Consider the following 57671-nt stretch of genomic DNA (forward strand, 5'->3'; position numbering starts at 1 on the left):
TGTCACTAAAATGACGAAGACGTCTTTGTGACACACTTTGAAGATACAACTTTTTGTTGGCCATAATTAATAGATTTTAAGTTTAAAATTTTACTTTTAAACGGTCAACCTATTTCAGGCATTGACATCCATTCTACATCCTTCATTCTCCACTCTACATTAATTCTGCTATTCGACATGTTCTACAAGGCATATCGAATTGTTGATAAAAAGAATCTTCGATTCGCTTTTACCAGAGTATAGGCTTTTTTAAGTTACCATTGGTGGGGAATGTAGATCCTCTGGATTTGTAGTTCGACATAACATATGTAGAACAGCGTTTCAAAAAACGATACATCACATTTTCTACATTCTACATTGAACGGTTAATCCTAACGAAAGATTGGAACGAAGCTTGAGCGAAGCGGCAGGCGGATATTTGACCCTGCGCATAGGCCATGTGCGATGGCGTCAAAGATTAAAGCCGTAAGCGAAGAGATAATCGGTTCTGCGAAGCAGAATTCGTCTTAGGATTAACCGTAATCATCTGTTTTTTTTTGTTTCTTTTTTTTCAAAAAAAAGAAATGCCTAAGTAATGGCATTAAAGTAGGGTGCCATATAAAAGAACATGTATTGATTCAATAATTACATATCGGAAAATCCAAAATATTAATGTTCGACAACTACCAACTGAGTTGTCCTAAAAACTGTCAACCTATATCAGGACAAGACAGAATCTCAATCATTAGACGCCCAAATAGGTTTTTCCTGATTTCAAATATCAGAAAATGCTTAAGGAAATGGAAAGACAGAAATTAATCAGTAATTTTCGGTTACAGCATTATGCAAACCTAAATTACTTCCTATGGCGATATTCATTGCACCAACAGCCTCAGTAATGGGCCGAGTTTTTATTTCACCTGATGTCTCCATCTGGTACGGTGCAGTCATTCGGGCTGATGTGGAGGAAATTCATTTGGGTGAAGGATGTAATGTCCAAGATAATGCTGTATTACATGCAGATGAAGGGGATAAAACCATCATTGGAAAATTCGTGACTGTTGGGCATTCTGCTATTGTGCATGGTGCAGAAGTAGGAGAGGGGAGTTTGATCGGCATGCATGCCACGGTGTTAAATCGAGCTAAAATAGGCAAATATTGTCTGATTGGGGCACATGCCTTGGTGACGGAAGGGATGGAAATACCGGATTATTCTTTGGTACTAGGTACACCAGCCAAGGTAGTTAAAACGCTAAATGAATCGCAGATAGAGCGATTAAAATACGGTCCGCCTCATTATATTAAAATGGGGGAAAAACATGCCAAAGGGGAATATCCACTCATCACTCAAGCTGATTTTGAATCATGATTGATCTCATTTTAATCCGTCATGCCCATTCAGGGCCCTATGATCAGCCTGACAAAGAGCGTCAACTATCCTTGCAAGGGATGGAAGAAATGATTCTTTTGGCCCAAAAGCTCAAATCGGTTCATTTGCCTTCGGGTTTATGGTTATGTTCGGACGCTAAAAGAACGGTAGAAACAGCTACGGCTTTACGAAGTGAGTTAGGGATTTTGGGTCCCATTAATTTAGATCCTTGCTGGTATCAAGCTTCTGGGCCTGATTATGTGAATTTGATTGAAAAACAAACGAGGCCTGTGATTTATTTGGTGGCGCATAATCCTTCGATATCTTACGTGGCATCCTATTATTCAGGTACATTGATTCAGATGGAAACGGGGGGCTGTTGTTATTTGCGTTTTCAGTATGCCGACTCGCCCTCGGAATTAAGTAAGGGGGCAGGAGATTTAGTTTTTAATTTTAATCCACAGGTAGTCTAATGAATAAAAATCAGAAAATTTTCCGCTGGGTACTCATTTTGTTCACCTTATTGATGGTAGCCTTGGCGATCGACATGGCTAAAAATACGACCGCACCTTGGAATAAGAAGAAAGTGGAGAAGGGAAGGTGATTAGATATTTGTGTTTAGGGATTGGTGATGCTTTGCTTTGTCAAATTAAACTTTGTCAAATTTTCAAAATTTGACAAAGTTCCAATTAGATAACATTACTCCTACCTAAATAAATCAAGAATTTTTCCATTTCACTGACCTTAATACCACTCATCATTTATTGCCACGATTCGTTAGGGAAAATCCCTAGTTTAAGCTGTTTTTGTAATTTATAATCCCCTAAAAACCATGACTACTTTACTCGTTTTCGGAATCATTGGCATCTTACTGATATTCTTTAGTTTGGTGACTGTCCAACAAGGTAATATTGCCGTTGTATCCATGTTTGGTAAATACCAGCGCATTCTGCATCCAGGTTTGAATTTTAAAATACCTCTGATTGAAAGCGTCTTTAAAGTTATTTCCATCCAAAATCGTTCCATTGAATTGGAATTTCAGGCTATCACTATTGATCAGGCTAATGTGTATTTTAAATCCATGCTGCTGTATTCCGTTATCAACCAAGAAGAAGAAACCATTAAGAATGTGGCCTACAAATTCATCGATGCCCAAAGTCTCATGCAAACTTTGGTTAGAACCGTAGAAGGCTCCATTCGTTCTTTTGTGGCTACCAAGCGTCAAAGTGAAATCTTAAGCCTGCGCAAGGAAATCGTTTCTTATGTGAAAGACCAAATCGATCAAGTGATGGAGGAATGGGGCTATCACCTTCAAGATTTGCAATTGAATGACATTACTTTTGACGAGGTCATTCTAAAATCCATGAGTCAAGTAGTGGCTTCCAATAACTTAAAAGCGGCTGCTGAAAATGAAGGTCAGGCCTTATTAATTACCAAAACCAAAGCTGCCGAAGCGGAAGGGAATGCCATCAAAATCTCTGCCAATGCGGAGCGTGAAGCGGCTCAATTACGTGGACAAGGCGTTGCCCTTTTTCGTCAAGAAGTAGCCAAAGGGATGTCGGATGCTGCTCGAGAGATGCAACAGGCCAATTTAGATACTTCAGTGATTTTGTTTTCGATGTGGACAGAAGCCATCAAACAATTTGGAGAACAGTCGAACGGAAATGTAATCTTCCTAGATGGTTCAGCTGATAACATGCAAAGAACCATGCAACAAATGATGAGCGTCAATCAATTACAGACAATCAAACAAAACAAAAAGAAAGAGAGTTAATCCTCTCTTTCTTCTCTCTATTTAACGGATAAGACATGCGCCAAATGATGGTCGCAGTGCCAAGCATATATTCCTAATGCTTTGTCCAAAGGATAAGTAATGCCTCTTTCAGGATTAATATAGGCCTTTTCCCAATCAGATTCTTGGAGCTTGTTTAAAAGATAGACCCAACGCAAATGCACATACTTAATTCCTTCCAAAGACCACTCGATAGGAGCTTCGTTGCCATCGGGTAAATTGGCCCAATCTCCCTCTGAATAGGGTTTGATGATGGGATTTTCTTCCGTCAAGGCTAGTTTGAAACGAATAAAAGAATTCATGTGGCTATCATTGACGTGATGAATTACCTGGCGCGCAGTCCAGCCTCCAGGTCGATAGTGTTTAGCTAAGGTTTCATCTGACATGTCAGCTACAGCTTGTTTCAATTTTTCAGGAAACTCTGCTAATGTCTTGATCCAAGCAGTTCTAATATCTGGAGTGATGTTTTCAGGGGCTGAAAACTTGCCAACTGGATATTGTAATGGGTTGATATCCATAAGATTAAGCCGTTTTAATGTTGGTATAAAATTCAGTGATTTCTTGTGCTAATTGATGAGTTTGGGCAATTAAAGGATGTACTCCTTTAGAAATAGACTCTAACATTTCTGTAGCAGAATCTTTATTCCATTGAGCTGTATTCACAGTAATTAATATCTCACCTTCTTCTAAAAGCATGGGAGTTTGAACAATAAAAGCTTGCTTACCGGTGGCCGATAAGGCATGCGCTTGTTTTTTTACTGCTTCAAAACTCTCTTCTAATTCGTTCGTATTATAGCCCCTTATCTCTAAAAGAACTTTCTCTTGTTGGCTTTGAGCCAAAAGTTCTTCTTTGATAGCTGCGTCTAATGCTTCTAATTGCTTGCGGATGGCGTGATAATTTTTACCTGTACGCATTCTCTCTCTTAACGATTGGCGAATGAAATAGGTGATAGAGTCGGTAATAGTTAAGCCGATTTCTGCCATTTGCTTGAATATCAAGGAGCTGGGCGACATGCCTGGTATGGTGTTAGGGTCATGTAAAACCACAACGCCTCCTTCTGATAAGAAACCGTCAATTCGAGTACAAACACCAAATCCTAAATCATCGAATGCCTGACAAACCATCTTTTGGATTTTTTGTAAGTCCGCTAAGCTAGCATCCATAGGAATGCGCTTGCGCGTAGCTTTTGATTTATATTTGGCATTGAAATCAAACACTTCTACCGATTCATCAATGACAATTTCGGTAGGAGGAAGGGCAACTGTATCACCTTTGGGACTTTGAATCACCCCACAACTAAATTCATTTCCATTGACAAAAGATTCTAACAAAATGGCATCTTCTGAATGGATGGAATGAATGCTGGCTTTAGTGACACTTAGTTTAAAATACTCTTGTAAAGTGGCAAGTAAGTCGGCTGGGTGTTGGTAGTTTTGGTGATTAAATCGGACTGGAAAACCGATTCCTTCGTCCAAATTCACCATTTTTTGTAATAAAACTAATTTATCGTCTTCCGTGAAATTCAACCAATCTTCTCGGTAAATCTCCTGGATAAATAAACACTTTTTGATGGCCTTGTCGAAGTCCTCTAAGGAATCTTTTTTCACAAAAGCCAAACCAATGGAAGAGCCTTGGTGCGGTGCTTTTGCAACAAAAGGAATACCAATTTCCTTTTTTACTTGCTCAAATAGCGTTTCTCTACCGTATTTTTCGTAGTCTTCTCGCTGAAGAACAAAGTATTTTTTATCTAAACCAACACTCTTTTTTAACCAATCATTTTGCTTGGCTTTGTCGATACCGATGGAAGAACCTAGTAAACCAGGTCCAGAATAAGGTATGCCAAACCATTCCAATAAACCTTGGATGCTTCCATCTTCGGCAGCAGGGCCATGCATGGCTAGGAATACAAAATCAAAGTATTGAGGGAATTCATGGGGTTGTATTATTTGCCCTATTTCCGAAATGATTTGTTGGTATTCTTGCTCAGTTAAATCTTTTAATGATTCTATGTACACCGAGAAAATATCGTCTTGAAATCTTTTAGGAGGAAAAAAATCACGAATAGAACTTGCATGAATTAGTTCTTCGTTGATTAAAATAAAATTACCTAAACTATCTACAAAAACGGGGACAGGCTTAAAAAGGGCTTTGTTGATGTGAGCCATAGCTGTTTTCCCACCAGCAAAACTGATTTCACGTTCACGAGCAGGTCCTCCAAAAAATATACCAATGCGCATCATGCAACTTAAGATTGTACGGTTTGACTTAACTCTTCTACTGAAATGATTTCGGGAACTTCTCGGCGAATGGCTTCCTCCACTCCGGCTTTAAAAGTCATGGCAGACATGTTGCACGACTTACAAGCACCTAATAAATTAAGTTTTAGGCGATTGTCTTCCGTAATCTCAACGATTTCCACATTGCCACCGTCGGCAATCAGATAGGGCCGTATGGAATCAAGGGCTGCTTGTACTTTAGAGTATAGAGGGTGGTTTTCCATGGATTATTGACGTGGCGTAGACGCGTTTCTAATAGCAATTTGTTGGGCTAAATTAGCAGCAATGGTCGCAAATGCCGTGGCACTTGGTCCTTCCGTTGAGGCTATAGGCTTACCTTCATCCCCCGCTTCACGGATGGCTTGAATTAAAGGAACTTCACCTAAGAAAGGCACTTTGTATTTTTCTGCCAATTTTTTACCTCCATCTTTACCGAATAAGTAATACTTGTTATCGGGTAATTCCGCAGGTGTAAAATAGGCCATATTTTCAACTAAACCTAAAATGGGCACATTGATGCCTGCTTGATTGAAGAACTGCAAACCTTTGGTGGCATCTGATAAAGCTACTTTTTGTGGAGTAGTTACAATAACCGCACCTGTCAGTTTAATCAATTGAACTAAAGTTAAGTGAATATCAGAAGTCCCTGGAGGTAGGTCAATCAATAAATAATCTAATTCATCCCAATTGGTATCTCCAAAAAACTGACGTAAGGCTTGCGTCATCATGGGACCTCTCCAAGGCACAGGACTATCACTAGGAGCTAAAAAGCCCATGGAAATCATTTTTATGCCATATTGCATGATGGGTTGAATGCGGTTTTTACCATTGACTTCTTGAACCAAAGGTTGTAATTCCTCCGCACCAAACATCACAGGAATGGAAGGGCCTGAAATATCTGCATCTAAAATTCCGACCTTAGCACCACTTTGTTTTAAAGCCATGGCTAGGTTGGCCGTAACTGTTGATTTACCTACTCCTCCTTTGCCAGAAGCTACGGCAATCACATTTTTTACTCCAGGAATCAATGGGTCAGAAGAAGCTAAACTCGTCACTTCTGCCGTCATATTGATGCTTATTTTCAGGTCAGGGTGTACCAAACGATGGATGGCTTCCTCGCAATCTTGTCTGATTTTTTCTTTTAATGGACAGGCTGGAGTCGTTAATACAACAGTGAAACGAACTTCACCAATACCTAATTCCACATCTTTAATCATGCCCAAAGTGACCAAATCCTTTTTAAGGTCGGGCTCTTGAACGGTACTTAAGGCACCTAAAATGATTTCTTTACTTACGCTTAATTCTCCCATGAATGCTTTATCTCTATCAAACCTCAAATATAAGGTATTTTCACCTTTGTTGGCCTTTCAAAATTAACTAATTGATAAAATTCGAGCTTGAATGGCTTGGACTATTTTGCTGGAATCATAGCTGAGGGAAGGACTTGAAAATTCGGCTTTACATTGTGCTAAACTTTGCAAATAAAGTGCTTTTTTGGCTGGATGGAATTGATGGTTTAGGGTTTGGAAAACAGATTTCCATTTTTTTTCAATGTTCAATAAGTCCTTACTGAAATAGCATTCTGTGAATTTTTGCCAAATATATTCTTCTGCCGTGTTATTGGGATGAATCATGTCGGATGCATAAAAACGATAATCTCGCAGTTCATCCATCATGATTTCATATGCTGGGAAATACTCCACTTGAGCATGATTGTTTTTCAAGGTTTCGGCTGCCAAACGAAGTATTGCTTTGGAAACTGCGTTTTCTGGTATCCCATCTTTCGTGTGTCTAACGGGAGAAACGCTTAGAATGATACGCAATTCAGGATTTTTCTTGCCTATTTTTTGTATAAAATCTTGAAAGCTGTTTACTATTTCATCGACGGTCGACAAGCGTTTTTCGAAAGAATTAGCAGTTTGTTTATGGCAATTGGCGATAGGTCTTTTTAATTTTTTATCCCAATAATAATAAGCCGTCCCCCAAGTGATCAATAAAAACTGAGATTGTCCGAGGCATCTTTTGACTACTTGTTGACGCTGCTGAATCAATTCCATCAAATCAGTTGGGTCCGTAGCACAAAGACTAGAATGATAATCTGGATGTAACCAAATGCCCTGTTGATTCACTAATTCTATCGGAGAAAGTTTATCCGTTTGAAGGGCTTTTAGGATCGCATTGGGATGAAATAATGTTCCAAATGGCTGGTTAATGATGTTTATGGGTAAATTTTCCATTCTTTTGCCCATGTTTTCGGCAAAGCAAGAACCTAGGCTGAGAACTTGAGATGTAGACTCTATTTTTTGGGAAGATTCAGGGATGGAAAAAGAAGTAGTAAACTGCATAAATGATTGACAATTGTGCTTAATGGGCCTGCTAATATTAACGAGAAAGGTCCATTTTTAATATGATTGAAATGCTTGAATTTTGATTTTCAAGGTACAAAAGAGGCCGTTTGATAAGCAATATATTGAATTTTGAAGGAATTAAAGGTAGGATATGAACCTGATTGTGCATTAATTTCTTTGGACAATAGTATTTTTTGACGGTAGTTTTGAATTCGTCTTGGATTCTATTTCGAATCTGCTTGAAATCAATAACTTTGCGATTTGCATTTATTCATACAAATTAAAAGATATGTCGGAACTAGGAGCGGAGCGTGCACGATTAAAAACTCGGAATGACAATAAAGGTTGGAAGAAGTGGGGGCCATATTTAACAGAAAGACAATGGGGTACAGTACGTGAGGATTATTCGGCTCATGGAAATGCTTGGGACTCCATTACTCACGATATGGCGCGTTCCAAGGCTTATCGCTGGGGAGAGGAAGGCATTGGTGGAATTTCAGATAATAAGCAACATGTTTGCTTCGCTTTCTCTTTTTGGAATCATAAAGATCATATTTTAAAGGAGCGTTTTTTTGGTTTGACAGGTGGGGAATCTAACCACGGGGAAGATGTCAAGGAATTGTATTATTACGAGGATTCTACCCCTACGCATTCCTACATGCGCATGAGCTATAAATACCCTCATCAAGCTTTTCCTTATCAAAAACTGATTGACGAAAGTAAAAAAAGGACTCGTTTGGAGCCTGAATATGAGTTGTTGGATACGGGTATTTTTGATCGAAATGAATATTTTGATATCAAAATGGAGTATGCCAAAGCAGATGAGCAAGATATATTAATCAAAGTTACTGTTGAAAATAGGGCTAAAGTAGCGGCTCCCATTACGGTTTTGCCAACCATTTGGTATCGAAATACTTGGTGTTGGGGGTATGAAAATTATAAATACAAGCCTTTATTAACTGGAGTGGGTCATTCATTTATTGAGGTTGATCATCGAGTGGTGGGTCGTTTTAAGCTATATGCAGAGAATGCTGACGAGTTTTTGTTTTGTGATAACGAAACTAATTTCCGTCGCTTGCACGACTCCCCCAATTTGAGTCATTTTGTGAAAGACGGCATCAATGATTACATAGTTAATAAGGCTAAGAATTCGATTAATCCTAATAATATAGGAAGCAAGGCAGCTGTTCGTTTTTCGGCAAAAATTCCTGCAGGTGGTAAAAAAGTATTCCGCCTTCGATTAACTAACCAATCCATGCAGCATCCTTTTGAGGACTTTGATGCTGTTTATTCCACTAGGGTTGATGAAGCTAATGCATTTTATGATGACATGCATGGCAATGTAAAGGAGGAAAAATTACGTGATATTCAACGTCAATCCTATGCAGGAATGCTATGGACGAAGCAATGGTATTACTATAATGTATTTGAATGGATTAAAGGGGATCCGTCTATGCCACCACCACATCCGAGTAGGAAAGTGGGTAGAAATAGTACTTGGCGGCATATGTATGCAGCCAATATATTATCCATGCCAGATAAATGGGAGTATCCCTGGTTTGCGGCCTGGGATTTGGCGTTTCATACCTTGCCTTTAGCTAGGTTAGATCCAGATTTTGCAAAACGTCAGTTGGCGGTAATTCTACGTGAATATTACATGCATCCCAACGGGCAAATTCCAGCTTATGAATGGTCATTTTCGGATGTGAATCCTCCGGTACATGCTTGGGCGACTTGGAAAGTGTATGAGATAGATAAGCAGATGAATGGAGGGGTGGGTGATTTGACATTCTTAGAAAGAATTTTCCATAAACTTTTATTGAACTTCACTTGGTGGGTAAACCTGAAGGATGAGGGAGGGAATAATATTTTCGGAGGAGGCTTTTTGGGGATGGATAATATTGGTGTTTTTGACCGATCTGCCACTTTGCCTACGGGAGGACATCTAGAGCAAGCTGACGGAACGGGTTGGATGGCCATGTACAGCTTGAATATGTTGCGCATTGCTTGTGAAATTTCCATTGAAAAGCCTGTGTATCAAGATATGGCTTCCAAGTTTTTTGAGCACTTTTTACATATTGCTGGAGCAATGCAGGCCATTGGTGGAGATAAATTGAATCTTTGGGATGAGGACGACCAATTCTATTATGATATGTTGCATAAAGAAGATGGTAGTTTGATGTTGTTGAAGCTGCGCTCCATGGTGGGTTTAATTCCATTGTTTGCAGTGGAAGTATTAACTTCAGAAATGTTGGAAAAACTGCCGCAGTTTAAAAGACGGGTAGAGTGGGTACTGAATAACCGACCGGATTTAGCCAATTTGATTTCTCGCTGGTATGAACCAGGTAAGGGAGAAAGTCGCTTGTTATCTATTTTGCGTGGTCATCGTATGAAAATGATCATGAAACGCATGTTTGATGAAACTGAGTTTTTATCCGATTTTGGCATAAGAACTTTGTCTAAATACCATCAACAAAACCCTTACAAGTTTATTTACGATGGAGGAACCATTCAAGTGAATTATGATCCTGCGGAATCAACGGGTGACATGTTTGGAGGTAATTCCAATTGGCGAGGACCTATTTGGTTTCCGATGAACTTCCTGATTATTGACTCTTTAAGGAAATTCTCGGATTATTATGGAACGGACTATGAAGTAGAGTTTCCTACGAACTCAGGCGTGATGGTTAATATCAAAGATGCAGCAGAGGGAGTCTCTAAGCGTTTATTGGATTTATTTATTCCGAATAAAGAAGGCAGGATCCCGATGTATGGGAGCTATGAAAAGATGCAAGAGGATGAGAATTTTAGGGATTCCATGTTGTTTTTTGAGTATTTCGATGGAGATACAGGAAAAGGTTTAGGGGCCAGTCATCAAACGGGCTGGACAGGTTTAATTTCAGAAATAATACATCAATTATATGGATAAGCGTACACCAGAAGAAAATTTTGCTGCCTTGAATTTGGCATTACCACCAGCACCGAGTCCTTTAGGCGTTTATAAGCCAGGGCTTCAAATGGGAGAATTATATTATGTTTCAGGTCATGGACCTGTGCAAACGAATGGTCAATTAATCATTGGTCGGATTGGAGATACCTTTACGATGGAGGAAGGGAAACAAGCTGCTCAACAGGTCGGCTTGACTATTTTGGCTACTTTAAAGGCTCAATTAGGTAGTTTGGACCGAGTGAAAAGGGTCGTAAAGGTGTTGGGTATGGTTAATTGTACTTCCGATTTTGAACGCCATCCCTATATTATTAATGGTTGTAGTGAGTTGTTTGCTCAAGTTTGGGGCGAGGAAATGGGTATTGGGGTTCGTAGCGCAGTAGGAATGGGAACTTTACCAGATAATATTCCTGTTGAGATTGAGGCTTTGTTTGAATTACATCAATAAACTGATATTAATTATCAGTTTTGTCCGGGATGATATGGTTCAAAAAAGTTAGCTTTGAGCGCGCTGAGCTGTTGGATTTAACATTCACACACTTATACATATCTATACCCACCCATATTCACATCCACGTCCTTCCTCGTTCACACAGATTTGTCAACTTTTCAAAAGTTGACAAATCTCATCGACAAATCTCATCGACAAATCTCGTCGGTAATTCTAAAAGTGAAGAACTAAGCGACATGCACCAAGCACATTGTTTCATTTACTACTTGGAAATTTCCAACATTGCTTTTAGTGCTTTATAGGCAGGAATTCGAATTTCTTCGCTCAAATGAATTTCAGGGAGTTCATAGTACAATGCATTGTACAGTTTTTCCAAGGTATTCATTTTCATATAAGGACATTCACTGCAAGCGCAGGAGTTTTGTTCATTGGCAGGGGCAGGAATCAAATGCTTATTTGGAACTGCCATTTTCATTTTATGTAAAATTCCAGCTTCAGTAGCCACAATGAAGGTTTGTCGATCTGACTTTTCTACATAATTCAATAGGGCCGTTGTACTACCTACATAATCAGCCTCACGCAAAATCATCTCCTTGCATTCTGGATGGGCAATCAACATGGCATCAGGGAATTCAACGCGTAATTGTTTCAATTTGTCCAACGAAATATCAATATGCACCATGCAAGCGCCTTCCCACAAAATGAGCTCTCTGCCCGTTTTATGAGCTACATACCTACCTAAATTAGCATCAGGGGCAAATATGATTTCCTGTTCTTTTGGGATAGATTCCACCACTTGAACCGCATTGGAAGAGGTGCAAATGATGTCAGTCATGGCCTTGATCTCGGCTGAACAGTTGATGTAACTAACCACCACTGCATTAGGATGCTTGGCTTTTAACGCAGCAAATTCCTCAACAGGTACAGAATCAGCTAAAGAGCATCCCGCATTAAAATCGGGAACAACTACTTTTTTACTTGGGTTTAATATTTTGGCCGTTTCTCCCATGAAGTGTACGCCACAAAAAACGATTAAGTCGGCTGTTGTTTTTTCAGCAGCTTGTGACAATCCTAAACTGTCGCCCACAAAATCAGCTAGTTCTTGGATTTCTCCATCTACATAATAATGTGCTAAAATCACTGCATTTTTTTCAGCCTTTAATTTTTTAATGGCTTCAATTAATTCAGTGCCCTTAGGTGCGGATCTACTGATATAACCTACTTCGGCTGCTTCTTCCGTTAAATTCATGCTTTTTTTGCTTTTAAGCTAAGATCTAAACTCTTGATTTGATGGGTTAATGCCCCCATGGATATATAATCGACACCTGTTTCACCATAAGCTCGTAAGGTGCTTTCTGTAATTCCTCCAGAAGCTTCTGTAATGAATCTTCCGTTAATTTTTCGAATGGCATCTCGAAGACGATCTGGACTGAAATTGTCTAACATAATACGTTGAACACCCCCAATTTTCAAGACCTCATCTAATTCCGATTCATTTCTTACCTCTATTTCAATCGCTAATCCCAATTGATGGGATTGGTTATAGTTTAATGCTTTTTCTAATGCTGATTTAATTCCACCGGCATAATCAACATGGTTATCTTTTATCAAGATCATGTCATATAGCGCAAAGCGGTGATTTACAGCACCACCTATTTTGCATGCCCATTTTTCAGCTATTCTAAAATTAGGCGTGGTTTTACGTGTATCCAATAATTGAGAACGAGTGCCTTCTAATATATTCACCATACGTTTGGTGTAGGTCGCTATTCCCGACATTCTTTGCATGCAGTTTAATACCAAACGTTCTGCTTTTAAAATGGATTGGGCATTCCCATGAACCTCTAATACGATTTGTCCATGTTGGATACTTGCTCCATCCGTCATGAAAGTTTGCACTTGCAAAGTTGGATCCACTTCTTCAAATATGTGCAAAGCCATCTCTACTCCGGCTAAAACACCTTCATCTTTGACAAGTAATTGCGCTTTTCCTTGGGCATCTTGATTCACTGTGGCCAGAGTTGTATAATCTCCAGGGCCAACATCCTCTTTCAAGGCAGCTTGAATAAAGGAATGAATGTGAATAGGATCCAGGTATGCCAACATGCTCACGGGTTTTGTTTGGCAAATTTACAAATTTTAATCTTATCCTACGGGAAATGGAATTGTAAAAAAAATATCCTATTTTTGCTCCTCATCATGCAAAAGAAGGTCAACTTTTTTCAATTGTTTTTATTCCTACCTGTCCTATTCTGGTTGGTAGCAAACCCTATTTCTCTGTTTTCAGCAGAAAAAAAGGTGGTGAAAACAGAGAAAAAAATTCCATCTAGCAAAAAGAATACTAGCCAAGAGACGATTGTAAAGGCGGAACAGCCTGTATATCAGGTGAGTAGTAATCTGCAATTGGATTTCCCCACTGATTGGAGCTTTCAGCAAATTACGATTCCTAGTTTTCAGGAAACCTTACATGCTTTTAAATTACCCATTGCATTACCTCGTGCTCAAATTCTGAGCATTCTATTTACCCAATTTATTGCCACTCTGGCCCCTTGAGAATTGTCTGATATTTTAGACAATTTTATTCTTATTTCATTTCATTTTTAATTTACAATTATGCGTTACAAAAGTGCCATTATATGGCTGTCTACAATTATTTCAGCCCTATGTATCTTTTTCCTTTCCTTCACTTGGAAAGCGAATCAATTGCGTGATCAAGCCATATCATATGCGACTACCAAAGATGGTAAGTATGATCCTGCTAAGCGTTTACATTTTATTGACTCTCTTTGGAAGCAACCTGTGTATTTAGGTTATACTTTCCAAGAGGTAACTCAATATGCTTTACAAAAAGGTCTTGACTTAGAAGGTGGTTTACATGCCGTATTAGAAGTTTCACCCGATGAAATTTTGCGTGCATTATCAGGAAAGAGTAATGACCCAACTTTTGAGAAGGCTATTGCTGAGGCTACTAAGCAACAAGTGAATTCAACATTGCCTTTCAATGAGTTGTTCTATGCTGCTTTTGCTAAAATTGCTCCTAACCAAAAGTTAGCTTCGGTATTTGCTAATTCAGTGAACCGTGGGAAAATCAGCTCAACTTCATCTGATTCACAGGTTAAGAAGGTAATCAACGCTGAAATTGATGGAGCTGTAGATCGTGTTTATAAAATTATCCAAGCACGTATCGACAAATTTGGTGTAGCTAACCCTAACATTCAACGTTTACCAGGTTCAAACCGTATTCAGGTAGAGCTTCCAGGTGTTGATAATCCAGAACGTGCTCGTAAATTATTGTCAGGAGCCGCTAAATTAGAGTTTATTGAGTGCTATGAATTGAACGAATACGGTGCCGGCTTAAATGCCTTGGGTTCTTTATTGGAGCAAGAAACAAAAGCACCTGTAGCAAGTACTGCAGCACCTGCAGCAGCTACTAAGGATACTTCAGCTAACGCTTTAGCATCTCAATTAACTTCTGCTCCTAAAGCAGATTCAGGAAAAGCCAAAGCTGATACAGCCGCTGGTAATGCTTTGACTAAACTATTTGTTCAAATGGGTAATGGTGTTGGCGTGTATCGTAAGGATACAGCTCGTGTAAATGCCTTATTCCGTCGTCCTGAAGTAAAAGGATTCTTCCCTGCTAATTTAACATTTGCTTGGTCAGCTAAAGGTACACCTGCTACCAACGGAGATGAAATTTTGAGTTTAGAAGCCTTGAAAAAAGGAGAAGGTCAATCTGCTCCATTAGAAGGAGATGTAATTACTGATGCAGCTCAAGATTTTGATCAAACAGGTCGTGCAGAAGTAACAATGTCTATGAATGGAACAGGTGCACGTATATGGAAAAACTTAACAGGTGCTAATGTGGGCCGTCGTATTGCCATTGTGTTAGATGGTTATGTATATTCAGCTCCAGTAATTAATGGAGAAATTCCAGGCGGTCGTTCTTCTATTTCAGGAAACTTTACTGTAGAGGAGGCAAAAGACTTAGCCAATGTGTTGAAAGCAGGTAAATTGCCAGCTCCAACACGTATCGTAGAAGATGCATTTATTGGACCATCATTGGGAAATGAAGCGATTGACCAAGGGTATTTATCCATGGCGCTAGGCTTGTTATTAGTGATTATCTTCATGGTAGGTTATTACGGTACTCCAGGTTGGATGGCCAACTTATCTTTATTCTTCAACTTATTCTTTATTGCTGGAGTTTTAGTTCAAATTCAAGCTTCTTTGACTTTACCAGGTATTGCTGGGGTTGTATTAACCTTAGGTATGGCAGTCGATGCAAACGTATTGATCAACGAACGTATTCGTGAAGAATTGCATAAAGGCAAAGGGTTGTTAGAGGCCATTAACTTAGGATATGAAAAGGCATTAAGTGCGATTTTGGATGGTAACATTACCACTGTTTTAGTGGGTGTGATTTTGATTATTTTCGGTTCAGGTTCTGTTAAAGGATTTGGAGTAACACTTTGTATTGGTTTGGTGACTTCTGTATTTACGGCTGTTTACTTATCACACATCTTCATCGATTGGATGGCTAAACGTGCGATTAAGGCAGGTAAAGAAAAAGAAATGACTTTTGAGACCTTTATTTCTAGAGATCTTTTCAAAGGCATGAATTTTGATTTCATCGGAAAACGTAAATATTCTTACTGGTTTTCTTGGGGCTTAATTACTGTTGGAGCTGTAGTCTTGTTTATGCAAGGTGGATTCAACCTAGGTGTCGACTTTAAAGGAGGTCGTTCTTATGTAGTGGAGTTCTCTAAGCCAGTAGAAGCAGGATTAGTGAAAGAAGCTCTAAAAGATGATTTCAATGGCGTAGGATCAGAAGTGAAGACTTATAATGGTCAAACTAAATTGAAAGTAACGACTTCTTATTTGGTAGAAGATGAGTCTATCCAAGCGAATCATACTGTGAGAACTGCTTTGGAAAAAGGTTTGAAAGATTTTGCAGGTAGCAATCCTAAGATTTTGTCAGAATCTAAAGTAGGTGCTACAGTGGCGGATGATATCTTAACCCAATCCTTTGTGTCAATATTCTACGCTTTGATTGCTATTTTTATTTACATCTTGATTCGTTTCCGCAAATGGCAATATTCATTGGGAGGTATTATTGCCTTATTACACGATACTTTAGTGGTATTAGGTATGGTGGGTATCGTTCGTTTGTTTGGATTTGAATTAGAAGTAGACCAAGTATTCATTGCAGCGATCTTGACGGTAATTGGTTATTCGATCAATGATACCGTGGTAGTATTCGACCGTATTCGTGAGGAAATTGGTGTGAATCCAGATATGAACAATAAGCCATTGATGATTAAAACCATTAACGAGTCGATTAACCATACGATGTCTCGTACGGTTATGACAGCCACAACCGTATTCTTAGTAGTAACAGTCTTGTTATTCTTTGGTGGTGATGTATTAAGAGGTTTCTCTTTCGCTATGTTTATAGGCGTTGTATTTGGTGCATATTCTTCTATATTTGTAGCTGCACCTATTGTAATCGACTTGGGTTCGTCGAAAAAAGAAAAGAAATAAATTCATTAGGCCGGTGCAAAAATTGCACCGGCTTTTTAATGATTTCCATTTAAAAATTTGATGCTATGAGCAACAGTATTTGGAGAAAAAAACCGTTGGAAGCCTATGCTGCCGATGTCAAAAACAATCAATTAAAACGTGTTCTTGGAAAATGGGCTTTGACCTCTTTAGGTATTGGAGCCGTTATTGGTGGAGGTATATTTACCTTGACAGGAATTGCTGCCCATGATTGGGCAGGTCCAGCTTTAGCTTTGTCATTTGTGATGGCTGGAGTAGCTTGTACGTTTGCAGCATTATGTTATGCTGAATTTGCTTCGATTTTGCCTGTAGAAGGCTCCGCTTATGCCTATTCATATGGTACAGTGGGTGAATTTTTTGCTTGGTTCATTGGATGGAACCTTATATTGGAATACATGATGGGTGCTACTACGGTGGCTGTGGCCTGGTCTGGGTACTTTGAAAAACTATTACATCTCTTCAACATTAACTTACCGATTTATTTGACCAATGACCCTGTTACTGCTGCAGAAAAAGCAGAGAAGCTGCGTGCAGCTGGGGAAGTTGTACCTGATTTTGCCTTTGCTTTCAACTTACCCGCTTTCTTAATTGTTTGGGGTGTAACTTGGGTCTTAGTAAAAGGAATAAAAGAGGCAGCTAGTACTAATAACTTAATCGTTATTATGAAAGTAGCGGCCGTTATTTTTGTTATTGTTGTAGGGGCATTTTATGTGGATACAGCTAATTGGCATCCATTTATTCCAGATGCAGTCATTGATGATTCAGGAGCTCAGCACTATGGTTTTAATGGTGTTGTCACAGCCGCTAGTATTATTTTCTTTGCCTATATAGGTTTTGATGCAGTGTCTACACAGGCTGGAGAGGCGATTAACCCGACCAAAGATATTCCTTTTGCCATTATTGCTTCATTATTGATTTGTACACTTTTGTATATTTTGGTATCCTTAGTTTTAACAGGGATGGTAAAATATGACACCTTGGATTTGAAAGCACCGGTTGCTTCAGCCTTTGAAGGTGCAGGTTTGCCTATCGCCATGTACATTGTGACCATCGCAGCTACCGCAGGTTTAACTTCGGTGATGCTTGTTATGATGTTATCTCAAACACGTATCTTCTTAGGTATGGCCAAAGACGGTTTATTGCCAAAAGGGTTGTTTGGAGCCATTCACCCGAAATTCAAAACACCTTGGAAAAGCACGATTTTTGTTGGAGGGATTGTTTCTGTAGTTTCCGCACTTACTCCTATTGATAAAGTGTCAGAAATGTGCAGTTCAGGTACTTTGTTAGCCTTCGCCATGATTTGTGGAGCAGTGTGGTTATTGCGTGTTAGAGAACCCAATATTGAGCGTCCTTTCCGAGCACCTTGGTTGCCATTTGTAGCTACGGCAGGTATCTTATGTAATCTATATTTAATGTGGGGATTACGTACTGAAACCAAGTTGTCATTCTTAATTTGGGGCTCTTTAGGTATCATCGTTTACTTTGCATACAGTAAAAAACATAGTAACCTGAATCAGAAGAACTAAGTTATTCAACGAGTAATATTTGGCACCCAAATTGGGTGCCATTTTTTTTTGCTGTACTTTTGCAACCTGAATTAAAATAGTCATTAAATGAGTAAGCTCGCAGCCGAAATTGCCAAAAGAAGAACCTTTGGAATTATCTCCCACCCCGATGCCGGAAAGACAACCTTAACGGAAAAATTGCTTCTTTTTGGGGGAGCAATCCAAACAGCTGGTGCGGTTAAATCCAATAAAATCAAGAAGGGGGCAACTTCCGACTTCATGGAAATTGAACGCCAAAGGGGTATCTCGGTGGCAACTTCTGTGATGACTTTTGATTACCAAGGTGTGAAAATCAACATTTTGGATACACCCGGTCACAAGGACTTTGCCGAGGATACCTATCGAACTTTAACAGCAGTAGACTCCGTTATTTTGGTCATTGATTGCGTGAAAGGGGTAGAGGAACAAACGGAACGTTTGATGGAGGTTTGTCGAATGCGTAAAACTCCCGTGATTATTTTTATCAATAAAATGGACCGTGAAGGTCAAAACCCATTTGATTTATTGGATGAGTTGGAACAAAAGTTGTCCATTCGAGTGCGTCCATTGACATGGCCTATTAATATGGGTTCAAATTTCAAAGGTGTATACCATTTGTTGGATCGTTCCTTGAATTTGTTTTCAGCCAATAAAACCAAAATTGAAAAAAATGTAGTGGCAGTAGATATTCACACGCCAGAATTGGACGCAAGAGTAGGGGATAAAGACGCGGCACAATTGCGCGAAGATGTGGAGTTGATTGAAGGTGTCTATGAGCCATTCGATCGAGCTGAATATTTATCTGGTGAAATTGCACCTGTATTTTTTGGTTCAGCAGTGAACAATTTTGGTATACAAGAACTATTAGATACGTTTACCAAGATTGCCCCGCCAACGCAGGCACGTGGAACCGATGTACGTGTAGTGGAGCCAGCTGAGAAGAAATTTACGGGCTTTGTATTTAAAATACATGCCAACTTAGACCCAAAACATCGGGATAGAATCGCCTTTTTACGTATTTGTTCAGGTGTATTTCAACGAAATACTTTTTATCAGCACATTCGTTTGAAAAAGAATGTCCGCTTTGCCAATCCTTATAATTTCATGGCTCAGGAGAAGGAGGTGATTGAAGAAGGATTCCCAGGTGATGTCATTGGTCTATATGATACAGGTAACTTTAAGATTGGAGATACCTTGACGGAAGGAGAAGTGTTAAACTACCAAGGTATTCCTAATTTTTCACCCGAGATATTCAAGGAATTGATCAATTTAGACCCCATGAAAGCCAAGCAATTGGAAAAGGGAATTGACCAATTGACCGATGAGGGGGTAGCCCAATTATTCCTTCAACCTCAATTAGGTAACCGAAAAATTGTAGGAACCGTTGGAGATTTGCAATACGAAGTTATTCAATATCGTTTGGAGCATGAGTATGGAGCAAAATGTCGTTTTGACGGCATGCAGGTTAGCAAAGCTTGCTGGATAACTTCTGAAGATCCAAAGAAACTACAGGAGTTTGTGCGTTTGAAAGGACAAAATATCGCTCAAGATAAGGACGGTAATTATGTGTTTTTAGCTGAATCCGACTGGATTTTACGGATGAACCAAACGAATAATCCAGAGATTGAATTCCATTTTACTTCGGAGTTTAAATTGGCCTAATATCAATTTATTGGACAATATAATTTGTTTGAAAAACGTTACAACGCTCAACGCTGTCAAGGTTTGGAACCTTGACAGCGTTAGAAAAAAAAGCGTTGAATCCCTTTATAACACCAAAAAACCCAGACAATTTGCCTGGGTTTTTTGTTAACATATTGTCGTATCATTTTTCAATGACAAGCAATCTTTATTTAAGTCCTAAATCCTCCTGAATGGTTTTAACTTTAGCTTGTAATGCAGTAAACGTCGCATCAAAATCAGCAGCTGAAGCTAAAGGGGCATTGACCGAAACATAGAACTTGATTTTAGGCTCCGTTCCCGATGGTCTTGCCGAAACCTTTGAACCATCAGCTAAAATCAATTGAATAACATTAGAAGCCTCAATACCTCTACCTTCTATAATTGGACTAACTTGTCCTGTTGTCAAATCAGTAGCTTGTAAGCCCTCGTAATCCAATACCTTCACTGGTTTACTTCCCGCCACACTAGCAGGCACGTTGGAACGAAGATTAATCATCATCTGCTTGATTTCTTCAGCTCCTGCCTTACCTTTTTTAGTTAAGGATATTAAGCCTTCGTAATAGAAGTTATTCTCAATGTACATTTCTGCTAGAAAATCGAAAAGCGATTTGCCTTGATCTTTCGCATAAGCGGTTAATTCTGCAATCATGGCACATGATGCCACCGCATCTTTATCACGCACAGCATCACCAATTAAATAGCCATAGGACTCCTCTCCACCACCAATGAACTTCTCTTTGCCTTCTAATTCACGAATTACCTGGGCAATGTATTTGAATCCCGTTAGCGTATTATAGCAAGGTACCCCTTGTTGAGCACACATTTTATCGATCAAATCGGTAGTCACGATGGTTTTAGCCACAAATTCCTTGCCTGTCAATCGACCTAGGTTTTTGTCGACCTTTAGTAAATAATATAAAATCAAACTAGCCATTTGATTTCCATTCAATAACTGCCATTCACCACTTGGGCTCTTTACCGCTGCCCCAACTCGGTCTGCATCTGGGTCAGTGGCTATTACTAAATCGGCATCTAATGCTTTTGCCTGATTTAAGGCTAATGTCATTGCCTCTTTTTCCTCAGGATTCGGATAAATGACCGTTGGGAAATTTCCATTGGGTTCAGCTTGCTCCTTAACCACATGAACGGATGTAAAACCTAATAATGCCAGTGCTTTAGGAACTAATGTAATCCCTGTTCCATGAATGGGAGAAAATACAATTTTCAAATCTTTTTGACGCTGAATTACCTCGGGCTGACGGCAATTGGCTTGAATGGTTTTTAAGTATTCCTGATCGATTTGATCATCCAAGAGATGCAATAAAGCATCATTCCCTTGAAACTTGATGTCATCTACGGAAAGAATAGCGTTTACTTCAGCCACAATGTTTTTATCGTGCGGAGCTACAACCTGAGAACCGTCTGACCAATAGGCTTTATAGCCGTTATATTCTTTCGGATTATGGGAAGCTGTAATCACGATTCCTGCATGACATCCTAAATGTCGCACGGCAAAGGAAAGCTGTGGCGTTGGACGAAGCGCTGGAAACAAATACACTTCAATGCCATTGGCTGTAAAAATATCGGCTGCAATCCGGCAAAATTCTGGGGAGTTGTTTCTTGAATCGTGGGCAATAGCCACTTTGATTTTTTGATTACCTAAAACCGTTAATAAATAATTTGCGAAGCCTTGCGTGGCTGCACCCACCGTATAGCGATTCATACGATTGCATCCAACGCCCATTTCGCCTCTCATTCCACCCGTTCCAAATTCCAAAGATTTATAAAAGGAATCGGTTAAAGTAACTTGATCTTCTTGATCAATTAAGTGTTGGATTTGAGATTTTGTTTCTGCATCATAGGCTCCAGAAAGCCATTGATTTACATTTTGTTGAGTAGTATTGTCAAGGTGTAATGCCATAGGGTTAATTTTCAAAGAGGGCTGTCAAATTATTTGCTTACTTTTGTGGTTATACGAACACATTGCCTCTAAATTAGAAAATTTTCGCAAGAATTATAATTGGATTGATGAACTTGTTTAGCCAGCGGCATTTTTATTTTTTTCTTTCTCTGGCTCCTGCCATTTTCTTTTATTTCTTTCTTCAGAAATTTGGAATCAACGCCCCCTTTGCTGATGATTGGAGTGCCATCAATGGCTTCATTATTCGCTTTTTTCATGGAGATGATAGCTTTGTAGATAAAATAGCTTTATTGGCTTCTCAGTGCAACGAACACCGAGAGGGATATTTGTCGATCATCAGTTTAATTCAATATTCTATTTCGGGTCAAATCAATTACATGACCTTGAATTTGGTTGGTGCTGGGGCCACTTTAGGAGTTCATTTTTTATTGAATGGGTATTTACATCGCTATCAATTACCTCATTGGTGGATTATTCCCTTGGCTTTTATTTGGTATAATGCAGCCTATTTTCACAATATTTTTTGGCCAGTTTGTGCCTTGCAGCATAATAGTATTGTGTTTTTCATCCTATTCGTTTTTTATGTGTTGGATGGAAAAGGAAAACAATCCGTGCAATTTACATGGGCCATTTTCTTAGCTTTTATAGCTGTATTCACCAGTGGAAATGGCTTTTTGCTATTTGTTGCTGCATTTCCTATCCTAAAAAATTACCGTTGGACGTATTGGGTGCTTTGGACAATTGCTGGAATAGCCTTTTTCAGTTTGTACATGTGGGGATATCAACATCCTTTTCAAAGGGGACATTTGACAGACAATTTACATATGGTAGCTTCTATCATTCAAATATTTTTTGTCTACCTGGGTTCATTTGTGGGGGTATTTTTCTCTACTACATCTGAGTTTAGGGTCGAGCTAAGCTTGGGCATGGGGGGCGCTGTTTTTATGACTTGGATGATATTCGTATTTCGACATATCTATCAAATCGTCCGTCAAAAATCTTCTTTGGACTTTATCCTTTCGATTCAATTGTTTATTCTGGCTACGGCACTTATTTATTCCATCGGTCGAGCTAATTTACCTATCGAATTTGTTTTTGAAAGTCGATATGCCATCAATAGTACCTTATTTTTGATGAGTTTATGTTTGATGCTTTGGCATATGTTTCCTGGCATTAAATCTTGGAGAGCGTGGACTTTTGTAGCATTTTCTATGCTGTATTTTGGGATATCGTATTGGAATAATTTATTAGCTGTTGTCAATTTCACCAGCTCCCAATCTGCGGCGATAATTAAACATAGCATTCAGCATCGAGAGCATTATTATTTTAAAGATTCCTTAGGAAGAAAGGCTGATTTAGGGGCTCCTAATCTAAAAGAACTTTCACAATTGGGAGGTCCTATTGTTGATTTTACAGCTGAATTACCTGCCTCGGTGAAATATGCCAACGATGCTGTTTCTCTGACATTCAAAAATGGATTTTTTGCATTGGATAAGCATGAAGCTAAATTAGAGAAGGATTTTCAAGCCAATCCAACTTCCTTAGCTAAGGCTCCTCAGGGTAAGGATTTGTTGCGTTTTAGCCTTGAAAAAAATGGGTTAAGGTATTCGGGAGAAAAGACAAGGGCAAAAATGTCCTATGGTTCAGATGGAATGTATGTGGTCTTTGAAAATGCCAAAAAAGAAAATTGGGTGTTCAATTTGTATTTCATGGAGTTGGATCGTGCCCGACAAATCAAGTTTCACGATGCCATTTATGTACGAAAAGTAGAAGGTATGATACCATTCATTTATCTTCCAGATGGAGATTACCGAGTTAAGCTATTCCGTGTAGAAGACAATCAAACGAGTTTAGTGAGTATTTTGCCACATATTCCCGTTAAAGGGATGTGATTTCCCCTTCAAAGACCCGAACAGCTGGCCCAATTAAATAGACGTCGTAAAAGCCTGTTTGTGCATTTCCTTTAAATTCAATGGAAAGCTTTCCTCCGATGGTTTGAATAGCAACTGGACTTGTTAAGCCATGGATGGTATTCGCTACCAAAGCAGCAGCGGTTACACCTGTTCCGCAGGAATAAGTCTCATCCTCAACCCCTCGTTCGTATGTACGAACAAATAGACCTTGGTTTACTAATTCTACGAAATTGACATTGGTTCCACCCCGACTTTTAAACGTATCGGAATATCGAATTTGGGCGCCAATGTTTTTGACATCTTCGGCTTGTACGGCAGAACTAAATCGAACTAGATGAGGTGATCCAGTTTGAGCAAAATAGTCAGAAGAAACAGCTTCAATCTCCGATACGTTTTGCATATGTAAGGAGATTTTGTCTGGGTCAATGTGCGCTTGATGTTCACCATCAATGGCAATGAATGTGGTGAAATTTTGTACAATTCCTAAGTCGGAGGCAAAGCGCACTAAGCAGCGTCCACCATTTCCGCACATGCTTCCTTCGGTTCCATCCGAGTTGTAATAGACCATTCTGAAATCATAACCTTCGGCATTTTGCAGTAGCATGAGTCCATCTGCTCCAATACCAAATCGGCGGTGGCACAAATGGGCAATCTCCTTCTGACCGAGCTGGAAATTACCCTCTCTGTCATCGATGATCACAAAATCATTTCCGGTACCTTGGTATTTGTAGAATTTCATGGGGGCAAAGATAAGGAATATAGTATTTAGATATTAGTTATTAGGGTTCAGTTATTAGTTATTAGATTTTTTTGTCTTGTCCTGATATAGGTTGACAGTTGGGTTCATTAATAACTCATTGTAAATATAGTTTAAGCTGCATATAAATCAACTGGCTTTTTCATTTTTAAAGCTAAATGCGGTCTTGATTCATTGTAGGTTTTAATGGCTTGAGAAACCGCTTTTTGGGCGGTTTTCAAGTTTTTATAAGTAGCATCTAAATTGAATTCATTTTTCAAAATTCCATTCACTCTTTCCGCCAATGCATTATCATAACAATTTCCCGCTTCTCCCATACTCACTTTTATTCCATGTTTTTCCGCTAATTGTACGTACTGATTACTGCAATACTGAATACCTCGATCTGAATGGTGAATCGTATTCATTCTAATTCTATGTTTAGCAGCCATTTTTAAGGCATTGAGGCATCCTGTTAAGTCTAGGGAATCGCTGAGATCATATCCGATGATTTTTCGGCTATAGGCGTCAGTGATTAGAGCTAGATAACAAAAGCCCTTTTGCTTTCTAATGTAGGTTATATCACTTACCCATATTTGGTCAGCTTCAGTAGGTATTAGATCTTTTATTAAGTTGCCATGTTTGTAAAAGCGATGAAAACTATTGGTTGTTTTGGTATAGCTCTTCTTGGGCTTTACTAATAAATCCTGTTGCTTTAACCATGCAAAGAATCGATCTCTACCCACATATAAATTGCTTTGCTTTAGGCTTGGAGCAATTAAATAATGTAATTTCCTTCCACCTAGTCGAGGCATTTTCTTTCGTTGTTCTAAAACAAGATCAATTAGAATAGGTTCTTTAAAATGCTTAGAAATAAAAGTCTGCCTTCGCTGTTTATAAAAGCTAGCTCTCACTTTATCTAGTTTATGCACAACAAGGGCTACTTTCTGCCCTTTTTGGACGGCTTTGATGATAATATCGAACCAGCTTTTTTTTTAACCTCTTCGATATCTAATCCTTGTTGTTCACAAATAACCTCCAAGGTGCTTTCCGCAATAACTCGGTCGGTGACAATGTCTGCAATAGACATCTTTAAGCGCTTTATTTCTAGCTTTAAAGCAGCAATTTCATCTTTTTCTTGGGGAGTTTCCACACGAATAGTTTTTGGTATGAGATTAAAATTACCACTTTTTCTTGCCCAATAAGCAATCGTGGTAGAACCTTTGATTCCATAGCGCCGCTGTAATTCATGGGCACTATAAATTCCTTGGGAAAGTTCTTCTAAAACTTGTTGTTTGAAACTTTCACTGTAACGATAAATCCTCTTAATTTTAAGCATAAGTATTCAGTTTGTAACTGTCTACTTTTTTCAGGACGGGACATTTTGTTATATCAAGACATGGTATTTCCGTTGAATTAATGATTAAAATTAAGCTTAGATTTAACGATCAAAAAAAAATTGAAACTGTTTTAATAACTATTAACTAAACCCTAATCACTATAAAGTATACCGCTCCTTCATAATTCCCAAATGATGCTTTTCATGGCCAGCGATCATCCAAGAAATGGCACGGACAGATACAGAATTGCCGTTGGCTGTACCCATGGTATTCCATTGTTCGGGAGAAAAGGATTTCAATAGGGCGGTGGTAGCTTGACGGGTCAAAATATATTGTTGTAGGATTAGATCCGTGTTTTGATTTTCATAATGGGCATTTTCTAAATAAGTATTTTCATCAAAACCGGGTAGGGATTGTTGTTCACCCCGACTGATGCATAAGGTTCGATAGGATAAGATGCGTTCTGTGTCAACTAGGTGACCTAGAAGCTGCTGCAAAGTCCATTTTCCTGGAGCATAAGCAAAAGCCCATTGCTCTGTACTTAGGTTTTGGTAGAGCGATTGAATTATTTTTGATTGATTATCGAGTACGTCAAATAGATTTTCTGTCGACTCAAAATTCAGATATTCAGCGAAGTAGCGTGTTTTCGGGTATTCGTAGGAGGCGGGAGGGAACATATTTTTTTGGTTTTTTTTGCTTGTGCATTTGTTTGAAAGGATAAATTAGCTAATTTTGTGCCACATTACAAGACGGTCCGGTAGTTCAGTTGGTTAGAATACATGCCTGTCACGCATGGGGTCGCGGGTTCGAGTCCCGTCCGGACCGCCAACTAAAAAAAAGCTTCAGAGAAATCTGAAGCTTTTTTGTTTTAATTAGTAATCCTTAATCGCCATCCTCAAGGTTAAGAATTTCATTGACGGACTTGTTGAAAATCTGACTAATCTTTAATGCTAGCAGGGTAGAAGGGACAAATTTGTTTCGTTCAATCGCATTAATTGTTTGTCGACTAACATCTACTTTTTGAGTTTATTTTAATGGTAAAATTTGGCATAAAATGATAATTATAATATACTTAATTGCCAATTTTAGTATAAAATGTTAATTATAATATACAATTTAATTTTAATATGATATATTATTTGATTATTTTAATATACATTTGTGTCATAAATCTCTAATTTTGTATATTTTAATTGTCAAAAATGGATAATATTTTATTTGATGTTGTTAAAGTAAGTGATGTTAAAGAGCAATTGGGTCAATGGTGTAAATCATTGCGAAAACGTCAGGGATTATCACAAGATGAATTGGGAAAATCTTTGAATTTGTCCCGATTAACCATACAGCATTTAGAATCTGGCAAAAACTCCACCTTAGATACCCTATTAAAGGTCTTAAATCACTTTCAGGAAATGGATGAGTTGTATCAATACATTCAAGTAAAATCTGTTAACCAAGCTCCTAAATCCTTGTATTAATCATGGGAACGGAATTATTGATCGAAATATGGTGCTGGGGAGAAGAGATAGGTAAGCTAGGATACGATGAAGAACATCGTCATTCGTATTTTCAATACCATCCAAAATTTCTTCAATCGGCTCGTTTTGCTCATTTATTTCCACTTTTATTCAAAAAGACCGAAGTAGTTCAAGTGTTCAAGCAATTTGAAGGCAATACCTTTCGAGGTTTGCCACCGATGATAGCTGACTCCTTGCCTGATATGTTTGGCAACTTGCTTTTCAATAAGTGGATGGAATCTAAGAGCCAAGGAATATCCAAAATTGGCCCATTGGAACAACTGACTTATTTGGCCAATCGGGGTATGGGCGCTTTGGAATTTAAGCCAGCCCAAAATTTGCCTTCTCGAGTAACATTCCAATTGGATGAAGTAGTGGAAGTCTTGAAAAAAGTGCTAGAAAATAAGGAAAGTACGTCGAGTGAGCATTTGGACCATCAGGCTTTATTGACCATTTTTAAAATAGGTACTTCAGCAGGAGGGATAAGACCCAAGATTCTCATTTCTGAACATAAAAAATCCAAAAAAATCATACCAGGGGATCTAGAAATATCGGATGCATATCATCATTATTTGGTCAAATTGACACTAGAAGATCCATTGGATTTGGATTATTACCGTGCTAAAATTGAATATGCCTATTATTTGACGGCTCGTCACTGCGGCATCCACATGATGGACTCTAAGCTGATTGACGATAAACATTTTGCGACCTTGCGCTTTGACCGGGTAGCTGGTAGAAAAATTCATGTGCTATCAGCCTCTGGCCTAACCGGTTGGGATTTTCTGGATAGCTCGGTGTCGACCTACGAAAACTTGTTTGACTTGGCCCTGTATTTGAAAATTCCACAAGCTGAAATCGATGAGTTATTTCAACGCATGGTGTTTAATCTCGTCTTTTTTAATATCGATGATCATTTAAAAAATCATTCTTTTTGTTACGATTCGGACAATGACCACTGGCATTTAGCACCAGCCTATGATTTAACCTATTCTGCCTCCTTGAAACTTAACCGACTCAAGACCAATCGGGCCTTGTCGGTCAATCATAAACGAAATCAGATAACGAAACAAGACATTTTGATTTTGGCGGATCAATATGCCATCAAATTTCCCGAAAAGTCCATTCAGCACATTCAAAAAGCCATTCCTTTTCTACTTCAGCAAATGAGAGAATTATCCATCCCCAAAACTATTTGTGCTAAAATTCAGCAGGATTTGGGTGGGATTTGATGGGTGTAGTTGAATTAACGTATACTTATTGGGATGTTGATTAAGAGTTTTAACGAATCTGATATCTTATGACCAAATAATAAGTATTCTTATAATTCATAGTTTATTGAGAAGATTTATACTAGTTTGGAAAAGGTAAATAGCTAATTATGAAAACTTTACTTAAAATTTCCTTGGTCTTATTTTTAATTTCTTTTTCAAATGAGTCATTTGCAAAGAGGAAAATGTCCGTTGTTGAAAATTATGTTTATCTGTGTAACGGACCTAATTCAAAAGTTTATCATCGATCAGAAAAATGTAAAGGTCTTAACAGATGTTCGACTCAAATCTCCAAAGTACTTGTATCAGTTGCTCAGGATAAAGGGAGAAGAGCGTGTAAGATTGAGTTTTAAAATATTAGAATAAAACACATTTATCATCAACAGAAATTAACCATGAAAAAAATCATAGTGTCTACACTATTTGGCATAATTAGCCACTTTGCATTTTCACAAAGTTTAACTTATGTAAATCCTTATATTAAAAAGGATGGTTCAACAGTTCAAGGTTATTATAAGACTTCTCCGAATAATACTAATTTGGATAATTATTCCACTCAAGGGAATTACAATCCCTATAACCAACAGCAGGGATATAAAGCCAAAGATTATTCACATGAAGCTCAAAATTATGTAGCTGGGCAAACAATAGAAACTGGACCAAGAGGTGGACAATATTATTACAATAGCAATGGAAATAAGACTTATGTACCTAAGTAGCCTAAATAGATATTTTGGAACCTTCATGGTTTTTCTACTTTTAACAAGTTGTAAAAATAAATATGATTTGAGAGAGGAGAAATTGGGTGAATTAATAGGCATTAGAAATCAATATTCTAATTCAATTGATAGTATTAATGTTATTCTTAATAACATAGAAAATTCAGATTCAGTTGCCGTTGATACCACCACAATTGCAAATGGTAGAGGCAGTTATACATTGGAAGAATTAAAAGAATTAGAATCATCGATTGAAAATGCGGATAATTCAATGAATGAATTTATAGCCCAGCAAAGAAGGCTGATTTTGCTTAAATCAAGTCGTCACAATTTTTCTTTAAAATTAAAATTTGTGAAGGCAAGTATTGATAGTATTAAAGAGATGGATGAGTTGAATTAAGAAATATTTAAAATTTCTTTCGATTTGACTCATTATTCAATTCAAATAAGCGAAGGTATTTTATTTTTTCTACTTTTTTTTAATTACTAAATTATTCAATTTTATAAAAAAGACTCTATTCTCTTGAAATTATGGATAATTCTACACCTGAAAAGCCTCATATGAAAGATGAAACTAAAAAACTAATATTTTCAATTTTTCTAATTGGTTTAGTCGTATTTTTTATATATAACAATTTAGAAGATAAAAAGGAAGATTCTGTTTCATCAATTGAAAAAAAAGAAGTAACAATTGATTCAGTCAAAGAGAATTGGAATCTCTCAATTCATGAGGACAAGATGGATAATAATGTTTATCGAACTGCTTTTTGTACATCGAAAAATACAGTTGAGTTAAATTTCCCTTATAATGGAGGAACTAATTTAGAAATTTGGTTAAGAAATGGGTTGAATGGTCAAGGTAACGAAGTTTTTTTAATTGTAAATAAAGGTCAATTTATGTCAAGTTTTGATGGAGAAGAGACAGTGAGAATGAAATTTGACAATTCACCTCCAATTTCAAGTAATTTTAGTAATGAGAGCACAGGTAAGTCCACAACAATATTTTTATCAAAATCTAGTTCAATTATTAAAAGATTAAAAAAATCTAAAAAATTAATAATAGAAGTTGATTTTTATGATAATGGCACCTCACAATTCGAATTTGATGTAGAAGGACTAAAGTGGGATATTAAAAATAAATAAAGGATATATTTGTTGCTGTTTAACGTCTATTATATTCAGATGTCGAAAATATCCATATTAGATTTTAGGTAATCATTCAAAAGATCTCAAAATACAACCTTCAATAGGCATCCCCCACAAAAAAAACCCCAGAATCCTGGGGCTTTGTAATTCATAAACTGATTATGTTTTAATTCTTTAGGACAATTTCCCCAATTCTCTCCAAACGCTTAATTCCTGCTTGAATCGGTCATGGATCACTTCCAATTTGGTATCAATGCGCATGGTTGGTCGGTCCTTTAAATTATAGGCTTTCCACTCAGGGGCATCTTTCGCAAATGGTTTCCCTGTTTTAGCAAAATTGGTCCATAATTCAGCAAAATTATGCGATGCTTGTGCTTTCTCAGGTCGATTACCGCCAAAGAAACTAGCCTTATTGGCGGATTCATTGTTAAACTTAAACGAAATATCCATGGCATGAGGGGTACCCATCGCATATTCTGTCCCAGGAATTTTCACTTCAGATTTATAGCCAAAATTGTATAAATATACCGATGCCCCATTCTGCTTCACTTTCTTTTCCGCAATTTCAACCGAACCTAATCCCATCATGGTGATGGATGAAATAGCCACAAAAATATCGGGCGCCGTAGCCGATGGATTGGCTTTGCGGTAGGTATCTATCAGCTTGGCTGTATCCTTTTTGTATTGTGGTTCTAACTTTTTAGCCAAGGCCTCAAAATCCATTTTAAAGGATTCCGTATCTTTTCTCTCCCATGCAAAAAAGGTGTACTCATCTTCATTCCAACCTACCAATAAGGGTTTATTCTTCGAAATGGCTGGTGCCGTTGGATCAAATGGATGATATGGTAATGCTTTTCCATCTACCACTGGGCCAAAACCTCCCGCATTTCGACGCATCAAACCGGCTGCGCTCGCATTGTTCTTTTCCTGGAAGGGAGGAACAAATGGAAGTTTAGCTTGCATAGCTAGCAAGTCGGCCGCAGGAATGTCCAATAGTTTTTTCCAATCTTGTGTGGAAATATTGAACTCTTTCAATAATTGTAAGGTATTTTCATGCGCCGTTTCTTTGTCCATCATCCTAACACCTGGTCCACTTTCTATGGATGCTTTATTGAAATAGGGAGCTGCGGATGGCATGGCATATAAACAAGATGTTTTGGCTCCTCCTCCTGACTCACCCCAAATCATGACATTGTTGGGGTCTCCACCAAACTGAGCAATGTTGTCATGAACCCATTTTAAGCCATCCACGATATCCAACATGCCATTATTTCCTGAACCTTCATAATCAGCCCCAGCTAATTGTTCTAAATACAAAAAGCCCATCAATCCCAATCGGTGGTTGGTTTCTACCACGACCACATCAAAATTACGGGCTAAATTAGCACCATCTTGGCCAGCAGAACCTCCCGATCCAATCACAAAACCTCCTCCGTGATTATAAAACATCACAGGTCGCTTCTTATTGTCGTTGGCTGGTGTCCACACATTTAGAAATAAGCAATCTTCCGATGGCGCAGGCTCGTTTCTACGAGGTGCCTGCATGGCCGGTGCTCCCAAAGTCAAGGTGTCTTTCACGCCTGTCCAAGGCTCTAAGGGTGCTGGTCTTCGGAAACGCCTGTCGCCCGAAATCCGACCCGCATAGGGGATACCTTTGAAGATGTTGACTCCTTCTGTTCGGAAGCCCTTAATTTTGCCATAGGTGGTTTCGCTCTGGATGAATTCTTCGACTAAAGAGGCTCCAGAAAAAATCGTAGAACTAGCCTGTAAGTAGCTTGGTAAAAAACTAACTCCAGCTGTCGCCAAGGATATTTGGCTTAAAAATTTGCGTCTATTGGTCATAGTTTTAATGTGTTTACACCTTCATTTAGTTGAATTTTTCTTCCTTTCCAAACGAAACTACCCGTGGTTGTATTAGGAAGGTTAATCTGTATTTTCCATTGATTTTGAATCAATTGATAGTCGACTGATATTTCTCCATTGGGATGTGGAATCTTTCCATTCACCTGTGTTAAAGCCCCTAAATGAGGTTCAATCTTCACTTTAGAAAAACTGATTCCATCACTATCTATTCCTAGTGTAGTTCGGTAAAATTCGATGTTTGGACTGGAACCCCACGCATGGCAATCAGATCGGGTCTTATCTACATCCGAAGTCTCCGCCCAAGTGGTTAAGCCCATTTGGATATTTTCTCTCCACTTGTCCAACCAAGACAAATAATCATTTCCGTATCCTGCCTTGATTAAGGCTTGATGTAAATAATACTTGAAATAAATGGAAGCTGGAGCCAAGGTGGAATTGTGCAGTAATTGATCTGCTACTGCTTTAATCTCTTCTCCTTGGGTCAATCCCGTTAAAATGGCAAAGGAGTTGGTATGCTGAGAAAAAGTATCTTTTTCTTCACGATCAGCAAATAGATTTTTTTCTTTTACCCAGTATTTTTGTCGAATCGTCTTTTTTAATTGATCAATTAAAACTTGATAATCCGCTGCTAAGGCCTTATTTCCTAGTTTTGTTTCTAAATCTAAGGCAACTTGATATGCCCACAATAGTTGAAAATCTAAGACTGCTGATGTTCCGTTAGGACTCATTGGACCCATCCCAGAACGCCAATCTTTGGCATTGTCTACCCAGTCAGTAAACATCCATTGAGGTACATTTTTCAAAGAACCATCGGCTTGCTGATAGTTTTTGAAATATTCCAAAATCTGACGTACACCCCCTAATTTCTGCTTGACAAAACTGGCATCTTTTCCATAGCGAGCGTAATCTTGCAACATGCCAATGTACCAAAATGAAAAGGTTGGAATGTACTGAGGGGTAAATGAGGGGTGTCGACTAAAGGTAACACCTTCTGGCTGCCTTGAGTAATCGATTAGATTCAAGGCATTTTTAAACAAGCGATCATCGCCACTGTTGTATAATGAAATTAATGCTTGAATTCGACCATCACCAATGTATTGCAATTGTTCATAATATGGACAATCCATGTAGGTTTCATAGGCGCATAAACGAGCCGTTCTCCATCCAATTTCCAGAATTTTACTGATTTCGGTATTGGAAGAAGTTAAACTTGCATTTAATTGAAATGGATAAGCTGTGAATTGGCTGTAAATATCCTGAATGGTCAAAGGCTCATTTTGCGTAGTGACCTTCACTTGAATATAGCGGTAGGTTCGGTAAGTTAATGTTGTAAATGTTTGATTGTTTGAGCCATCTACTAAAAGACTATCCGTTCTCCCGATGAATCTTTTTCCTGCAACCTCATTTCTATTTCCTTTCGAAGCCGAAGCATTAAATAAAGATTCTGCATAAGCTAATGCAATGGAGGCTCCTTTACCGCCACTAAAGGTCACTTGCGGATAGGCATTGGTCAAATATGTCTGATCTAAAATAAGCTTAACCGTGCTGTTGGCAGGTATTACGATGTCATTCTTTTTCTCTGGAAAGGTGGAAGGTATTTCGATGGAGCCTTCTTTCTGAACGAGTTTTTTCAAGCGTTCTTCTTTAAGCTCCATTTGAGGGATCTGAGAGGGAACAAGCATCCATCCACTCATGGTGCCAAATTGACCCAATTGATTTTTAGGTGAGCCAGGGAAAATATGTCTTGCTTTTTGCCATTTAGAATCATCAAATTGCTCACTTTGCCAAGATTTGGTTTGGGCATTCAAGTTTCTTAATTCACCCGCACCGGCTACATAATAGGCTCTTACGTTGAATCTGATAGGATTGTAACTATTATCCTTTTCACATAGCCAGGTATTATTGGTGTTGACCATAGCCTCGTTAGTACTCGCTCCTTGTAAGATAAAACCTGTTCTGTAGGTAATTTGGGCCTCAGGTCTGAATTCACCTTCGTTCCAGACTTGGGCAGCCATTACGTTTTTACCAGATTTTAAATAGGGAGCTATGTCTACAGTTTCAAAATTCCAGTGAGCTAAATCACCACGAGCAGGTCCCATGGAAACCACTTTTTCATTGACATACAGTTTATATCGATTATCTCCTGAAACATGGATGATAAAGGATTGCGGTTTGGAACTTAGATCAATCGTTTTTCTAAACATGTAAACACCATATCCATCTGGGCTAGTATTGGGAACACAAATCCAATTGGCTTGCCAACGTTTTTGTAAAATGTCCGCAGCAACTTCTTGCGAATAAGTTAAAACGGATTGGAGAAGTAGAATTAATAAGATTAGTCGAGTACGTAATTTCATCATAGTGGGCTGGCTTATTATTGAATTAAAAGTATACAATGTATATGTTTTGTAAAACATATTCTTGATTTGGTGCAAATATTGAAATTGAAAATGAAAGGACTATCCTTATTGATATTAAGGTAAGTTGGCTAAGGATTAAAATACAAAGGCCGAAAGGGTTATTTAACGGTAATAGCAGTCTTGAAAACCAGTAAAATAGCTGGAATACATCAAATTTCTTTGAATTTATACAAATAAGGAGCTTTGTTGGCAGCGCCAGTAAATTGTTTTTCTAAACGGTCGAGTATGTTTAAATCCAACATCATTTTTTGGAAATTATTTCTCCGAAAGGGTTTATCAAAAATCGTTTCATACAGGTTTTGAAGTTCTTTCATCGTGAAAGTCTCAGGTAAGAGATTATACCCGACCAAATGATCATCAAAGTTGGCGCGTAGTGCCTGAAGGGCTTTCGCTATAATATCCTTTCCGTCTAAAATTAAATTGGGAAGCTGATTGATATCTACCCATTCCATCTTTTCATCAATGTAGGTAGTTTGTGGCTTTACCTTTTTGATGTCCACCAAGGCATAATAACCTATGGATACAAATCGACGTACAAACCAATCGTATTCTTCTTGGGAGCCTTGCAACTGAGGGTTTTGTGCCAGGAGGGAACCCATGAATTCAGCATTGTTTCTGTTGGCATTACCGAAAACATAGAATTGCTCCAAATAGATATCTTTTATTTGAGTTCTGTCTTCTAATATCCTTTTGGCTGCTTGATCTACATCTTCATGCTGATAAATAAACCCACTGGGTAAGCCCCAGAAATCACCTTGGAAATTCAATTTGGGGACCAAGACTTTTAAGGTCTCGTTTTGATATCCGAATATGACGCAGTCGATGGATAATTGAGCAATGTAGTCTTGGGTACTTAATCCTTTATAGTTTTCAGACATAGGTTTATACGTTCTAGTAACAAAAATAATAAATTATTGTCTAAAAAATAGACAATATAAAAATTGTTTCTATATTTGGGCACAAATTAGAAATAATTCAGGCATAATTCCCTGGTAATCAGCTATAGGATGGGGTCTAATGGATAAAGTCTAATTTCTTAGGAAGCCACAAAGCATTGTAAATAATTGTTTTAACTAAATAATCCAACCATGAAAAAAGTAAGTATGTTGTTTGCCATGATCGCTTTCTTGATAAGCTTTCAAAGTTTTTCTAAATCGACTCTAGCTCCTGATTTTTTTGCAGGCAAGTGGGAATTGGTTATAGTAGGAACTCCCAATGGAGATGCGAAAATGATCAGTGAAATTAAGCGTGTAGAAGGTAAATTGACTGCGGTATTGAAAGATCCACAAGGACAAAACCCGGATATGAATGCCAGTGTGGAAGAAAAAGAAAATCAGATTTCTGTATTTTTTCAAGCACAAGGTATGGATATCACGATGACCTTAAACAAAGTAGATGAGGATAATTTGAAAGGTGATATTTTGAGTGGGATGTTTGAGGCGAAAGCTAAACGGATCAAAGAATAATGGAATTACTTAAACAGAAAAGGGGCAAAATGCCCCTTTTCTGTTTAAAACACCTAGGTTTTTTGAAATTATAAAAACATATAAGCACAAACTAAGCTAATCAAAGCGGGTAAAGCTTGTTTGAAAAAGATGCCTCTGCTATAAAGCGCTCCAAAAAGCCCAGCCACTGATACACAACCTAAGAAAAACAGCGCCACGTTTTTCGACCAAGCTGGATCAGAAATACATAATGACCAAATTAATCCCGCGGCTAAAAATCCATTGTATAAACCCTGATTCGCTGCAAGTCCTTTGGTCGGTGTAAACAATTCAGGCGACAAAGCACCTTTGAATGTTTTTTTGCCCAATGTTTCCCAAGCAAACATCTCTAAATACAAGATGTATATATGCTCCAAGGCCACAAGTCCAATGAGTACTTTGCTGACAATTTCCATGTTGGCTTATTTAAAAATACTTTTTCCTTTGGCTAATTTTTCAATTTCAGCCACGGTTCTTGGGGAGCCCGCAGATAAGTTGATCGGTGTATCCTGAGTGACTAAAATATCATCTTCAATTCTTACCCCAATATCCCACCATTTTTTATCACAATTACTTCCAGCTGGAATATAGATACCGGGTTCTACGGTTAATACCACGCCTGCTTCCAAGACCCTTGGTCCCATATCATGCACATCCAAACCCAAATGGTGTGACGTGCCATGAGGGAAATATTTTCTAGCTTCTTTTTCATTGGCAGCAATGCCCAACTTGATTAAACCAGCATTAACGACGGCCCTTGAGGCGGCATCCACACCAGAAAAAGGCAAACCTGCTTTACATGCAGCAATACCTGCATCTTGGGCTTGAAGCACAATTTCATAAATCTGCTTTTGAGCTTCAGTGAATTTACCGTTGGCTGGAACCGTTCTGGTGACATCGGCACTGTATCCATGGTATTCCGCCGCGCAGTCACTCAGCAATAATTCACCCGATTGGATTACTTTTTGATTGGTGATATAATGTAATACACATGCATTACCTGCTGCTCCATTGATACTCGGATATCCTGTATATTCAGAGCCTTGGTTTTTGAAGTGGTATTCCATTATGGCTTGAGCCTGAAACTCTTTCATGCCAGGTTTTATGGCACGCATGACATCATTGTGACCTAATGCACTAATTTCAGCCGCTTTTTTAATTAAGGCAATTTCCTCTGCTTGTTTGATTCCCCTTAACTTACTCATAATTCCCATGGTGCTTCTTTGAGCAATTGGTTTATTATGAGCTATTACAAGACTATCCAATAAATTAGCCATCTTGGTTAAAGGCTCTTCTCTTCTCTCATATTTGCCAAAAATACCTTCATTTCTGTATAAAGAATAAACGGAATCAATTTGGGCCAATGGTAGGGTAGAAGCATTCAATTTATCATTCGTAAAGACATTATCCATCTTACTTTTTTCCATATATCCTTCAACTCCCAAAATCTTACCCGTCCATAATTCTTTCAATGGATCTCTATTTTGGAGGAAAATAAATTCAGTTCCTGTTTTTCCTAACAGGGTAACTGGGTTTTTAAAGAGGAATAAAACAGCATTAGGTTCATCTAATCCTGTCAAATAGTAAAAGTTTTTGCTTTGTGCATATTGATACGTAATATCATTGTTACGCACACGAATTTGAGAAGCAAAAAAAACAGCCATACCCTTATCCGAAATTTTTTGTTTCAAGGCCGCTCTTCTGCTGGCATGAAATTCAGGACTCAAATAATCATTGGGATACAGTTGGGAAGATTGTGCAAAAATTAAGCTGGGGCATAATATAGCGCATACCAAGAAATAGAATAGAGAAGACTTCATAAGTTGTTGATATTTGATGTTCCACAAATAAAAGTATCAAGTTTCCTTCAATTTTTTATTGCCTTATTCAAAATTTCCCAAATTCATTTAATTGGAGATTTCATTTACTTAGTGAATTATTTATGTTGCTAGATTGCTTTTAGCCTTAAATGTGCTGAGCAAGTGTTTCAATCGTACTTGCAAATTCTCTTCATGATTGATATCTTCATTTTCAATGGATTTTGCCCAATTCATGAAATCAGAAGGATGCTGGCTTTTTTTACCAGTTTGTGTACTAATTGGGACCAGTTTTGTTCGCATGATGGCTTTTAGATGACTTTGACTTTTATTCATCATGATGGTTTCTAAAAATAGAAGCTCCGAATCAGCATAAAGAAGACTTGATTGAATACTAACCACTTCATTATATAAAGCGGCTTTGATATAGGCTATTTCATGTCCTCCCACTACCCAACCTAGGCCATGGTTAAAGTATGAAGTCAAATCTACCTGATAAAAGTCCCTTAAATGATCTTCACGAGCATTCATGAAATAATCAAGGTATCTTGAATTATTTAAGTGCCCCAATAAATCACAATCATTAAATCGAATAATATAGCTACTGCTTGGTGTCTTGGTCATGGCAATATTTTTTAGGGTATTTTGCTTACCTATTTCGGAGGATTTCCATCAGGTGAGTAAAAGTTTATGATTGATTTAGGCTTTTATATGGGGGTATTTTTCTTGTAGTTCTTGATATACCTTTTCATAATGAGGGAGTTTCAATGCATGCGATTCAGCTTCTTTTATGACATAGGTAAGCAAGGAGTCAATTTCTGACAAATGCCCTTTCGCCAAATCAAGTTGGAAGGAGGACTTGACTGTAGGGTTGAATTTTCCTAACAATTCAACATTGTTTTTAATGGCATTTTCATCCAAAGGAATTTGTTTGACATGGGCTAAATGGACCAATTCAGTTGTGAGTTGAATGAATAGATTTAGGTCACTTTCATTTTCTAGTATCTGGGAGAAAGTCTTTTGGGTTAATGCAGATACCATGGCTATGGGCGACACAAATAGGAATTTTTTCCAAAGAATTTCTTGAATGTTTTGTGTGAATGTGGTGTCTATTCCAGCCTCTTTAAATAGTTTTTCCAACTCTTCTCCTTGTTTACTTGCTTGATTATTCGTGCCAAAAAACAATTTTGTTGGTCCAGGTTTGTGCACAATGGTACCAGCTTGTTGGATGTTCGAAGCAATGAAAATACAGCCTTCTAGCAGCGTAATACCTTGGGGTAAAAAATCAGCTATCGTGGCTTCGCCATTGACGGTATTTTGAGTTGTGATGATGACAGCATTAGGTCGTAGACAACTAGCGTAATCTTTTAGGATCGCAGTAGTTGAATAGCTTTTGGTACAAATAACTAAGGCATCTATTTGACCAATGATAGCAGGATCATTCGAATTGACGCTTGGGATGCAAACAAATGTTTGATCGCCAGAATGCAGGGTAAGTCCCTGCTGATCAATGACCTTTTGGTTTTCTCCTCTTGAAATAAATAGGATTTCAACATGCTCACTATATTGAAAATGATGGGCTAACATTCCTCCAATGTATCCGCCAATACCACCTATTCCTGCTACGGCAATTCTTGTTTTTTGATTTATATTCATGGTTTTTATGGTGTCTTGTGTAATAATTGGCTTATTCTAGCTAAATGGTGGTCGTCATGATCTGCTACAAATAGTAAATGATCTTGCATGTTCATGGGTATTTTTAATCTAGGATGAAGGGCAGATTGTAACAAGTTTTCGGGTTGTAACGCTTGTAACATTTGTATGGTTTCCAATCGACATTTTTTAAAAGAGCCTAGTAATTCATCAATGGATTTGGCATTGTGATTGGCTGAATGTGTTTGAGTATTATTTAAATCGGTCAACCTTAATTCGGCCTGACCGCTCAGAATATCCTCGATTCGACCTTGCCAGAGTGGTTCCAAATCAATCAAGTGGCCAATGTTTTCTTTGATACTCCAAGTGTTACCTTCCGACAGCATAAGTACATGTTCAGACACTCCAATCAGTTTATCTGTTAGGCGAATCGAGGTACCACTTAGTCGTTCTAGTATTGCGGGGAATATTAGCTGAGTATTTCCAAATTGGAATTGTCTCTCAAACCATTTTTCTTGTTGCATGGTCATTGATTTTTTAGCTCAAGTTCAAGTAAAGCAACATGCAAGTTGCGGTGTTGTTTGGGTAAATCGGGGCTATTGGAAGTAGTGTAATCATCAATATGATTGAAACCGAATTTTTTATAGTATTCAACGATGTTTTTATTCGCAGCCCAAGTATCCATTCGAATGTAGCTCAACTGTTTTTCCTGTGCCATCTTTTGGGCCCAATCAATGACTTTCTCTAGCTGTTTTTGACCTTTAAAAGCAGGATTAACCACAATTCGATGAAGGTAAATGGCATCTCCTTTTTCCCTTTCCCTCCAGATAAGCTCATCGGCATAACAGACACTAAAAATGCAAAGGATGGTATCCCCCTGAGTGATTTTATACTGGAGCTGATGATCAATCTCCCATTGAATAAAGTCTTTGTCGTAGGTAGTCCATCCTACATAGTTGTTTTTTTGAATGTACTGAATGGCTTCTTCAAAAAGCCAATGAATCACTTTTAGGTCCTTGCTTGTCGTATTTTCTATTTGATAATTATTTGATGCATTAGGCTGAATGTATTCATCTGTAAAGTGAATTCGACTCTTTTCTGCGGCAAATTTTTGGGTATTATACTGCCTTGAATTTCCTTTAGGAATGGATAATGATTTCCAAGTTTCATCGCATCGCATTTTACCTATAAAAACGATTTGACCAATGTGGTAAGGATAATGCGCTAGCTGACGATTGATGGCTTCGGTCACTGTATGACCTTGATTTCTAATATATATGATTTTCGATAAGTCCTCGTCTTTGAGCATTTTCAAGGTGCTAAAAAGACAATCCCAACCCGCTTCCCAGCTTGCCATGAGTTGTTCTTTATTCTGAATGGAATGATCAAATTCGTTATCCCTATTTCGTCCTTCCTTTTCTCCATCAGAAGTCAAGAAGTCGGTCCAGCGAGAAAGCATATTTCCACTCAGGTGTTGAATAATGATAGCCATACTATTGCTCTCGGTATTGTATTGCCAAAATAGATCAGCTTCACTGACTTGTTCCATGGTCTTTTCAGCGAGCATTTTGTAATATTCAAATTGCTTGATGACACTGGGTAAATAGTTAGGGTCCATGATATTCTACAGTTAATTGGAGACAAAAGAAATGAAAATTAGAGAATGCCGGAATCGATGAGGTTGAGGTAATTGAACTCTGGAGTTTTAACTCCGGCATCCAATCTGATTTGCTGGACTTCGGGTGAGTCGAAAAATGATTTGGCCTTTTCTAAATCATCCCAATGTGAAAAATGTACAACCTTATTTGGCTCATGCTGGAATTGTAATACTTGAAACGAAATTTCTCCAGCCGCTTTTCTTAAGTTGGCTGCTTGATCAAATTGCTTTTTCCATGATGAATAATCGGCAACTTCATGGATAATAAGAACATAATTCATAAGGTGATAATTTTTATACCATTTGGTATATTTTTGGATAAATTTTTATTTATGCTTTTAGGTTGCGGATCATTTTTTCTAAGAAATCCATTGATTCATACAAAGCATTGAGGTTACCAGTTACTTTCGTTTGCATAAAACTCCCTTGAATTAAAGAGGTCAGTACTGATATAAATTCTTGTACTGGAAGATCAGCTTTGATTTCACCCGTTGATATTCCTTTGTTAATCAAAAATTCCAATGATTTTCTCCAATAGGAAAATGCAGCAGTGGCCTTACTTCTCAACTGAGGATGTGTGTCATCAGCTTCAGTTGAAGTATTTGTAATGGGGCAGCCTGCAGCTAAGAAAGGTAATTGAAGGAAGTTTCGATAGGTTTGGGGGTAAACTAATAATTTGCCAATCACGGAGCTTTGAGTTTCCATTTGACTTTTTATGTAGAGATTAACTCGCATAAAATTATAATCAAAAGCAGCCAGAGCTACTTCGTCTTTATTGTCAAAATTCCCATAAATACTTCCCTTCGTTAAGCCTGTAGCAAATATTAAATCATTGATAGAAGTTCCAGCATATCCTTTTGTATTGAATATTGGGGCTGTTTTTTCAATAATAAATTGCTTCGTTCGTGCTGCTTTTGACATGCTTTGTTTACTAAGTGATGTAAATGTAATAAAATATACCAATTGGTATAAATATTATTTTATTTTTTTCAAAAGGATAAAGGTGTTTGTACGTAGCAATGATATTTAAATGGTATAGAATTCTTGAGTCAACTCAGGAGGTGCTTAAAATCATTTGAGCATCGATGGTCATTAATTTTCTCTATTTATTGCTTAGCTTCAAACTGAATTTCAAAAAATCAATTTTTTGTAAGATGAAACTAAAAAAACACCTACTGTACTTTGGATTTTGCTTCTTAGTTAGCACAACTATTTTTGCCCAAACTTCCGAAAAATTAGTAGCAGGAATGTCATTGGAGCGTTTGCAGCGTTATGATGCTTTCTTGCAAAAGGAAATCGATGATCACATAATCCCTGGAGCAGTTAGTTTGATTGTGAAAGATGGAAAAGTAATTGAGTACCGTGCGCTGGGATTTAGTAATGCAGTGGATAAAGTGCCCATGAAGCAAGATGATCTTTTTTACATGCAATCCATGACCAAGCCTATTATGACCGTGGCCTTTATGATGTTGTATGAAGAAGGGCATTTTCTTTTAACCGACCCTGTATCTAAATACATTCCTGAGTTTAAAAACATGCGGGTAGCCAAAGATGTGAACCAAGGTGCCAATGGAGAAACAGACTCGCTAGCTAGTCAAATTACCATTGCCCAAATTCTAAGTCATACCTCAGGCATGACCCACGGATTAGCGACAACGGCATTGGATCGAGATTTTAGAATGAAATATTATGGAATGCCTTTTCCCAAGAATATTCAAGAGTTAGTTATTAAGGCGACCAAAATCCCTTTGGTAGGTCAACCTGGAAAACAATGGAACTACAGCGCAAGTCCAGATGTATTGTCGGCCCTTATCGAAAAATTTTCTGGAATGAGCACCGCTGATTTTTTACAAGAAAGGCTGTTTAAGCCGCTTGGGATGATTAATACTGGTTATAATTTGACTGATGCACAAGCAGCAAGAGTGGTTAAAGTTCATCGGAATTCACCAGATGGGTCTTTGATTTTAACCACCAATCAACCTAAAACTTCAGGTAATGTCATTTGGTTTGGAACGCATAGTCTATTTTCTACGGCTAAAGATTACATGGAGTTTTGTCAAATGTTATTGAATGAGGGTAAGTGGAAAGGCAAACAATTCCTTAGTAGAAAGACCTTGGAACTTATGATTTCCAATCATGTTGGGGATATGTATGAAAAACGAATTCCGGACCGTAAAGGAGAAGGTTTTGGATTGGGATTTGCTGTTTTAGAAAATGTGACGGGAAGTCAAGTTTTAGGGGATAAAGGATTGTATTTTTGGTCAGGAGCTAATAATACGCACTTTTTTATCAACCCGAAAGAAAAATTAATTGCTATCATGCTAACCCAAAAGGATCCCCATACCATATATTACCATACCAAAATGCGCCAATTAATCCATCAAGCCATTGTGGAATAAATGGCTCGAATCAGTAATTTTATTAAATAATCTATAAACTGATATACCAAAGCTCACAGCCTTGGTATATTCTTTTAAACCTATTCTATGAAACGTATCATTATCCTATGGATGTTAGGAGTTATTCCTGCATGTGCCCAAAATCCCAAAATCATTCGAGGGCCATATTTGCAAAATTTTACGAGCACTTCAGGGGTCATTCGATGGAGGACAGATGTACCTACGGACAGTCGTGTTTATTATGGCAAAGAGTTACCCAAAAATGCCAAATCTGTTTATGATGCTCGTTTGACAACGGAACATGAATTGAAATTGACAGGCTTAAGTCCAAATCAAATTTATTTTTATTCCATTTCTACCCCTCAAGTCGTAGCGAATCAATATGTCAAAACATTACCTAAGTCGGGGAGTAATCAAGCGATTCGGGTCTGGGCTTTAGGGGATTTTGGGACAGGTTCAAAAAATCAGTTGATGGTTCGAGATGCAGTCAAAAACTTTGTTAAAGATAAACCCATTGATGCATGGATTTGGTTGGGAGATAATGCCTATGGGAGTGGCAAGGATATTGAATATCAAAAAAATGTGTTTGAAGTATATCAGGAAGATTTCTTTCCCAATACTAAATTATGGCCAAATCCAGGCAATCACGATTATAAAGACAATCCCGATGCTAAGAAATTAGCCTATTATCAAAACTTTACCATGCCAATGAATGGAGAAGCTGGAGGGCTTAAATCAGGTACAGAAGCATATTATTCCTTCAACATGGGAAATGTACACTTTGTATCGGTTAATTCGGAAGAAACATCAGCAGATGGAACCAGTATTATTGATAGCACCGGTCAACAAGCGCAGTGGCTCAAACGTGATTTAGCAGCGAATAAATTACCATGGACCATCGTATATTTTCATGAACCTCCTTATTCCAAAGGTTCGCATGATACAGATACGGATGAGGAAATGACTAAGGTGCGGCAACAAATTGTACCCATATTTGACCGATATCATGTGGATTTAGTTTTAGCGGGACATAGTCATTCGTATGAGAGAACTTGGCCGATTCGAGGACATGTAGGTCAGAATGATAGCTTTGATCCTAATAAACATGTGTTGGCTAAGGAGATTAAGCCGAATCACTATGTCGTGGATAAATCTTCACAGGGAACTATTTACATTGTGGCTGGATCAGGTGGCCAGTTGGGCAAAAGTCAGCCTAGTTTCCCCTTAAAATCATCCGCTTTTTCTACGGTGGCGCTGGGAGGTTCATTGATATTAGATATTAAGGATAGGAAATTAGTAGGGCAGTGGATTGGCTCAGATGGAAAAGTGCATGATGAATTTAGTATTCAAAAGTAGTAGGCCCTTTTTTGTAATTATTGGGTCAATTTATGGCTGTAGATTGTCATTTTGAAAGTAAATGATTGATTTAGTGGGATTGCCCTAGGATGGACAATGATAGTTAGTTCAAAATGCTTTGGTATTTTGCCCTTACAAAACTGAATTATTCATGGTTACACGTAGACAATTATTCGCCCTATTGACTCCTTTATTGATAAGCTTAGGTGTCCATGCACAAGATGCTTTGAAGGCAGAATTTCAAACTCCACCTAATACAGCTAAACCGCGAGTTTGGTGGCATTGGATGAATGGAAATATCACCAAGGAAGGTATTCAGAAGGATTTGGAGTGGATGGAGAAGACAGGTATTGGTGGTTTTCAGAATTTTGATGCTAGCTTAATGACACCCGTTGTGGTGAAAGATAAGCTAAGTTTTATGAACCCGGGCTGGAAAGATGCTTTTAAGTTTACCGCCGATTTAGCGAAGAAAAAGAACTTAGAAATGGCTATTGCAGGTTCTCCTGGTTGGAGTGTAACGGGTGGGCCATGGGTTAAGCCCTCCGATGCCATGAAAAAATATGTATGGTCAGAGACAAGACTTAGTGGAGGAAAAGTGTTCACAGGTAAGATTCCTGCACCTTCTTCCGTAACTGGCCCTATGCAAAATACTCCTGTGGAAGCAGGTGGATTTGGTGGCCCTGCTCCAGGTCCAGCACCCGTAGTGCCCGAATATTACCAAGATTTTGCTGTAATCGCCTATCCATTATCCCAACAGGATAAAGCTATGAGTAGCATGAATGCTACCTTGACGAGCAGTGGAGGAACTTTTACCTTAGCACAATTGACCGATGGAGATTTGCATAATTTTAGCATGTTACCTCCTAAAAATGTGGGTGATGAAACATGGATTCAATACGAGTTTCCAGAAGTTCAAGAAATTGCCGCAGTGACCATTGCAAATGAAGGATATGGGGAATTAGCTGTTTTTAGAGGCGGTCCAGAAAACAGATTTCTTCAATACAGTACCGATGGAGTTAATTTTAAGCAAATAGTAGCTATACCTGGTACGATTACGGCCCAAACTACCTTGTCGTTCAATCCAGTTAAAGCGAAATATGTTCGCTTAGTGTATAAAATATTGCCTCCTGCTCCTAATATGATGGCAATGTTTGGGGGGAGTCAAGATAATAGCCCTAAGGGAACTCAAGTTTCAGAATTTGTAGTACATACAAGCCCTAAAGTTCATTTGTTTGAAGGAAAAGCAGGTTTTCAGCCTTGGGTAGAGACGCCAGGGGTAGTTACTTATAACCCTGCTGGACCTAAGACGAATCAAGTTATTGATTTGACGAGTCTAATGAAATCAGATGGTTCCATTTCATGGAATGCACCTGCGGGAGATTGGGTCATTTATCGATTCGGTTATTCATTGACAGGTAAAAAGAATCACCCTGCATCTCCTGAAGCTACAGGTTTGGAAGTGGATAAAATAGATCGAGAAGCGGTAAGTCGTTATTTGAATAATTATTTAGACCAATACAAGGATGCTACTGGAAATGACTTGATGGGAAAGCAAGGCTTGACGCACATGGTTTTGGATAGTTATGAAGCGGGTCACATGACCTGGACACCAGCCATGTTCGATGTATTTAAAGCTAAGCGCGGCTATGATATGAAGCCTTGGTTACCCGTATTAGTTGGCCAGATTGTCCAAGATCTTAAATCCAGTGAGAAGTTTTTATGGGATTTTCGCAAGACAATCGGAGAAATGATTGTTGAAAATCATTATGAATTGATTGGGGAAATTTTGGCGCAAAGGGGAATGAAACGCTATACGGAATCTCATGAATCGGGTCGTATCTTTTTAGCGGATGGTATGGATGTGAAGAAGAAAGCAGATATACCTATGTCAGCAATGTGGCAGCCTGGAGCTTTAGTACCTGGTGCAGATGAAGAAATTAGAAGTAGAGCAGATATTCGTGAGTCGGCTTCCGTGGCCCATATTTATGGTCAAAATATCGTGGCTGCCGAGTCGATGACTACCGTTGGTAATCCTTTTAAACCTCATCCTGGGACCTTAAAAAGAACAGCCGACGTAGAAATGGCATCTGGCTTAAATCGATTTGTTATCCATACTTCGGTGCATCAACCCTTGGATAATTTGTTCCCAGGATTCACCTTAGGACCATTCGGACAATGGTTTACCCGTCAGGAAACTTGGGCAGATCAAGCTCGTGTTTGGGGGGATTATCTAGGAAGAAGTTCCCATATGTTGCAGCAAGGTAAATTTGTGGCAGATATCCTTTATTACTATGGGGAGAATACGAACATTACCTCCAATTTCACCAAGTCATTACCCGATGTCCCGGTGGGTTATGAGTATGATTTTGTGAATTCAACAGCTTTGAAAAACGTCATTTCTTCGCAAAATAAGAAATTAACGAATCCTAATGGCGGTCAATATGCGGTATTGGTATTAGATCCTACAGCGAAACAAATGACCTTGTCGGTATTAAATAGAATCTTGCAATTAGCTATAGCTGGTGTGCCCGTGGCTGGACAAGCGCCAGAATATACGCCTAGCCTAGTTGATAATGAACAAGAGTTTATGGGTCAATTAGCACAATTAAAAAAATTACCTAATGTGTATTTTGGGAAGGACTTGAAAGAAGTTTTGGCACTATTAAAGGTGTCAAAAGATGTTCAGGTATCGAATCAAAAAGCAGAGATTTTGTATGTTCACCGGGCTTTGGCCGATAAGCAGATTTACTGGTTGAATAGTCGTTCAAATGAACCCAATTCAGCACAAGTATCTTTCCGAGTTAGCGGAAAAGTTCCATCAATCTGGAATCCTGAGACAGGCGAGGTTACTCGAGTTGGTTATGAAATCAAAGGAGGAAGAACCCTCTTGAATTTAGAATTCACTCCTTGGGATGCTTATTTCATTGTATTTGAAGGAAAAGCTACGGCATTAAAAGTAAGCTATCCGAAGCCACAAGTGGTGAAAACTCAAGCAATAGAAGGGCCATGGAAAGTTCAATTCCAAAAAGACAGAAGTGCTCCTGCTGAGATTACATTGAATTCTTTGGTATCATTGAATAAGCATGAAAATGAAGGCGTTAAGTATTTTTCTGGAGCCGCTACCTACAGTAATAAGTATGAATTGTTGAGCATTGCTCGTGGTGAAAGTATTAAGCTAGATTTAGGTGATGTGAAAAATTTAGCGGAAGTATATGTGAATGGCAACAAAGTGGCAACTTTATGGAAAAAGCCATTTATAGTAGATATAACTTCTCCATTAAAAATGGGTAAAAATACGATTGAAATAAAAGTAATAAACTCTTGGGTAAACCGCTTAGTGGGCGATGCCCAGCCAGGTGCTAATAAGATTACTTTTACTTCTTTTCCTTTGATTCGTCCCAATAGCCAAACCGAAGAATCTGGTTTGCTAGGGCCTGTTAAAGTATCGACTTACAAATAAAATGATAAATGATTGCTTAAAAATCCCCGGTCTTTCCGGGGATTTTTTTTGATCTAAACTTCTGAATTACAGTGCTATGTTCAAGGAAGTTGTTTTCTGACTTTGAACTACGATAGCACTAATCTGTTTTTCAACGGCTACTGCACCATTGGCATTTTCAGAAACTACAACTAAATCATAGCTGCCTGCAGCAAGAAAAGCTAACGTATACGCACCAGTAGAACTTACTTTGGTGCTAGAAATGGCATTGGCAAAACGAACATTTTCACCTGTTGGTTCCGCACTTTCACTCGCAGTATATTTGTCTTTCTCATACGTATAAATCACGTATTTTTTATCAGTAGCCAAATTACTCACTAATCCCGAGATCGTTCCCGATTGATTGTTTACTGCGATTTTAATGGTTGGATTTAAAATATAGGTGCTTCCATTTCCTGTTACGACAATGGATTTTCTCAAGTCGAAGTCGGCCGTAACTTCTACCACTCCATTGATTGGTACAGAAAAGTTTCCGTTTGCTTTATAGCCTGACGATGCGCCACTTGGTACAAATAGAGGCATTTTTTCACCAGTCAATAATTCGACATAGCATCCAGGATTGCTTGGATTATTGGTGCCCTTAGCTGGAGCATCTAATTTAAAGCGTAATCCCGTATAGTTTCCAGATTTTAAGGTATAATTACCCAGTAGGGATGTTTTCCCGTTTTGCAAATCTAGAATATTCACCACTTGTGGACTAGTAAAATCCGTGGCTGTTTCCCAAGAACCACCGCTATTTTGGTATTCTAATCCAGTGAAGGTTACATAAACGGCTTTGACATTGGCGGCATCAATTGGGGCATCCGTGACGCTGAGGGCTAGCTTTCCTGTACCATTACTAAGGTCATCGTTTTTACAGGAAACAAACAAGGCAGAAATGATTAAAAGTGCTGAGAGTTGATTAGAGAATTTCATTGTTTTATATGGTTTTAAAATTTATCTATTAACGTAAGTTAGGCTGTTAAATTTCATTAAAAAATGCTAAATTGTTCCAAATAAGGCATTTTTGAAGTCCAAATTGTGCCTTTTATCACCCAAAAAGTTTCATTCAAAGTCATGATGAGTTCACTGGTCGTTTTACTACTATTCTTGGCAATAATCGCATTTCTTTATTCATCGGTCGGTCATGGCGGGGCAAGTGGTTACTTGGCTGTGATGGCTATGATGGGTGTGGCACCAGCGATCATGAAACCCTCAGCCTTAGTGATGAACTTAGCCGTGTCCTTATTTTCATTTATAGGATTCTACCGAGCGGGACATTTTAAGTTTAAATTATTTTGGCCTTTTGCCATTGCTTCTGTTCCCTTGGCATATTTGGGAGGAACCATGACACTTTCGGATTCTATTTATAAGAAGATTTTGGCAATATGTATATTGATATCCATTTTTCGATTAATCTTCCAAATTCGCCAAGAACAAGAAGAAACTAAACCTATTTCTACTTTAGCCGGACTTGCTTCGGGTGGAGCTATAGGATTGATATCAGGTATGATTGGAATCGGGGGAGGGATCGTATTGACTCCATTGATGTTATTAATGCGGTGGGCCACTTTAAAGCAAACGGCAGCCGTATCGGCTCTATTCATTTTTGTTAATTCATTATCAGGTCTATATGGGCAACTCCAAAAGGGAGGAATTCAAGTGACAGATAATTTTCAATGGTCGGTAGCTGCTACGATTATTGGAGGACTACTAGGCTCTTATTATGGGAGCCAGAAGTTCAATGTACCTACGTTACGTTACCTCTTGGCCATCGGTCTTGTTATCGCAAGTGCCAAATTAATTTTCACTTAGGTCATTTGCGACATGAGTCATTTGGCCAATTAAATAGCCGATTTTCAATCGGTGTATGTTGGGACTAAGTATTTTTTATTCCCATTAGGCATTCTGCGCAATCAAAAAAATCAAACATTTTTTTTGAAAATAAAATTTTCAGTATACATTTGCATAATAATCTACTAAAAAGGTAGGGATTGTAGGGTAAAAAGAAGTTGATATACCTATCGTAGAAAATCAACGGATTTTCTAAGCCCTTTTAACGCCACACTATTACATGAGTTGGAATTTTACTGTTTCTCTATAATTCCATATTTACCCTTCCTGCCAGTATTGACTGGCAGGGGGTAAAGATTGGTCGGAATGAGGAAGTGGTTATTCTTTAGACTTGTATGGGGATTATCTAGATTAGCTCTTTTGTAAGGAGGAAACATAGTTTTTAATAATGGTTGAAGGTTATAAAACCGCCTTGTTATACGAGGTGGTTTTATTTTAAACATGACAAGCAAATGAAAAAAGTATATTTAAGTGATGCGGGTCCCAAGGTTTCACCAGCTATTTATGGTTTTTGGCGATGGAAGAGTGAACACGCTCAAATGGAGCGAATCGTTAGTTTATGCCTAGACCTAGGTATTAATACCTTTGATCATGCTGATCGATATGGCGATTATTCTTGCGAAGAGGTTTTTGGACAATTCATTCATCATAAAATTGTTAAGCGATCTGACATCGTTTTGTTCTCCAAATGTGGGTATAATGTGCCGAATCCATCGAGACCCGAATATCGGGTACCTCATTTTCAGACTTCTTCTACTCACATCATTCAATCCGTGGAAAATTCTTTAAGAAATCTAAAAACAGATTACTTAGACGTTTTTTTATTGGATTACTTGGATCCCTTGGCCGATTTGGAATCGGCGGCATTGGCCTTAGACAAATTGAAAAATGCGGGGAAAATCAAGAGTATAGGGGTATCGAATTTTACTGTGTACCAGCATCAGCTTTTAGAGGCATATTTGTCTTGCCCGGTTGTTTCCAATCATTTGCATATTAATCTATTAGATACTAGTGCGTTAGCTAATGGTTCAATTGATTATGTCAAACAGAAGTATATGAGACCCTTGGCTGTTTCTCCTTTGGCGGGCGGAAGAATCCAGTTGGGAACAGATCCTGCGGCTATACGTGTCAGGTTAAAATTAGAAGAAATTGCAAAAAAGTATGAAGCTGATATTGAATCAATTGCTGTAGCTTGGATTGTAAAATTAGGAGCATTACCCGTAATAGGTACCTTAGAGGAAAAACGAATTCGGAATATTGTGGATTCCTTTAAAATCAATTTAGACCATCAAGATTGGTATGAATTATATGAAGCTAGTAAAAATGGATAAAATCGGCTAGAGCGCTAGCCAAATGATTGTTGATCATGTTTTAAAATATACGACAAGATGATACAGATCAATTATTTAGCCTTTGCTATACCCTTATTTTTAGGTTTTATTTTGTTGGAATATGCTTGGTCTAGAAAGAGGGCTAAATCTGTCCATCAATTTGCTGAATCCATCGCCAATCTGAATGTTGGTATTGCTGAAAGGCTGACAGATTTATTGACGGCCGGTTTATTTTATTGGGTTTTCGAATGGATATATCAACACGGTGCTATTTTTCATGTTAGGGGAAACTTCATTACTTGGAATTTACTATTTCTACTAACTGATTTTATTTGGTATTGGTACCATCGCTGTGGACACCAAGTTAATCTGCTATGGGGTTTTCATGTAGTTCATCATCAAAGTGAAGATTTCAATTATACTACTTCCACGCGGATTACTTTATTGCAATCGATTGCCCGGGGTTTATTTTGGTCGATCTTACCTTGGATTGGATTTCCTCCCCACATGATATTTACTTTTTTATTAATTCATGGGACTTATCCTTTTTTTACCCATACTACTTTGGTAGGCAAGATGGGTTTTTTAGAATGGTTTATGGTTACACCTTCACATCATCGGGTTCACCATAGTAGCAATGACATTTATTTAGACAAAAATTTCGGGGATATATTGATCATTTGGGATCGACTGTTTGGTACGTTCGCAGAAGAAACAGAGCCGCCAGTTTATGGATTGACTAAGCCTCTAAAAAGTCATAGTTTTTTATGGCAACACTTTCATTTTTTGCTGGAAATGGCCTTAGCATTTATTTCTGCTACTAATGGGAAGGAACGTTGGAAAATTATTTTTGGGAAGCCTGATGACCTAGATCCCCAACTTAGAGAAGAAGGCGAAATGTTATTTCATATTCACCAAAGCAAGGGAGAATTGAATCTCAAACTGCAGAATTATATTTTGTGGACTACAGGTTTAACCATGCTAATCTTATTTTTTACCATTTTATTGGAGCAATATTTTACGATTGGCCAATTGGTTTTTCTCTCTTTTTGGGTTTTAATTAATGTTATTAGCACGGGAGCCATGTTAGAAAAAAAGGCCTGGGTGTTTTATTTAGAATATGCCAAAGTCTATATTTTAATGGGCCTTCTCGCTTTTTCTCCCATTTCCCAAGCCTTTATTTGGATCCTTTTAGCTTTTCTGGTGTGCTTAACTTGGTATATTAGACCCATCAAAGAGTGGTATGTTCACGTAGTTTTATCTGTTTAGTCCACCTGATTTTCCATTTGTCACATTTTCATTCATATCAGATGATTTCTCCTTTGAAAAAGCTTACTTACAAGCTTTTTAAGAATGAATCAAAACATGGCAAATATTCAAATTATAAAATCCGAGGTCCTTTCAGATAATTGGTATGTACTACGAAAAATAACCTATGAGTTTACGCAGCCCAATGGAACGGTTCAAGTGCATAGTCGGGAAGCTTATGATCGCGGGAATGGAGCGACCATTTTATTGTATAATAAAGAAGCGGGGACGGTTATTTTGACTCGACAATTTCGTTTGCCTACTTATGTTAATGGAAATCCAGACGGTATGATGATAGAAGCCTGTGCAGGATTATTGGATCAGGATAATCCGGAGGATTGTATTCGTCGGGAAACAGAGGAGGAAACAGGCTACAAAATTACTGAAGTACAAAAAGTATTTGAAGCTTATATGTCGCCAGGCTCTGTCACAGAAATCTTATATTTCTTTATTGCGGCTTATTCCAAATCCATGAAGGTGAGTGATGGTGGAGGCGTGGAACATGAACAAGAAAACATCGAAGTACTAGAAATACCTATTCACCAAGCAATGGAAATGGTACAGTCTGGGGAGATTAAAGACGCCAAAACCATGATGCTTTTGCAGTATATAAAACTTCATGGGATTTTGTAGAAATGATCCATTGGATAAAAAGGAGTTTACTCATTTGCCCATTAAAGGTAATTTCTAGCTTAGAAACGCGTATATTGGAAGGTTGTTATGGAGTAATGACGCTCATGTATGCGCTTATATCGAACTCGATTTTGTTTATTTTGGATATTCATCTTATTGTCGTCTGGGCTTAAAGCTCAAATAGAGTATCGTTGGCTGAGTAGGCCTCATGCTATCAAAAGTTTGGACAGCCTATTGCATCAGGCACCTAGCTTAGCCTTAAAAAGCAATTTTTATCCTCATGGTTTTCTTGATTCTTTGCTTCTAACACCAGCAAAATCTAAGTCTAGTAATGATTCTTTGGTGCTAGAAAAGCAAATTCAAAATTTGGCAACTTCCTTTTTTGAAGATTTGAGCTTTGGAAATCCAAGGCCAACATTTAAATTCCAAGGTTACCCATTTGAATTGAGGAAAAATGAAGTCGGTCTAATGCTGGATTCGTATTTAAAGAAACAGTCAATTGTAAATTTAGTTAATTATCTAAACAATTCATCTCCGGAAGTTAAATCCATTTTGGCGGTACTTTCATCCAATCAAGATAGTTTAGCTTCGAATCCAGCCAAAATAGCTCAATTGACTTTATCGGCCAACCATTATCGGTGGTTACATCATATTAGGAAAAATCTATTATTGACTGTGGTGAATATTCCTGCGGCTCAATTGAAAGTGTATCAAGGGAATCAAGTTGCCTTAAAAATGAAAGTGGTATTGGGCAGACCAGCCAGGCCCACACGTGTTTTAACCGCTCAAATTAAAAACCTGATTATCAATCCCAATTGGTTTGTACCTCGCAGTATTGCAACGGAAGAATTATTGCCAGAAATTCAAAAGAACCTAAGGTATTTTTATGCGAGTCATTTAGACCTTTTGGATAAAAAAAATCAGATAGTGGATGCCAAAACGGTCAATTGGAAAGCCTTAAGTAAAGATTATTTTCCATATTCATTCCGACAAAAAACGGGTGTTTGGAATACCTTAGGGATATTGAAAATCCCATTTGATAATCCTTATCGCTTATACTTACATGACACTTCAGAGAAGAAGTTATTTGCTTCTAACAAGCGATTTTACAGCCATGGTTGTATCCGCTTGGAAGACCCAATCCGATATGGGAAATTACTTTTAGGACCTAATTCCCGCGCGATGGATACCTTAAAGATTGATGGCCCATATTATAATATTCCTTCCAAATGGATCAAAGTCAATAAAGTTGCTCCGCTAATCATTTGGTATAATCTAATTGATTTTGACGAGAAGGGAGAGGTGCTTTATTTGGAAAATATATATAAATAGAGGTTGAGAATGGGGAATGTAGAATGAAGAATGTAGAATTTTCTTTTAAAGGAATATGCTACAGTTTATCAGATTTTGAGGAACAGGAAGATATATTAATTCTATTTTGAACTTAATTCTCCATTCTTCATTCTACATTCTTCATATAGGATGCTAAACCTTATAATACTGCTCCCAACCTTTTCTTGGAGCGGCGCCTTTTAATAAGGAATTGGCCAATGCATTGTTGGTAATCTGTTTGGTTTTTGGATCAAAAATCAATTTGGTATTTAATTTCTGTGCCATACAACCTAAGGAGAATACTTGACTTAAAGGACCAGCAATGGCAAATGGAGAACGAGTTTCCTCTTGTCCCATGCAGGCTTTTAAGAAATTGGCATAATGGTTCGAAGGACTTTTCGGTACTTCAGGTAATTTAGATGCCATATCCTTGGCTTGTTCTGGTGGGATAATGGATAAAGTACTTCCATGGGATCCACCTTTGAATGTTAAGTCTTTGGAATAAATGATTTTACCCGGATTCAATTTAGCAGGTTGTATTTTTCCATTACTTGCTGGCGGGATATTTGGGTCCAATTCCGTGACACCATATCCTTGAGGGACAGGAGGAATATTGTTGATACCATCATACCAAGTGATATCTACTGGAGGCATATTGCCTCTTTCTGGAAACTTAAATAATATCGTGGATGATTGCGGATAGAAATACGGATTATGACCATCGGCTCTCAACATATTTATTTCTGTAGGTAAGCCTAAGTCTAAAAATTGGTGAGCCGTATCAATAATATGTGCTCCCCAGTCGCCCAGAGCTCCTAATCCGTAATCAAACCAGCAGCGCCATTGACCATTAACAAAATCCTTATTGTAATCATGTGGCTGCGTTACACCCATCCAAATATCCCAATCTAAGCTACTTGGTATAGCTTCAGCAGGTGGGAAGCTCTTGATTTGGGTATTCCATCCATGCCAGCGACGAGCGGAATTCATATGAGCCGTAATAGCCGTTACATCCTTGATGATTCCAGCATCTTTGTAGGCCTTAAATTGAAAGTAATTAGCTTCTGAGTGACCTTGGTTACCCATTTGTGTTACCAATTTGGAATGCTTTTTCGCCGCTTTCATCATCAACTCAACTTCGTTGAAAGTTCTAGCCATCGGTTTCTCAACATACACATGTTTCCCTAGACCTAGGGCCATCATGGTAATGGCAAAGTGAGCATGATCAGGTACTCCAATGGCTACGGCATCAATTTGGTTGCCCATTTTGTCGAACATAGTACGGAAGTCCTGAAATCTAGGAACATCAGGAAATTTTTGAAGAACCTCCAAGGTTTGAGGAGCTCCCATGTCGACATCACAAAATGCAACAAAATTGGCCAAACCTGTTTTATGAAATGACATGACATCAGAACCCCCTTGGTTTCCAATCCCGATACAGGCTAAATTAACTTTATCACCCGCTTTTTTGGTCGGGATAAAGGAAGAATGCTTTTCTGAATTGGTCCAAATGTATGGAAATGCAGAGGCTGCGGCTATTAATCCTGTATTTTTCAGGAAGGATCTACGGTCTTGGTTTTCTTTCATAATGGCTTAGTTTATCCAAATATATCATTTATTGATCAATACCCATGCGGTATTATCAGGTATTTGGATTAACTATGAAAGGAATTTTGTGCTAATATTTACTGAAAAATAAAGGGAAAAAATAGGCTATTTCTCATGTGTTAAGTGCATCAAAAATAGCCTAATTCTCATTTATTTTTTTGTGATCGAAAATTGATCATGAATTTCACCATCAGAGCCTAGCCAAACAGCTTCTAATTTGGTCTTGGTGATATCCAAAATCATGGATCCACCTATCTTATTGTTTGAGTAAATGGCCGACTTTAAAGGATATCCATCTCTTTGTCCACCTAGCTGGCCACCTGATCCATTGACAATATAAATAACTCCTTGGCCATCTTTTCCTACTGCATACTGATTCGGAGCGGTCGTATTTTCAACAATATGCTTTGTTTCGTCAAAAGTAGCATTGATGCCATAATGTCCTCTCAAAGGATGGGTACGTTCATACACATGGCTATGCCCAGCCATTACAATATCTACTTTATATTTTTCAAACAATGGGTTTACATTTTGTCTCATTTTCACCATGTCTTTTTCCGTATCAGAATCATGTGAGCCTTTGGAATAAGGAGGTTTATGAAAATATACGATGGTCCAAGGTAATTTATTGGCTGCCAAATCTTTTTCTAACCACTCATATTGAGCTCCTTTTCCATCCATTACTTGTAGGCCTGAAGGCTCCATTAATTCAGAATCGATTGATACTAAGTGAACTTGGCCATAATTGACCGAATAGTATGACTCATTTCCTGAAGGGGTACCACCTAATTCACCTTGAACAGGCATGCTGAATATCTTGAAATAAGGAGGCTCTGATGGATCGTGCTTACCAGCATAATCATGGTTACCCGGAGCAGGGTATAAGTTTAAATTTTGGAAAAATTCATCTTGATAGATAGGAAAAACTTTCTTTTGGTATTCCTCATCTAAGCCTTTACTATAGGC

General features: G+C 38.2%; 51 protein-coding genes, 1 tRNA gene and 1 pseudogene (1 of these 53 running past the window's edge). 26 read left to right on the top strand and 27 right to left on the bottom strand.

Features of this window, described 5'->3' with window-relative positions:
- The first annotated feature begins 844 nt into the window (after nt 1-844).
- From EWU22_RS05230 to EWU22_RS05240, 4 genes are all read left to right on the top strand, one after another.
- Nucleotides 845-1348 carry a gamma carbonic anhydrase family protein gene (locus EWU22_RS05230; protein WP_130924694.1) on the top strand — a complete coding sequence of 168 codons (504 nt, stop codon included), beginning with the start codon at nt 845-847 and terminating at the stop codon, nt 1346-1348.
- Nucleotides 1345-1821 carry a SixA phosphatase family protein gene (locus EWU22_RS05235; protein WP_130924695.1) on the top strand — a complete coding sequence of 159 codons (477 nt, stop codon included), beginning with the start codon at nt 1345-1347 and terminating at the stop codon, nt 1819-1821. Before EWU22_RS05230 ends, EWU22_RS05235 begins: the two co-directional genes overlap by 4 nt.
- Entirely contained in the window at nt 1821-1952 is a 132-nt protein-coding gene (locus tag EWU22_RS13545; RefSeq protein WP_262495135.1) for a hypothetical protein, read from the top strand. The genes EWU22_RS05235 and EWU22_RS13545 overlap by 1 nt, the downstream gene beginning before the upstream one ends.
- Nucleotides 1953-2180: 228 nt before the next feature.
- Nucleotides 2181-3122, top strand: a complete 942-nt coding sequence (locus EWU22_RS05240; RefSeq protein ID WP_130924696.1) for an SPFH domain-containing protein — start codon at nt 2181-2183, stop codon at nt 3120-3122.
- Nucleotides 3123-3139: 17 nt separating this feature from the next.
- On the opposite strand, the gene EWU22_RS05245 is transcribed toward EWU22_RS05240, so the two are convergent.
- The 5 genes from EWU22_RS05245 to EWU22_RS05265 form a co-directional block, all read right to left on the bottom strand.
- A complete protein-coding gene (locus EWU22_RS05245) occupies nt 3140-3658 on the bottom strand; it encodes a YfiT family bacillithiol transferase (RefSeq protein ID WP_109322308.1) in 519 nt (172 codons plus the stop codon).
- 4 nt (nt 3659-3662) lie between these two features.
- Nucleotides 3663-5381: a D-alanine--D-alanine ligase family protein gene (locus tag EWU22_RS05250; RefSeq protein ID WP_130924697.1), complete on the bottom strand. Its 1719-nt coding sequence runs from the start codon at nt 5379-5381 to the stop codon at nt 3663-3665.
- A 5-nt stretch (nt 5382-5386) separates the two neighbouring features.
- Complete coding sequence (locus EWU22_RS05255) at nt 5387-5641, bottom strand: NifU family protein (protein ID WP_130924698.1); 255 nt, start codon at nt 5639-5641, stop codon at nt 5387-5389.
- Nucleotides 5642-5644: 3 nt separating this feature from the next.
- On the bottom strand, nt 5645-6727 hold the full coding sequence (locus EWU22_RS05260) for an Mrp/NBP35 family ATP-binding protein (protein WP_130924699.1): 1083 nt from the start codon (nt 6725-6727) through the stop codon (nt 5645-5647).
- Nucleotides 6728-6790: 63 nt separating this feature from the next.
- The gene (locus EWU22_RS05265; protein ID WP_130924700.1) at nt 6791-7762 is read right to left on the bottom strand and encodes a GSCFA domain-containing protein; all 972 of its coding nucleotides are present in this window, start codon (nt 7760-7762) and stop codon (nt 6791-6793) included.
- Nucleotides 7763-8054: 292 nt separating this feature from the next.
- On the opposite strand from EWU22_RS05265, the gene EWU22_RS05270 reads away from it, so the two are divergent.
- Both EWU22_RS05270 and EWU22_RS05275 read left to right on the top strand, forming a co-directional pair.
- Nucleotides 8055-10694, top strand: a complete 2640-nt coding sequence (locus EWU22_RS05270) for an MGH1-like glycoside hydrolase domain-containing protein (protein WP_130924701.1) — start codon at nt 8055-8057, stop codon at nt 10692-10694.
- The gene (locus EWU22_RS05275; RefSeq protein WP_130924702.1) at nt 10687-11160 is read left to right on the top strand and encodes a RidA family protein; all 474 of its coding nucleotides are present in this window, start codon (nt 10687-10689) and stop codon (nt 11158-11160) included. The genes EWU22_RS05270 and EWU22_RS05275 overlap by 8 nt, the downstream gene beginning before the upstream one ends.
- Nucleotides 11161-11425: 265 nt before the next feature.
- On the opposite strand, the gene nadA is transcribed toward EWU22_RS05275, so the two are convergent.
- Both nadA and nadC read right to left on the bottom strand, forming a co-directional pair.
- Nucleotides 11426-12412 (bottom strand): quinolinate synthase NadA, encoded by a 987-nt coding sequence (gene nadA / locus EWU22_RS05280; RefSeq protein WP_109322315.1) that lies wholly within the window; start codon nt 12410-12412, stop codon nt 11426-11428.
- Nucleotides 12409-13269 carry a carboxylating nicotinate-nucleotide diphosphorylase gene (gene nadC, locus EWU22_RS05285; RefSeq protein ID WP_394364559.1) on the bottom strand — a complete coding sequence of 287 codons (861 nt, stop codon included), beginning with the start codon at nt 13267-13269 and terminating at the stop codon, nt 12409-12411. Before nadC ends, nadA begins: the two co-directional genes overlap by 4 nt.
- Nucleotides 13270-13362: 93 nt before the next feature.
- On the opposite strand from nadC, the gene EWU22_RS05290 reads away from it, so the two are divergent.
- From EWU22_RS05290 to EWU22_RS05305, 4 genes are all read left to right on the top strand, one after another.
- On the top strand, nt 13363-13716 hold the full coding sequence (locus tag EWU22_RS05290; protein ID WP_130924703.1) for a hypothetical protein: 354 nt from the start codon (nt 13363-13365) through the stop codon (nt 13714-13716).
- Between the two features lie 60 nt (nt 13717-13776).
- Nucleotides 13777-16704, top strand: a complete 2928-nt coding sequence (secDF, locus tag EWU22_RS05295; RefSeq protein WP_130924704.1) for a protein translocase subunit SecDF — start codon at nt 13777-13779, stop codon at nt 16702-16704.
- Nucleotides 16705-16769: 65 nt separating this feature from the next.
- A complete protein-coding gene (locus EWU22_RS05300; protein WP_130924705.1) occupies nt 16770-18248 on the top strand; it encodes an APC family permease in 1479 nt (492 codons plus the stop codon).
- Between the two features lie 87 nt (nt 18249-18335).
- Nucleotides 18336-19928: a peptide chain release factor 3 gene (locus EWU22_RS05305; RefSeq protein WP_109322319.1), complete on the top strand. Its 1593-nt coding sequence runs from the start codon at nt 18336-18338 to the stop codon at nt 19926-19928.
- 187 nt (nt 19929-20115) lie between these two features.
- Here the strand turns inward: EWU22_RS05305 and EWU22_RS05310 are convergent, their stop codons facing one another.
- A complete protein-coding gene (locus EWU22_RS05310) occupies nt 20116-21870 on the bottom strand; it encodes a phospho-sugar mutase (protein ID WP_130924706.1) in 1755 nt (584 codons plus the stop codon).
- Nucleotides 21871-21977: 107 nt separating this feature from the next.
- On the opposite strand from EWU22_RS05310, the gene EWU22_RS05315 reads away from it, so the two are divergent.
- Nucleotides 21978-23762: a hypothetical protein gene (locus tag EWU22_RS05315; protein ID WP_130924707.1), complete on the top strand. Its 1785-nt coding sequence runs from the start codon at nt 21978-21980 to the stop codon at nt 23760-23762.
- On the opposite strand, the gene dapF is transcribed toward EWU22_RS05315, so the two are convergent.
- The 4 genes from dapF to EWU22_RS05335 form a co-directional block, all read right to left on the bottom strand.
- On the bottom strand, nt 23749-24522 hold the full coding sequence (gene dapF, locus EWU22_RS05320) for a diaminopimelate epimerase (protein WP_130924708.1): 774 nt from the start codon (nt 24520-24522) through the stop codon (nt 23749-23751). The two genes, EWU22_RS05315 and dapF, sit on opposite strands and share 14 nt — an antisense overlap.
- Before the next feature lie 131 nt (nt 24523-24653).
- The gene (locus EWU22_RS05325; protein ID WP_317127096.1) at nt 24654-25451 is read right to left on the bottom strand and encodes an IS3 family transposase; all 798 of its coding nucleotides are present in this window, start codon (nt 25449-25451) and stop codon (nt 24654-24656) included.
- Between the two features lie 8 nt (nt 25452-25459).
- On the bottom strand, nt 25460-25858 hold the full coding sequence (locus EWU22_RS05330; RefSeq protein WP_130924710.1) for a transposase: 399 nt from the start codon (nt 25856-25858) through the stop codon (nt 25460-25462).
- 159 nt (nt 25859-26017) lie between these two features.
- Entirely contained in the window at nt 26018-26536 is a 519-nt protein-coding gene (locus EWU22_RS05335) for a DinB family protein (protein WP_130924711.1), read from the bottom strand.
- Nucleotides 26537-26610: 74 nt separating this feature from the next.
- Between EWU22_RS05335 and EWU22_RS05340 the strand changes: the two genes are divergently transcribed.
- Nucleotides 26611-26687: transfer RNA gene (locus tag EWU22_RS05340), tRNA-Asp, on the top strand.
- 54 nt (nt 26688-26741) lie between these two features.
- On the opposite strand, the pseudogene EWU22_RS13550 reads toward EWU22_RS05340, so the two are convergent.
- Nucleotides 26742-26867 (bottom strand): annotated as a pseudogene (locus tag EWU22_RS13550) (helix-turn-helix transcriptional regulator); the annotation flags it as partial.
- A gap of 194 nt (nt 26868-27061) precedes the next feature.
- Here EWU22_RS13550 and EWU22_RS05350 point away from each other — a divergent pair.
- From EWU22_RS05350 to EWU22_RS05375, 5 genes are all read left to right on the top strand, one after another.
- The gene (locus EWU22_RS05350; protein WP_130924712.1) at nt 27062-27337 is read left to right on the top strand and encodes a helix-turn-helix domain-containing protein; all 276 of its coding nucleotides are present in this window, start codon (nt 27062-27064) and stop codon (nt 27335-27337) included.
- A 2-nt stretch (nt 27338-27339) separates the two neighbouring features.
- Nucleotides 27340-28608, top strand: a complete 1269-nt coding sequence (locus EWU22_RS05355) for a type II toxin-antitoxin system HipA family toxin (RefSeq protein WP_130924713.1) — start codon at nt 27340-27342, stop codon at nt 28606-28608.
- Between the two features lie 434 nt (nt 28609-29042).
- Complete coding sequence (locus tag EWU22_RS05365; protein ID WP_130924715.1) at nt 29043-29366, top strand: hypothetical protein; 324 nt, start codon at nt 29043-29045, stop codon at nt 29364-29366.
- Nucleotides 29338-29766, top strand: coding sequence for a hypothetical protein (locus EWU22_RS05370; RefSeq protein ID WP_130924716.1), 429 nt, complete (start codon nt 29338-29340; stop codon nt 29764-29766). Before EWU22_RS05365 ends, EWU22_RS05370 begins: the two co-directional genes overlap by 29 nt.
- A gap of 131 nt (nt 29767-29897) precedes the next feature.
- On the top strand, nt 29898-30509 hold the full coding sequence (locus EWU22_RS05375; RefSeq protein ID WP_130924717.1) for a hypothetical protein: 612 nt from the start codon (nt 29898-29900) through the stop codon (nt 30507-30509).
- Nucleotides 30510-30686: 177 nt separating this feature from the next.
- Here EWU22_RS05375 and EWU22_RS05380 read toward each other — a convergent pair whose 3' ends face one another.
- The 3 genes from EWU22_RS05380 to EWU22_RS05390 all read right to left on the bottom strand — a co-directional run bounded on the left by EWU22_RS05380 (nt 30687) and on the right by EWU22_RS05390 (nt 35673).
- Nucleotides 30687-32354, bottom strand: a complete 1668-nt coding sequence (locus EWU22_RS05380) for a carboxylesterase/lipase family protein (protein ID WP_130924718.1) — start codon at nt 32352-32354, stop codon at nt 30687-30689.
- Nucleotides 32351-34735, bottom strand: a complete 2385-nt coding sequence (locus EWU22_RS05385) for a family 78 glycoside hydrolase catalytic domain (RefSeq protein ID WP_231962741.1) — start codon at nt 34733-34735, stop codon at nt 32351-32353. The genes EWU22_RS05380 and EWU22_RS05385 overlap by 4 nt, the downstream gene beginning before the upstream one ends.
- 209 nt (nt 34736-34944) lie before the next feature.
- Nucleotides 34945-35673 (bottom strand): NUDIX hydrolase, encoded by a 729-nt coding sequence (locus EWU22_RS05390; protein ID WP_130924719.1) that lies wholly within the window; start codon nt 35671-35673, stop codon nt 34945-34947.
- Nucleotides 35674-35883: 210 nt separating this feature from the next.
- On the opposite strand from EWU22_RS05390, the gene EWU22_RS05395 reads away from it, so the two are divergent.
- Nucleotides 35884-36261 carry a hypothetical protein gene (locus tag EWU22_RS05395; RefSeq protein WP_130924720.1) on the top strand — a complete coding sequence of 126 codons (378 nt, stop codon included), beginning with the start codon at nt 35884-35886 and terminating at the stop codon, nt 36259-36261.
- 68 nt (nt 36262-36329) lie between these two features.
- Here EWU22_RS05395 and EWU22_RS05400 read toward each other — a convergent pair whose 3' ends face one another.
- The 8 genes from EWU22_RS05400 to EWU22_RS05435 all read right to left on the bottom strand — a co-directional run bounded on the left by EWU22_RS05400 (nt 36330) and on the right by EWU22_RS05435 (nt 42327).
- Entirely contained in the window at nt 36330-36695 is a 366-nt protein-coding gene (locus tag EWU22_RS05400; RefSeq protein ID WP_130924721.1) for a DUF1304 domain-containing protein, read from the bottom strand.
- Nucleotides 36696-36701: 6 nt separating this feature from the next.
- Complete coding sequence (locus tag EWU22_RS05405; RefSeq protein WP_130924722.1) at nt 36702-38099, bottom strand: aminopeptidase P family protein; 1398 nt, start codon at nt 38097-38099, stop codon at nt 36702-36704.
- A 120-nt stretch (nt 38100-38219) separates the two neighbouring features.
- Nucleotides 38220-38720 (bottom strand): acyl-CoA thioesterase, encoded by a 501-nt coding sequence (locus EWU22_RS05410; protein WP_130924723.1) that lies wholly within the window; start codon nt 38718-38720, stop codon nt 38220-38222.
- A 75-nt stretch (nt 38721-38795) separates the two neighbouring features.
- Nucleotides 38796-39752: a ketopantoate reductase family protein gene (locus EWU22_RS05415; RefSeq protein ID WP_130924724.1), complete on the bottom strand. Its 957-nt coding sequence runs from the start codon at nt 39750-39752 to the stop codon at nt 38796-38798.
- Nucleotides 39753-39757: 5 nt separating this feature from the next.
- Nucleotides 39758-40273 carry a DinB family protein gene (locus tag EWU22_RS05420; RefSeq protein ID WP_130924725.1) on the bottom strand — a complete coding sequence of 172 codons (516 nt, stop codon included), beginning with the start codon at nt 40271-40273 and terminating at the stop codon, nt 39758-39760.
- A gap of 2 nt (nt 40274-40275) precedes the next feature.
- Nucleotides 40276-41367, bottom strand: a complete 1092-nt coding sequence (locus EWU22_RS13580; protein ID WP_317127097.1) for a GNAT family N-acetyltransferase — start codon at nt 41365-41367, stop codon at nt 40276-40278.
- 38 nt (nt 41368-41405) lie between these two features.
- Nucleotides 41406-41687 carry an antibiotic biosynthesis monooxygenase gene (locus tag EWU22_RS05430; protein ID WP_130924726.1) on the bottom strand — a complete coding sequence of 94 codons (282 nt, stop codon included), beginning with the start codon at nt 41685-41687 and terminating at the stop codon, nt 41406-41408.
- Nucleotides 41688-41736: 49 nt separating this feature from the next.
- On the bottom strand, nt 41737-42327 hold the full coding sequence (locus EWU22_RS05435; protein ID WP_130924727.1) for a TetR/AcrR family transcriptional regulator: 591 nt from the start codon (nt 42325-42327) through the stop codon (nt 41737-41739).
- Nucleotides 42328-42560: 233 nt separating this feature from the next.
- On the opposite strand from EWU22_RS05435, the gene EWU22_RS05440 reads away from it, so the two are divergent.
- The 3 genes from EWU22_RS05440 to EWU22_RS05450 all read left to right on the top strand — a co-directional run bounded on the left by EWU22_RS05440 (nt 42561) and on the right by EWU22_RS05450 (nt 48621).
- A complete protein-coding gene (locus EWU22_RS05440) occupies nt 42561-43805 on the top strand; it encodes a serine hydrolase domain-containing protein (RefSeq protein WP_161566797.1) in 1245 nt (414 codons plus the stop codon).
- Nucleotides 43806-43892: 87 nt separating this feature from the next.
- Nucleotides 43893-45161, top strand: coding sequence for a purple acid phosphatase family protein (locus EWU22_RS05445; protein ID WP_130924729.1), 1269 nt, complete (start codon nt 43893-43895; stop codon nt 45159-45161).
- Between the two features lie 151 nt (nt 45162-45312).
- A complete protein-coding gene (locus tag EWU22_RS05450; RefSeq protein WP_130924730.1) occupies nt 45313-48621 on the top strand; it encodes a glycosyl hydrolase in 3309 nt (1102 codons plus the stop codon).
- A gap of 66 nt (nt 48622-48687) precedes the next feature.
- Here EWU22_RS05450 and EWU22_RS05455 read toward each other — a convergent pair whose 3' ends face one another.
- On the bottom strand, nt 48688-49575 hold the full coding sequence (locus EWU22_RS05455) for a DUF4382 domain-containing protein (protein ID WP_130924731.1): 888 nt from the start codon (nt 49573-49575) through the stop codon (nt 48688-48690).
- 141 nt (nt 49576-49716) lie between these two features.
- On the opposite strand from EWU22_RS05455, the gene EWU22_RS05460 reads away from it, so the two are divergent.
- From EWU22_RS05460 to EWU22_RS05480, 5 genes are all read left to right on the top strand, one after another.
- On the top strand, nt 49717-50454 hold the full coding sequence (locus EWU22_RS05460; RefSeq protein ID WP_130924732.1) for a sulfite exporter TauE/SafE family protein: 738 nt from the start codon (nt 49717-49719) through the stop codon (nt 50452-50454).
- A gap of 491 nt (nt 50455-50945) precedes the next feature.
- Nucleotides 50946-51824: an aldo/keto reductase gene (locus tag EWU22_RS05465; RefSeq protein WP_109322341.1), complete on the top strand. Its 879-nt coding sequence runs from the start codon at nt 50946-50948 to the stop codon at nt 51822-51824.
- A gap of 57 nt (nt 51825-51881) precedes the next feature.
- Nucleotides 51882-53093 (top strand): sterol desaturase family protein, encoded by a 1212-nt coding sequence (locus EWU22_RS05470; RefSeq protein ID WP_231962745.1) that lies wholly within the window; start codon nt 51882-51884, stop codon nt 53091-53093.
- 96 nt (nt 53094-53189) lie between these two features.
- Nucleotides 53190-53765, top strand: a complete 576-nt coding sequence (nudK, locus tag EWU22_RS05475) for a GDP-mannose pyrophosphatase NudK (protein ID WP_130924733.1) — start codon at nt 53190-53192, stop codon at nt 53763-53765.
- A gap of 108 nt (nt 53766-53873) precedes the next feature.
- Nucleotides 53874-55097 carry a L,D-transpeptidase family protein gene (locus EWU22_RS05480; RefSeq protein WP_130924734.1) on the top strand — a complete coding sequence of 408 codons (1224 nt, stop codon included), beginning with the start codon at nt 53874-53876 and terminating at the stop codon, nt 55095-55097.
- Between the two features lie 153 nt (nt 55098-55250).
- Here the strand turns inward: EWU22_RS05480 and EWU22_RS05485 are convergent, their stop codons facing one another.
- Nucleotides 55251-56684 carry a Gfo/Idh/MocA family oxidoreductase gene (locus EWU22_RS05485; protein ID WP_130924735.1) on the bottom strand — a complete coding sequence of 478 codons (1434 nt, stop codon included), beginning with the start codon at nt 56682-56684 and terminating at the stop codon, nt 55251-55253.
- 171 nt (nt 56685-56855) lie between these two features.
- Nucleotides 56856-57671, bottom strand: partial view of a purple acid phosphatase family protein gene (locus EWU22_RS05490; protein ID WP_130924736.1) — the 3' portion only. Its footprint extends 474 nt past the window's final position; only the last 816 of its 1290 coding nucleotides appear in the window; its start codon lies beyond the right edge, outside the window; its stop codon occupies nt 56856-56858.

This window comes from Aquirufa nivalisilvae (assembly GCF_004307455.1).
In the GTDB taxonomy this organism is placed as follows: domain Bacteria; phylum Bacteroidota; class Bacteroidia; order Cytophagales; family Spirosomataceae; genus Aquirufa; species Aquirufa nivalisilvae.

Excerpts from the sequence above, each read along its gene's own strand:
- EWU22_RS05230 (WP_130924694.1), top strand. The coding sequence starts at position 845 with ATGGCGATATTCATTGCACCAACAGCCTCAGTAATGGGCCGAGTTTTT.
- EWU22_RS05235 (WP_130924695.1), top strand. The coding sequence starts at position 1,345 with ATGATTGATCTCATTTTAATCCGTCATGCCCATTCAGGGCCCTATGAT.
- EWU22_RS13545 (WP_262495135.1), top strand. The coding sequence starts at position 1,821 with ATGAATAAAAATCAGAAAATTTTCCGCTGGGTACTCATTTTGTTCACC.
- EWU22_RS05240 (WP_130924696.1), top strand. The coding sequence starts at position 2,181 with ATGACTACTTTACTCGTTTTCGGAATCATTGGCATCTTACTGATATTC.
- EWU22_RS05245 (WP_109322308.1), bottom strand. The coding sequence starts at position 3,658 with ATGGATATCAACCCATTACAATATCCAGTTGGCAAGTTTTCAGCCCCT.
- EWU22_RS05250 (WP_130924697.1), bottom strand. The coding sequence starts at position 5,381 with ATGATGCGCATTGGTATATTTTTTGGAGGACCTGCTCGTGAACGTGAA.
- EWU22_RS05255 (WP_130924698.1), bottom strand. The coding sequence starts at position 5,641 with ATGGAAAACCACCCTCTATACTCTAAAGTACAAGCAGCCCTTGATTCC.
- EWU22_RS05260 (WP_130924699.1), bottom strand. The coding sequence starts at position 6,727 with ATGGGAGAATTAAGCGTAAGTAAAGAAATCATTTTAGGTGCCTTAAGT.
- EWU22_RS05265 (WP_130924700.1), bottom strand. The coding sequence starts at position 7,762 with ATGCAGTTTACTACTTCTTTTTCCATCCCTGAATCTTCCCAAAAAATA.
- EWU22_RS05270 (WP_130924701.1), top strand. The coding sequence starts at position 8,055 with ATGTCGGAACTAGGAGCGGAGCGTGCACGATTAAAAACTCGGAATGAC.
- EWU22_RS05275 (WP_130924702.1), top strand. The coding sequence starts at position 10,687 with ATGGATAAGCGTACACCAGAAGAAAATTTTGCTGCCTTGAATTTGGCA.
- nadA (WP_109322315.1), bottom strand. The coding sequence starts at position 12,412 with ATGAATTTAACGGAAGAAGCAGCCGAAGTAGGTTATATCAGTAGATCC.
- nadC (WP_394364559.1), bottom strand. The coding sequence starts at position 13,269 with ATGTTGGCATACCTGGATCCTATTCACATTCATTCCTTTATTCAAGCT.
- EWU22_RS05290 (WP_130924703.1), top strand. The coding sequence starts at position 13,363 with ATGCAAAAGAAGGTCAACTTTTTTCAATTGTTTTTATTCCTACCTGTC.
- secDF (WP_130924704.1), top strand. The coding sequence starts at position 13,777 with ATGCGTTACAAAAGTGCCATTATATGGCTGTCTACAATTATTTCAGCC.
- EWU22_RS05300 (WP_130924705.1), top strand. The coding sequence starts at position 16,770 with ATGAGCAACAGTATTTGGAGAAAAAAACCGTTGGAAGCCTATGCTGCC.
- EWU22_RS05305 (WP_109322319.1), top strand. The coding sequence starts at position 18,336 with ATGAGTAAGCTCGCAGCCGAAATTGCCAAAAGAAGAACCTTTGGAATT.
- EWU22_RS05310 (WP_130924706.1), bottom strand. The coding sequence starts at position 21,870 with ATGGCATTACACCTTGACAATACTACTCAACAAAATGTAAATCAATGG.
- EWU22_RS05315 (WP_130924707.1), top strand. The coding sequence starts at position 21,978 with ATGAACTTGTTTAGCCAGCGGCATTTTTATTTTTTTCTTTCTCTGGCT.
- dapF (WP_130924708.1), bottom strand. The coding sequence starts at position 24,522 with ATGAAATTCTACAAATACCAAGGTACCGGAAATGATTTTGTGATCATC.
- EWU22_RS05330 (WP_130924710.1), bottom strand. The coding sequence starts at position 25,858 with ATGCTTAAAATTAAGAGGATTTATCGTTACAGTGAAAGTTTCAAACAA.
- EWU22_RS05335 (WP_130924711.1), bottom strand. The coding sequence starts at position 26,536 with ATGTTCCCTCCCGCCTCCTACGAATACCCGAAAACACGCTACTTCGCT.
- EWU22_RS05350 (WP_130924712.1), top strand. The coding sequence starts at position 27,062 with ATGGATAATATTTTATTTGATGTTGTTAAAGTAAGTGATGTTAAAGAG.
- EWU22_RS05355 (WP_130924713.1), top strand. The coding sequence starts at position 27,340 with ATGGGAACGGAATTATTGATCGAAATATGGTGCTGGGGAGAAGAGATA.
- EWU22_RS05365 (WP_130924715.1), top strand. The coding sequence starts at position 29,043 with ATGAAAAAAATCATAGTGTCTACACTATTTGGCATAATTAGCCACTTT.
- EWU22_RS05370 (WP_130924716.1), top strand. The coding sequence starts at position 29,338 with ATGGAAATAAGACTTATGTACCTAAGTAGCCTAAATAGATATTTTGGA.
- EWU22_RS05375 (WP_130924717.1), top strand. The coding sequence starts at position 29,898 with ATGGATAATTCTACACCTGAAAAGCCTCATATGAAAGATGAAACTAAA.
- EWU22_RS05380 (WP_130924718.1), bottom strand. The coding sequence starts at position 32,354 with ATGACCAATAGACGCAAATTTTTAAGCCAAATATCCTTGGCGACAGCT.
- EWU22_RS05385 (WP_231962741.1), bottom strand. The coding sequence starts at position 34,735 with ATGATGAAATTACGTACTCGACTAATCTTATTAATTCTACTTCTCCAA.
- EWU22_RS05390 (WP_130924719.1), bottom strand. The coding sequence starts at position 35,673 with ATGTCTGAAAACTATAAAGGATTAAGTACCCAAGACTACATTGCTCAA.
- EWU22_RS05395 (WP_130924720.1), top strand. The coding sequence starts at position 35,884 with ATGAAAAAAGTAAGTATGTTGTTTGCCATGATCGCTTTCTTGATAAGC.
- EWU22_RS05400 (WP_130924721.1), bottom strand. The coding sequence starts at position 36,695 with ATGGAAATTGTCAGCAAAGTACTCATTGGACTTGTGGCCTTGGAGCAT.
- EWU22_RS05405 (WP_130924722.1), bottom strand. The coding sequence starts at position 38,099 with ATGAAGTCTTCTCTATTCTATTTCTTGGTATGCGCTATATTATGCCCC.
- EWU22_RS05410 (WP_130924723.1), bottom strand. The coding sequence starts at position 38,720 with ATGACCAAGACACCAAGCAGTAGCTATATTATTCGATTTAATGATTGT.
- EWU22_RS05415 (WP_130924724.1), bottom strand. The coding sequence starts at position 39,752 with ATGAATATAAATCAAAAAACAAGAATTGCCGTAGCAGGAATAGGTGGT.
- EWU22_RS05420 (WP_130924725.1), bottom strand. The coding sequence starts at position 40,273 with ATGCAACAAGAAAAATGGTTTGAGAGACAATTCCAATTTGGAAATACT.
- EWU22_RS13580 (WP_317127097.1), bottom strand. The coding sequence starts at position 41,367 with ATGGACCCTAACTATTTACCCAGTGTCATCAAGCAATTTGAATATTAC.
- EWU22_RS05430 (WP_130924726.1), bottom strand. The coding sequence starts at position 41,687 with ATGAATTATGTTCTTATTATCCATGAAGTTGCCGATTATTCATCATGG.
- EWU22_RS05435 (WP_130924727.1), bottom strand. The coding sequence starts at position 42,327 with ATGTCAAAAGCAGCACGAACGAAGCAATTTATTATTGAAAAAACAGCC.
- EWU22_RS05440 (WP_161566797.1), top strand. The coding sequence starts at position 42,561 with ATGAAACTAAAAAAACACCTACTGTACTTTGGATTTTGCTTCTTAGTT.
- EWU22_RS05445 (WP_130924729.1), top strand. The coding sequence starts at position 43,893 with ATGAAACGTATCATTATCCTATGGATGTTAGGAGTTATTCCTGCATGT.
- EWU22_RS05450 (WP_130924730.1), top strand. The coding sequence starts at position 45,313 with ATGGTTACACGTAGACAATTATTCGCCCTATTGACTCCTTTATTGATA.
- EWU22_RS05455 (WP_130924731.1), bottom strand. The coding sequence starts at position 49,575 with ATGAAATTCTCTAATCAACTCTCAGCACTTTTAATCATTTCTGCCTTG.
- EWU22_RS05460 (WP_130924732.1), top strand. The coding sequence starts at position 49,717 with ATGATGAGTTCACTGGTCGTTTTACTACTATTCTTGGCAATAATCGCA.
- EWU22_RS05465 (WP_109322341.1), top strand. The coding sequence starts at position 50,946 with ATGAAAAAAGTATATTTAAGTGATGCGGGTCCCAAGGTTTCACCAGCT.
- EWU22_RS05470 (WP_231962745.1), top strand. The coding sequence starts at position 51,882 with ATGATACAGATCAATTATTTAGCCTTTGCTATACCCTTATTTTTAGGT.
- nudK (WP_130924733.1), top strand. The coding sequence starts at position 53,190 with ATGGCAAATATTCAAATTATAAAATCCGAGGTCCTTTCAGATAATTGG.
- EWU22_RS05480 (WP_130924734.1), top strand. The coding sequence starts at position 53,874 with ATGCGCTTATATCGAACTCGATTTTGTTTATTTTGGATATTCATCTTA.
- EWU22_RS05485 (WP_130924735.1), bottom strand. The coding sequence starts at position 56,684 with ATGAAAGAAAACCAAGACCGTAGATCCTTCCTGAAAAATACAGGATTA.